This window comes from Mycobacterium timonense (assembly GCF_025821985.1).
GTDB classification, from domain to species: domain Bacteria; phylum Actinomycetota; class Actinomycetes; order Mycobacteriales; family Mycobacteriaceae; genus Mycobacterium; species Mycobacterium avium.
Genome location: NZ_JACKSY010000002.1, coordinates 1 through 56,253, shown reverse-complemented (window position 1 = coordinate 56,253; position 56,253 = coordinate 1). Strand labels below are relative to the sequence as shown.

The window sequence follows — 56,253 nt, the reverse complement described above, 5'->3', positions numbered from 1 at the left end:
CCGAAACGGATTTGCTTGAGGTAGTGCGCAACGATGTCTTTGAAGACGTACTGGCCGGATCTCGGCACGATGAGGCCTTTGACGACTTGTTCGTCGGGGCTGCCTTCGCCGGCCCGTTGAGCGAAGTGCCAGAGGACTTCGGCGCCGTCGGTGTAGAGGTCCCTGGAGGCCAGAGCGTGCGGGCCCACATTCTTTAGCAGCCAGTCGATCGATGGTCGGATGCGTTGCATGGGCACGCCGGCGCGGCGAAATGCGTTGAGTACGTAGGCTTCCGCGACTCCGATAAACGGGAGGCGTGCGCGTCCCCGCTCGCGTTCGGGAAACGCGGTGANGATGGGTCCTTTCTTCACGGCNGNGGCGGCGGGTGGGCGGCGTTCGTAACCCTCGATCCACGTCGTCAACGTTGGTCTAGGCACGATGAGGTATCGGGACGCTTCGGTGAGCGTGTACAGAGGCACGTCGAACCGCAGATCGTCTGCTGGCATGGCTGACTCACCTCCGCTCGTCGCTGCCAGTTTGGCAACAACATACGACACGATTGTGAGGTAGTTCGGCAGGCGCCCGGATCACCAAATGGTCAGTGTCGCTCTAATGCCCAGTAGGGCGGCAGCTGTTGCAGCTTCTGGCGGTAGCCCGGTTCTTCCATCTCGGCGAGCTGGCTGTCGCGGCGNTAGTTCGGCAGGCGCCCGGATCACCAAATGGTCAGTGTCGCTCTAATGCCCAGTAGGGCGGCAGCTGTTGCAGCTTCTGGCGGTAGCCCGGTTCTTCCATCTCGGCGAGCTGGCTGTCGCGGCGGTTTGTGTTGGGCCATTGCTTGACGCGGTTGAGTAGCCACTGGTACCAGTCGGTGGCCAGGCCGCCGGCGGTAAGGCCGGCGCGGTATGAGGCCGTGTGCAGGTCGCGCTCCATCGCGTAGCGCTCGGTGATGTCGTCGACAGGTTTGCCTGCTTCGGCGCGGGTTTGTTTTTCGAGTTCTTCCATGTCGTCGAGGCAATTTTTACTGGCCGTGTACCAGGCCTCGAGTGATGCCCGCCAGCCGGCTTTCATGTCTGGTTCCCAGTCGGCGTCGGGCATGTTGGCGACCTCACGGGCGGCGCGTTCCCGGATCTGTTGGTGGTCGACGGCGATGTCGTCGATGGGCCGTGCGGTGGTTTCGATGAGGGCGGTTCGCCAGTCGATGTCGAGGCAGCCTTCCCGGGCACATAACAGCTGCGTGTGCAGCATTGAAGCCTTGAAGATTTGGTAGGCAAGGTCCTTGATGCGGGCTTCAGCTTTAGCGATCTTGCCGGCGCCGTCGGTAGGCATCATGCTGCGATTTTGCCGTATTGGGCAGGTCGACTGCACATGGTGGTGGGTGTGGCACGCGGAGCGCTAGGTGTGGTGTCTCGCAACGTTGGTTACACGGACTTACACCTGTGTGAGACCGCGATTGACCTGGGGCCGTTCTGACCAGAATCTAGTAACTAGTTTCTAGGCAGATTGCGGGTCGCGTTCCTTTGTCGGGTCGAACCAGATCCCGCACTCGGGGCAGTCGACCAAGCCCTCATCGTCCCGATCATCAGGGATCAGCGCACCGCAACCGATGATCGTGTGCGGAGTGCCGTCTTGCTGCAAAGGGTCAGTGGGGCACGCGATATACGCCTGAGTAGCCACAACGAACCGCTGGGGTTGACCCCTGATGGTGGACACCTGACTGGTGGGGCTGTGGGGTTGACCCCTGATGGTGGACACCTGACTGGTGGGGCTGCTGGTCCCGCGGGAAGGATGTCCGTATGTCGGGCAAGCGTCGCAAGTACACCCGGGAGTTTCGGGAGCAGGCTGCTCGCCTGGTGATTGAGACCGGCCGGCCGGTGGCTCACGTGGCGGCCGAGATCGGTGTTGGTGAAGCAGTGCTGGGGCGTTGGGTGCGCCTTCAACGTCAAGCGGCTTCGGGTGGTGATACTGGTGCGGTGCTAGATGCTGATGAACGCGCAGAGTTGGAGCGCCTGCGCCGTGAGAATGCCGAATTACGTTTGGACCGTGAGTTTTTGAAAAAAGCCGCGGCCTTCTTCGTCTCCGAACAACACCGGTAGAAGCCTACCGGGTGATCGAGGCGGAGAAGGCCACCTACACGGTTAAGCGGATGTGCGAGTGCCTGGAGGTGTCGCGCTCGGGGTATTACAAATGGCGCAAATCCCGCGAGCGCGGACCGACCCCGGCACAGCAACGGCGCGCCGAGTTGGACGCCAAGGTCGCCAAGTTCCACGCGGCCTCCGACGGCGTCTACGGCGCCCCGCGCATCCTGGCCGATCTACGCGATGACGGTGAGCGGGTCTCGCGCAAGACGGTGGCTGCCTCGCTGCGTCGGCAGGGTTTGGCCGGGATCTGCCCCCGGCGGTTCGCGCCGGCCACCACGGTGGTTGACCTCGATGCTGCGGTGCCTAAAGACCTGGTCAAGCGTCGTTTCGACACCGGGATCCTCAACCGGGTGTGGACCTCGGATATCGAGCGCCGTGAGGCGCTGTTTGACCGAACGGGGGTGAGAGACCACCGTCGCCGAGTCATCGCAGTGGCGCGGCAGAAGCTGGGGGCAGCCTGATCCGAGGAGGCAACGGTGAGGGTGGGAAGCAGCCCCGACAACGCCGGGACGGCCTGGTACTGCCAGACGGGTTGGGTCCGGCTAGCGAGACGGGAAGGTGTACGCGAGGAACCAGCGGCTGAACGCCTCTCAAGAGAAAAACACCAGCTCCAACCTGGCGGATGTGGGCTGGGCAGCGACGCGCACCCGCCCTGATGGCGGGGAACTCGCGGGCCGGTTGATGTCGCCGGTTCGGGAGGTCACGGTGAAGGTCTGCGGCGTAGCCGTGACGAGGTCGCAGGGGCATAGCTGGGCACCTCACCCGTCGATCGGTTGACAGTGAACACGGGAACCACCGCGCCGGTCCCCGACCCGACCCGGCAGCCCGCCGGGCGGGAGGGGAAGGCAGTCGTCGGCTGATGCCGGTGTGGTGGGGCGGAGGAGCCGTAGTAGTCCGAGGCCGGGAAAGCCGGTCACATGGCGAAGGGCTCCAGCAGGTTCGCGGCAAGTACGCAAACTGTGGAGGTCACTTGTGAATACGAGTGCTTCGTGGCCCGACCCGGATACGGCCGAGCTGCGGGTACGCAGGATGCAGCGCAAGCTGCACCACTGGGCGGTTGATGAAACCGACCGCTGTTTCGATGATTTGTACAACCTCGTTTATGACCCCGCGTTCCTCACCGTCGCGTGGGAGCGGGTGCGGACGAACAAGGGTGCGCGTTCTGCTGGAACCGATGGGATCGCACCGCGGTCTGTCGGCCCGGTGGAGGCGGTCGGATTGCTTGCGCGGCTCCGTCAGGAACTCAAGGAGCGGGTGTTCCGGCCGGATCCGGTGCGGGAGGTGACGATCCCGAAGGCGAACGGCAAGCTCCGCAGCCTGGGTATCGCGACCGTCGCCGACCGGGTCGTGCAAGCTTCGCTGAAGCTGGTGTTGGAGCCCATTTTCGAGGCGGACTTTCATCCGTGCTCATACGGGTTCCGGCCACGCAGGCGAGCCCAGGACGCCATCGCCGAGATCCATCACCTCGCCAGCGGCTCACGGGCCTATCACTGGGTTTTCGAGGGAGACATCACGGCGTGCTTCGACGAAATCTCGCATTCGGCCCTCATGGACCGGTTGCGGCGACGCATCGGGGATAAACGCGTTCTGGCCCTGGTGAAGTCGTTTCTCAAGGCAGGGATTCTCTCGAAGGATCTCGGCTACCGGGACAACGTCACCGGCACTCCGCAAGGCGGAATCCTGTCACCACTGCTCAGCAATGTCGCCCTGTCCGTTATCGATGAGCACTTCGCCGCGAAGTGGAAGGCGCTCGGCTCGGAATGGACACGTGCCAAGCATCGACGCGCAGGAGTCCCGACCATGAAAATCGTCCGCTACGCGGACGATTTTTGTGTCATGGTCCACGGCACTCGCGTTGATGCCGAAGCGCTGTGGGGCGAGATCGCGGCAGTGCTCGCGCCGATGGGCCTGCGCCTGTCGGTCGAAAAGAGCAGGGTTTGCCACATCGACGAGGGGTTTGAGTTCCTCGGCTTCCGCATCCAGCGGCAGCTCAAGAAGGGCACGACCAAGCACTACGTCTACACCTGGCCGTCGAAGAAGGCACTCATGTCCATCACCGAGAAGGTCAGGAATCTGACGCGGCGACACAAACATCGGACGCTGGCTGATCTGTTGCGCCGACTCAACCCCGTCCTTCGGGGATGGTGCAACTACTTTCAGCACGGGGTGTCCAAACGCACCTTCGACTACCTCGACCACTTCGCATGGTGGCGGGTGGTGACCTGGATGCGCAAACGGCACCACGGGCTGGCGTGGGGCGTCTTCCATCGACGGTTCCTGCCCAATTGGCAGATCCGCGAAGGCAAGACGGCGATGTTCCGGCCGCAGAAGGTAGAGGTCACCCGATACCGCTACCGGGGCACGAAGATCAATACCCCATGGACAGCGAGGCCGACGGACATCACTGCACCAGTGGCATGAATCCGTGGAGAGCCCGTTGCGGAGAGATTCGCTCGGCGGGTTCGGAGGGCGGGCCGGGGAAACGGATTGGCAGAAATGCCGACACCGCGCCTCGGTCCGACCCCTACACCTATCTGAGCACGGGTGAGGGCTGGTTGTATCTGTGCGCCGTCCGTGATGGCTGCTCACGAAAGGTGATCGGCTGGGCCATCGACGATTACCTGCACACCGATCTGGTCCAGGCCGCCGTGGAGATGGCTGTGGCGATGCGCGGCGAGCTCGCCGAGCAGGTCGTGTTGCACGCGGATCGCGGCTGCCAGTACACCTCAGCACAGCTCGCCCGGTTCGCCCGCGAGCACAACCTGGCCCGTTCAGCACCGCGGTGTGTTGGGACAATGCCCAGCAGGAATCGTTTTGGGCCACACTGAAAGTCGAGTTCTACGACCGACACCTGTGGCCGACCAAAGCGGCCGCCAAGCTCGCCGTGGGCGATTGGATCGAGCGGGTCTATAACCGACGCAGACGTCATTCGGCCCTCGCTATGATGAGGCCGGTCGAGTTCGAAGACCAACTCACTCAGACGGCACAAGCCGCCTGACCCTGTGTCCACCAAACAGGGTCAAGCCCAGTTTGGAGTGCCCCACGTCGCTAAGGGTGCGGCTGACCAGGTCGTAGTTTGTGCCGCCGCGGTTGATGTACTCCGCAAACAGTGCCATCGAGAGTTCATTGATGGCATCGACTTCGGCATGGGTNGTTTGGAGTGCCCCACGTCGCTAAGGGTGCGGCTGACCAGGTCGTAGTTTGTGCCGCCGCGGTTGATGTACTCCGCAAACAGTGCCATCGAGAGTTCATTGATGGCATCGACTTCGGCATGGGTAGCGTGTTCGCCCGCCGCCAGCTCTTGCAGCCGTTCTGCGGATGTCTCGATGCCGAGATCGGCAAGCCGAGCCGCAAGATGGCGTGCGATGTTAGCGGTCAGAGCCGTCATCGTTCCTTCTTTCATTTGGTACTGCTGGCCATAGGTTTTCGCCGACCGCGAGCTTGTAGCAATGGGAGGCGAGGCGGCCACACACGTCGTAGTGGTAGCGGTAGATCCTGCGTTGTGTGCGATCGAGGCCGAGGTAACGTTCGCGTTGCGAACCGTTCAGGCCAACGGGAACGGTGTCGGTGTTGGCCGTGTAGTCGGCCGGGACCGCGCTGGGGCTTGATGTCTGCATGTCCTGCGTTGTGTGCGATCGAGGCCGAGGTAACGTTCGCGTTGCGAACCGTTCAGGCCAACGGGAACGGTGTCGGTGTTGGCCGTGTAGTCGGCCGGGACCGCGCTGGGGCTTGATGTCTGCATTGGTAGTCAGGGGCGCGGTGTCTGCAAGGCAGACCCGTTTCCCCATCCCCCTTTCAATCCGTGCGTGCGGTTTTCCCGCACACGGCTTACCGATGATCTTCTAGACATGGTTACGCAGCCTTCGGGTAACGGATGGTGCCACGAAGTCGATACAGGCCGTGCCCGTTGAACCACGGCTCAGTCCACTGATCAGCTTGCCCAGCACGAAGGTTGCGGCCCCGCTTCTTAACCATCAAGCGGAACAACCGCCGCCACACGTACCGGTCGATCTGGGTGAACTTGTCGGCGGCGTTGCCGGTGCGAAAGTAATTTCCCCAGCCGCGCAAGATCGGAGTCAGCTCCGCGATGATGACGCGGATGTCTGTCCCGGCGCGGTTGCGGCCGGTGCGGTCGCGGACCTTCTCCCGCAGCCGCTTCATCGCCCGCTGTGACGGCCAACGGTGCAGGTAGTAGCGCACGATGCGCCGTTGTTCCCACAGCCGCCCCGACATGCGAGCTCGGAAGTGACAGCCCAGAAAATCCAGCCCCTCCCGACCCTCCCGTAGGTCGACTACCTTCGTTTTGTCCGGATGCAGCCGCAACCCCAATGACGCCAAGATTTCTCCCACCGCCGCCAAGGCGTGCTCGGCTTGTGCCGCGTTGCGACACAGCACCACACCTTGACGTGCTCCCCGGACTGAAGTCCGGGGATTCCCGCTGGCGGCTTACGCCGCTGTTGGGGTGCTTCCTGCTTCAACACCCACTGCCGCAACGGGTTGCGGTCTTACACGGGCTCCACAGTCGTTTAGTCTCTCTGCCCGCCCGGCAGCGAGAATGACCTTGGCGGCGTTGTGGTCGCGGTCGTGGACCGCCCCGCACTGCGGGCACGTCCACGTGCGGATCTGTAGCGGAAGTTCGTCGAGGCGATGCCCACACCCAGGTGTTGAGCAAGTTTTGCTCGACGCCAACCACCGTGACACGGTGCGCACGGTGCGCCCGTAGTGGTCGGCTTTCTCGCCGATGATCTTCACGAACTGCCCCCACCCGGCATCACTGATTGCACGTGCCAGCCGGCGATTGCGGACCATCCCAGCGATGTTGAGGTCCTCGACGTGGATCACTTGATTCTCGCGAACCAACGCCAAAGCCTGCTTGTGGTGATAGTCCCGCCGAGCACGAGCAACCTCGTTGTGCGCGATGGCGACCTTGCGCCGCGTCTTGGCCCTGTTGGCTGATCCTTTCTGCCGGCGGGACTTCTCCCGCTCCAACCGACGCAACTTGCGTAGTTTGCGGCCCAAATGCTTCGGGTTGCCGATATCGATTCGATGGCCGTCGGTGGTGGCCACCGTGGCCAACCGGGCGATCCCGACATCCACGCCGGCCTCCCGGTCGACTACCGGCAGCGGTGTGGCCGCGGCGTCGACGACGAAGCTGGCGTAGAAGTGCCCGTCGGGTTCCCGGATGATCGTGACCGAAGAGGGCGTCGACGGCAGCTCCCGCGACCAGCGCACCCGCACTTCGCCGACCTTGGCCACAAAGAGCCGGCCGTTGTCGCGGACCGAGAAGCCGTTACGGGTGAGCCGAAACGACTGGCGATGGTCCTTGCGGGACTTGAACCGCGGACGGCCCACTTTCCGGCCGCGGCGTTTTCCGGTAGCCGAGTCGAAGAAGTTACGCCACGCCCGCCGGGAATCGTTGACCGACTGCACCAACGCGACACTGGGCACCTCAGCCAGCCAGACCCGCTCTTCAGTCCTTTTGGCTGCGGTGATCACCCGACGCTGAATCTCACTGTCGGACAGTTTCACCCCGGCCTGATACGCCTGATCCCGGATCCGCAGCGCGTCGTTGAACACCACCCGGCAACAGCCGAACACCCGCGCCAGCATCTCCTGCTGGCCGGGTGTCGGTTCGATGCGATACCGATAGCGCATCTGCATACCCACGACTGTAAGGCGCACCTATGACAACACCGGCCTATCGCCGCGCCCGGCACAGCGTTTCCTTGCTCCACGCCCACCTGGTGTTCGTGACCAAATACCGCCGTGCGGTGTTCACCGATGACATGCTCACCTTCACCGAACACACCATGCGCGGCGCGTGCGACGAGCTCGGCGCCGATCTGGTCGAGTTCAACGGCGAAGCCGACCACGCGCACCTGCTCGTCTCCTACCCGCCCACGCTGGCGATTTCCACCCTGGTCCAGCGCCTCAAAGGCCGCACCGCGTACGCGGTCCGCCGCGAGTACACCGGCGCGTGTGTCCGTGCGCGAATGCGCGGGCACCTCTGGTCGCCGTCCTACTTCGTCGTCTCCTGCGGCGGCGCACCACTATCGATCATCAAGCAGTACATCGACGGCCAAGCGCGGCCACTCTGACCGCCGGGCTACGCCCGGCGACAAACAGGATGGGCTCACCCCGGACTAAAGTCCGAGGCTTGCGCCCAAGAATCCGGTCACCGGCACCGCACCCACTCAAGCCATCACACAGCGGGTAACTTGGTCAGTCGGCACCCCGCCGGAGGTCCGGCATGGGCGCACGGTTTCCCAGCAACCGGGCGTCGGTTTGCGGGCGGCGTGTGCTGCCGTCGCGAGCCCGGCTGACGCTTGCGGCGCCCCGAAACCGATTGATTCCCTGGGGAATTCACCGCCCCCGTATCTTGCCGTTGCGTCACGAGTGGGTGTCAGTTTTCCGCGGAAAACTGATACCCGCTTGGCTACTTCAACAATTTCCTGAGCTGAGTGACGAGTGTCCGAGCTCCTGTATCGCCAAGCTGCTGGTGCAATGCAGCGGCCAAGGCGTTCGGTTCGGTATCGAACTTCCGCAACGCCTTTGTCACCGACCGCAGGTTCGGCGCCGACGCCTCGCTTGCAGGCGCTGGTTGTCCAGTCCCCTCCCCCACTTCATGATTGCTGTCGCCGTCACGTCTGTTTCGGTCGCGGGTCGCGTTCCACCGTGCCACCTGCTGCTCAAGTGGCACGCGCGCAAGCGAACGTGCCTCCCGAATCGCGAGATCGCCTCTGCGAGTGGCTTCCTGAAGGTCTGGTGTCAGGTTGAGCAGCGCTCGCCTATGTGAGACCCACGTCTTACTCTTTCGGAGGTGTTCGGCCGCAGCGTCGGCGCTGCCGAACTCCTCTACAAGCTTCTCGACGGCCTTGGCTTCCTCGATGACATCGAAGCCGGAGCGATCGACGTTCTCGGAAATAATCGCGGTGAGCAGTGTTGCGTGGTCTTTGGCCAACTCGTCCTTGATGACGACGTCGAGTTCGGGCCGGCCGAACTTCTGTGCGGCCGCTAGGCGGCGGTTGCCGATGATGACCACCCAGCGCGCCGAAATCGTGGCTTGCGGATAGATGTTCTGAAACGCACCCCGGGTGACAACCACGACCGGCTGGAGTTGGAAATCGACGATTGATGCCAGTTCGTCTAGGTCGCCGAGTGAATCGCGGGGGTTGTATGGGTTGGCTACCAAGTCTCGTAGTGGCACCGATCGGGACAGTCCCGATCGTGGCGTGACTACCGGTACATGCGCAGAGCCGTCGACTGACGAATTGTCGCCGACAGCGTCAACGAGGGCATCGAATGTCTTAACACCGCCGCGTCCCATTAGCGGGCTCCTACCATGTTGAGTTCGTCTGCGAGGTTGTAGTAGTCAGCCGCCGCGTTGGCGGCTGTGCCGGTCTTCTTGTACTGGGTGACCACGATGCCCTCGTTCGAGGCATTCGTGTGAATCTTGTAGTGGCGCACCACCGTGTCAGCTAACGGCCATCCCTGTCGGCGAATGAAGTTCTGTGTTTCCAACAGCCAGTGCTCACCGTCTCGGGGGTCCCAGTCGTTGATGAAGACGCGGTAGGGAATGTTTCGCGGTTCGAGGAGCTTGCGGATCGTCCGTGCGGTCGGGTCGAAGCACATTGGGGCGGGCAGGATGGGCACGATCGCTTCGTCGGTGACGTCCAGGACGGTCCTGAGCGCGTCCGCGGAGTATCCGTCGCCGAGACCATCCCCGCAGGAATCCGGGTCAAGGTCGAACCACCCTGCGGTGTCGACGTACACCTCGGCGATGCCGGGGAGATTGTTGAGCTGCCTTAGCCACTCGAGGGGATCGTCGTGTGCTTGGACGAGATGGAAGGGGAGTGCGTCGACTCGGTTGGCCCACCATTTCGCCGAGCCCTGCGGGTCAATCGACACTGCGGCAACTGGCGAGAAGGCTTGCGGGTCGAGGTCGGCGGTCAGCGTTTCGGCTCGCACTGCTGCGAGGTTGACGGTCGCTGTGCTCTTGCCGACACCGCCTTTTTGGTTCAAAACAGTGACAACTCTAGTCATAGGGGAGAGGGACCTTCGTGTTCTTCGACCGCGATCGCGGCCTACGGGGAACAGGCAGCCAAAGACTACGTCCGACACACTACAACCGGCCCCCGACACGCTGAATTCTGCGCAACAATTGACCAGTTTTCCGCGGAAAACTGCGTGACATGGTGCACCTGCGCAACGCCGCCCCGAACGCTTGCTAGGACCAGGAGTTGCGTCCGCAGACTGCTGTGACCTGCATTTATCGTGTTCAGGCGAAGGTAGTTTTCCGCGGAAAACTGCATCTGCTGTCGCTTGGGATCGGACCGCGAAGATCTCGCTGCTGTGGCGCCAAAGCGCCGCATCCCAATGGAACCTCTAACTGCTTGTACTAGCGTTTCCGAACAAATTTCCCCGCGCCGGCGGGCAGGCCGCAATGTCGGCGCCACCGGGCCACCGAGCGGTTCGAACGCATATGCGCTATGCGCTCTGACTGCCACGCTGACCGGCCCCGCGCCGGCGCCCTCAACTCGCTTCGCCCACGTCGCCTGCGGCACCCGCCGCGCAGTCCCTCGATTGCGGTTAGGCCACGTGCTATCGCAGAGAAATCGCGCGAGTCCAACGATGGGATGCAACGGCAGTCGATGTAGGCCTCGGCGCGTAGATCCGCTACTTCGGCGGGCCGCCCCGCGCGTCCCCTTGCGATCGATGATTCTCCGCGGGTCGGCTCGGGGCCCACCGCGAACGCAATCGATGTGGTCGCGTCTACCGAGCTGGGCAATAATGCATCGACCCCTTGCGAGCGGACCATGCGCGCGTACCAGCTTTCGCGTACGTCGGGAGACCGGCGGTTCGGCGGCGGCAAGCCAGTCGGCGTGGCCGGGGCTTCTCCAGGGCTCGAGTTCTGTGATAGCGGCCCGGATTGCGCGCAGACCGGCCGGAGATCCTGTCACCGTCTTTGCCATCACTAAACGATAGCAACGAGTGCTAGCGCCAGGCTACAGGAGCTGGCCGAGTGGACGGTGTCGGGCCAAATGCGCATGCGTCTGATCGCGCGCGAGAACGGACACCCGGGTTCGACAGAACGCCGCCCGGCGACGCTGGACCGGATTGTGGCGTCACAGTGACGCAACGGCGTCCGGGCCTTATAGCCGTAGCTGGGCTGTGGTCCGTCCTGGGCCAAATAGCCGGGCGGAACGGCCATTTGGGCGTTACCGGCCGATCTGAGGATCAAATTACTCGTTTGATGATGACCTGCCCGGCGGGCAGGGGGCTGACCTTGATGGGCACACCGCTCTGCTGGGCTTCGATGACGCGGCCTTGTCCCGCGTAGATCTGGACATGTTCGGGCACCCCTGGGGCGGAGAAGTTGGAGAAGACTAGGTCTCCCGGTCGGGCGTCGGCAAGGTCGGTCAAACGTCCGCAGTTGATCTGCTCGTAGGTGGTGCGGGGCAGGATCAGTTGGCCGTTGGTGGCTTGGGCAACGCTGTATTGGACCAGCCCCGAGCAGTCGAAGCCCCCACCGGTCGGCCCGGCGGCGTTGCCGCCGCCCCAGATGTAGGGCAGGCCCAGCGCCCGGCGGGCGGCGTTGACGATCTTCTCGCCCTCACTGGCGGGGGGGTCGTCATTGTGGTGGCTGGTCTCGGCGCTGGCGGTGGCCGGCGTGGCTGCTTGCTCGACGGCTTGCTCGAGTGGCTGAAGCAGCGCGGAAAGGGCGCTCATCGGTGTTGCGCCGCCGATCGGCATCCCACCCGCCGGAAGACTGGGGCTCATCGGCGTCCCGGCGCCGGTGATGGGGGGCCGTATCGGGTTCGCGGCTAATCCCGTTGGCGCGTTGGGAAGCGATGGTGCGCCGCGGCCGGTCTGGGGCGCGGGTGGGTCGCTGGCTGCCGGCGGGCGGCGCGGGTCGGGGGCGTCGGGCCGGTCGGGTCTGGGGTGTCGGGGACGCCGGGTGGGATCGTCGTCGGGATCGGGGGTGGCGTTGGGGTCGTCGATGGTGGGGAGCCCGAGCTGGGCGGTGCGGACGTTGGCGGCGGCTGTCCCGTATCGGGTTGCGGTGTCGTTGACCAGGGCTTGGGTTTCGGTGATGCGCTGATGGCCCGCCCGGTTGAGTGCTGATTGGCCTTCAGGGGTGTTGGCGAATGGTCCCAGCGCTGCTTTGTCGGATTCCCAGCTGGTTTGGATGGCATTGAGGGCGCGGTGTGCGGTGCGGGAGATGTCGGCAGCGGCGGTGAGTTGGTGGTCGGTGTGTGATTGTGCGGTGGTGAGCTGGCCGCGGGTGTTCCCCAATGTCTGGGTAGTGGCGGTCGCTGTGGTGGCGGCCGGGCCGGTCCAGGTGTGGGGCGTTAGCGGGCCGGTCGGCGGTGGATTCGCTGGTGCGGGCAGGGCTGGTGTGCCGGTGCCCAACAGGCTTCGTGCCTGGTGGAGGTAGTCGTCGACGAGTTGCCACATGGTTAGTAGGCCGCCGCGGGTGCGTGGGGGTTGGCTTGCTGGACCTTGGCCGCGAGGTCGATCGCGCTGGGTTGCACTTTGTGCACGTCCATGACGTAGCGGATGGAGGCGGCGATGTTGGCGATGGGGTCGTAGATGTTGTTGCTCAGGGTCGGCAGGCGGTATTTGCGGAAGTTGTCCGGAGTGAGCTGTGTCAAGCCGCGACTGGAGCCGGCGGGTGCGCCGTCTGGTTCTTTGGGGCCGCGCGCGTTGCGGTCGATCAGGTTGACGGCGTTGGCGTTGTTGCCGGATTCGCGGTGGATCAGGGTTTGGTAGCCGGTGTGCCAACGTTCGCGGGCGGCGGGATCGGTGATGCCGAGTGCGTCGAGGGCGGCGTCGATCGCGGCGTCTATCGAGCCGTTGGGGTATACGCGGGTGGCGCGGATGTCGCCGCCGGAGCCCGGCTGATCAGACGGGCTCGTGTCGACGAGGCCGGCGCCGGGGTGGCTTGCATAACTGGTGAGTCCGGTGAGGCTGCCTATTGCGCCGAGGGGTGTGGTGGCGGCCGCCGGTAGGGCGCCGGCCATCGGCATCAGCGCTGCTGGTGTGGCCAGTGGTGTCATGGCGGCCGGCATCAGCCCTGCGGCCGCGGGCGCGAGCGTGGCAGGGCCAAGGCCACCGGTGGTGGACGGGGCGCCGGCGGGCATTGCGGCAGTAGGTGGGATGGGTTGGTCGCGTGGGGCAGGGGGAGTGGCGGCTGCGGTGTCAGTTGAAGGGTCGTGGCCGTTGTGGGTTTCGTTGAGGTGCTCGGCGAGGTCGGTGGTGAGCGCGCGTAGTGCGTCGGCGGCTTGGTCGTATCTGGCGGCGGTGGCGAAGATGAGGTTCATCGCCTCGGTGATGCGTTGTTGTCCGCTGGCCAGTAGGGCGGCGTCGCGCAGCGGGCCCGGTGTTGTCGCGGCGGCGGCTTTGGTGTGGTTCCAGTCGGCGGCGATCGCGTCGAGCTGCTGTTGGGCTTCGGCGCTGATTCGGGCAGCGGTCGCTGTGATGTCGGCGCTGTTGTGGGCGGTGCTGTACAGGTGGGTGCGGGCCTTCTGTAGCGCTGCGCTGGCGGTGGCGGCGGTGGCGTTGGCGTTGCCGGTCCAGTCGGGGTGGGGCAGTGTGGCTGTGCTGGCCCCGGGCGGGGTCGCTGTGGGCGGGTCTGATTCTCCCAAGATTTGGCGCGCGGCCTGCAGATAGGCGTCGACGACCTGCTCAACCGACATGTTCGGTGGGTCGTGGGGGCAGGCCGAACCCCGGTGAGACCGCTGGAGTGTCGGTGGCTGTGTTCGGCGGGGGGCTTGCGAGGGTTGTGGCGCGGTCGTGTTCTGGCGGCGCGGCCGGCGGGGGCGGGCTGGACGTTGACGGGGTGTCGGCGGGTTCGGTGGGGCGGTAGAAGCCGTTGAAGCCGGGCATGTCGTTGATTACGCCCAGGGGCTGCAGTTTGCCGTCGGGGCCGATGAGTTGGCCGTTGCCGGCGACGATTGCGGTGTGGTCGTCGAAGACGGCGATGTCGCCGGGTTGCAGGTCGGCGGGGTCGATTTTGCGGCCGGGGTCGGCGCCGTCGGTGGGGATGTCGACGCCGGTGCCTGCGTAGGCGGTGGTGGCGACGTCGCCTTTGCCGGCGGGCTGGTTGATGGCGGTGCGCACCGCCTTGGCGGCGGCGGGATTGGGGGCGGTGACCACTTGCCCAGAGGGCAGGGTGATGTCCTTGGATTCCGGTGCCGGGGCCGGCGGCGGCGCTGGGGTGTTGCTCGGTTGCGCAGCGGTGCCCGGGGTTGCGGGTGCTGCTGGCGGCGTCGATGCGGGTTGGGTGGACGGGGCGGTGGACGGGGCGGCGGGCGGTGTCGCCTGGTCGGCGGGTGTGGTCAACTTCGGCGGCGCGAGCGGATCCTTGTCGGTCGCAGTGACCTTGGGGGGTTTCAACTCGTCTGCCGGGTGCGCTGTCACCGCCGGGCCGCCCAGCGGGGACAGTCCTGGTGCGCCGAGACCGCCCAGCCCGCCGAGTGCGGGCATGCCCATCCCGGGCATCCCCATTCCGGGCATGCCCATCCCGAGCGGCGACATGCCCATGTTGCGCAGCGCGTCAGCGATGCCGTTGGCGTTGTTGGCCTTGTCTTGCACGTTTTTGGTCAGGGCGTCGATCTGCTGTTGCATCGCCGCGAGACGACCGGATTCGGCTTCCGGGGTCGAGCCCTGTGGGGCGAGCGCGCCGCCGAGATCGGATCCGTTGCGCAGGATGCGGTCGTTGGTGCGGCGGCCGTCATCGGAATTGGCGCCTGATTGGTCGCTGGCATGGGTGGCGGCGTCGTGCAGCTCTTTGAGCTCCTGCTGCATCTTGTTGATGGTGTCGTTGAGTTTGTCGATTGCGTCCTGAGTAGGGCCGCTTCCGCCGGTCTGCGGCGCCGGCCCGGGCGGCGGGGGCGGAGCCGGCAGGTTGGGGTGCTCACCGGTGCCGAACAACTCGTGACCGCCGTGGCTGAAGCGTTTGAATTCCTCGATCAGAACACTTCCCAGGGGGCCGAGAAACAGGTTTCCGATCCACGAGGGAAAGAGCATGTCGGTGACAAACGACACGTGCGGGAGCCTTCCTTGTCGACGCCGGCATTGCGGCGGTTCTGACTCAAGACGCTATGGCGGTTAGCTGCATGTTCTCAAGAGGACTCTCAACTGGCCGCGGTCTGTTTGGAGGGTTTGCCGGTGTAGCAGACCAGGGTGCGTGTTATAACGAGGTCGATGCGCCTTGCCGGTCGTGATTGGTGATCGTGTTTGCCGGGCGCGGCCCGCGCAGTGCGAGCGTTCCGATGATCGTCGGGTCGCTGCGGCGGTGGTTCAGTGGTGTCGCGCACGACGGCGTGTGACTCGTCGAGCCGGGCATCCTCACGAGGAGCTGCGTTGCACCGTGACCTGGTTGCTGGCGTGAAGCGTCGATAGGCGCAGCCTGCTGTCTTCGTCGTCTTGCCACATGACGGTGACGACTCCGTGTTGGTCGACGTCTATACCGTCGACTTCGCCGGTGCGGCCGTCGAAGGACACGACGTCTTTGGGTTGCAGTTCGGCGGCGGACACGACCAAGTCCTCGGCGGGCCGAGCATCGGCGTCTTGGTCGAACCCCAGCCGGGAGTCGCCCTCGAAGTGGGTGATCTTGCGTACGACCAAGGTCGGGTCGAGGTCTGGTCGCTGCGAGAGCGGGAACCACGGCGCGTTCGCGATGTCGTTCCAGGTGGCGGCGCCGAGATTCGCAGGTAGTTCGGGCACGTAGCGGGGTACGAGCGTCACGGGCGGGCGCAGTTTGGCTATCACGGCCGCTTCCTCGGGGACGGTGCTGTCGGCGGGCGGGGTGAAAAAGTACTGGGTTTCGCGGGGTTCTTGGTGGATGCCGGTCGACATGCCGCGGCCTTTGATGCGGGGCACGAAGCGGCCGGTGTAGCTGTCGTCGAACAGCATTTCGGCGGCGATGCGCGAGATCGGGCCGACGGAAACCCGGTTGCCGAAGTTGTCGCGGGATTCGGTGTCGATCAGGTCGTGGTCGGGGCGCTGCATGCACATGACGAGATGGACACGCGCGGTGCGGCTTAGCCGGGCCATTTCGTTGATTTCGGTGAGGGTAGGGCATTCTTTCGGCCCGTTTTTGGGTTTGAGCCCGTTGTTCCACAGGCGCTCCAAAACGACTTTGAACTGCGCCGCCTCGTCGACGATGACCAGGTAGGGCAGGTTGTCGTCCCACTGAGTTTGATCCCATCGCGCGCGGGCGTTTCGGTCGTCTTGCAGCTTGTACATGCGGTGGATGGTGGCGATGGATTCGTACGGGTCGCTGCTGATGATGTGCACGTTGGGCCAACCGACAAAGTCGGAGAAGGAGCCACCTTTGAAGTCGACGAGGACGATCGCCCAGCCGCGCAGCGCGGCCATCATGATGAGGGTCCGCAGGTATACGGTTTTGCCTGCGCCTGTTTTTCCGCCGACAAGGGTGTGCGGGGAATCCAGCGGATCCCATTCCTGCACGCCGAGGTCTAAGTCCACTCCGTAGGCGAAACGGGTTTGGCGGTATTGGCCGACAGCTTCGGCGATTGATCGCACGGCGGGAACTGGGGTGGGGTAGATGACGCGGTCGAGTTCTGGTTTGGGCATGAAGACGACTTCTGATGCTTGCGTCTTCCACTCGACGCGCCAGTTGCCGCCGATGAGTTCGGTGAGGGTTTGCACGGCGAGGCGTTTGCGGAATTCGCCGGTCAGCTTCTTGGCGATACTGTGTTTGATCGTGAAACCGCTGGTCAGATCGCCCGTTACCGTTGCTGTGGCCTCGAAGACCTCGCGGACTTTCTTGGTCAGTTCGGCGTGGTCTTCGTCGATCTGTTCTGGCACGAAATGATCTGCGGTGAAGCGTAAGCCTGAAGGGTCGGGGCTTACCCGGTAGTGGGCGCCGCAGTGTGCGCGCAGCGTCTTGCGGATGGTGGTTGCTAAGTCGGGGCGGCGGGCCGCCGGCCCGGTGGTGTCGTCGAGATCCACGGGGTGGTGATCGATCGAGGGGTTGCTGAATGTGGGGCGTTTGGCGCGGATGGTCAATTGTTCGGGCACCGCTGACTTGGGTTGCCACCTGGTGGCCGGAATCACGAGCGGGGTTGGTTGCTGGTGTCCGAGGGGGCCGTAGAGGGCTTGGATGAGGGTGCTGCGGGTCTTGGTGCGGGTGGCGCGCAGACGGTAGCGGTCGACGGTCAAGCTGGTCGCGGCGATCGCTGCCGCGCTGGCCAGGCCGATGGCCGGGATCAGGGGTGCGTGCAGCCGCCCGTTGATGACGGCGAACGCGGTGGTGAAGGTGGCTCCGGCGGTGGCGATGGTCGCCGAGGCGACGGGGAATCGCAGCGTCCAGGTGTCGGGCTCGGTTTCGGAGGCCACTTTGGGGTGGGTGGCCCACCACAGGTGGGCTGATGCGGCGATGGTGATGGTTGTCGAGATGGCCAGCGCAAGGGTGGTATTGGTGCGCAAAGCGGCGAGGATGCCGTGGTGGTTGGTGATGTAGCGGTAGCCCAGCCAGGCGCCTGCGGCGACGAGCGCCAGTACTGCCAGCACGGCTTCTGTGGGGTCTTTGTCAGAGGTGGCGCGTGCCGATGGGGATGGGTTGGAGCTGGCTTTCATCGCGGGTCCAGACTCCATCGGCTGGCTTTGGTTGCGCGATCCCAGGTGACCACATATTCCGGTGCGCTCGGGTGGCGCAGCCGGTCGACGATTTTGGTGGGAAGTTGGTTGGCGGGGATCTGGAAGCCGACCTCGAGGGCGGTGGCCGTGTGCCGGCGGCGCAGGAGTGCGGCAGCCGTCAGGGTGGCGGTTAGCGCGGTCAGCCCCGCGAGCAGAACGGTTTTCACCTTTGCAACTTTTGGTTGTGGCCCGGGTGTTCTCAAGAGGACTTCAGGGGCGTTGAGCGGGGCCGGGGCTAGTAAGGTGGACGCAGGCTGGCTTTGTGTTGTGCTGTAGCGCAATGCGTTTCGAATCGTGACTCAGCGCCGGGTTGGTGTTGACGTCCTCCCCGCAGTGAAACTGCGAGGATTCCTCGTGCCGACTTGCTGTCTCGATGGCCGTTCATGCGGCTATCGCCGTGGGCTGGTCGGTAGTGGAGGTTTGCGCCGAGCGGCTCTGTCGCATCTTGGTTTTGGCTTTACGCCTCGCTTTGATGCGCGCCACTGACCTCCGCGAAGGCGGATGTCTGCGGCCTCGCCGCTTGCGTGCTGATGCACTACGGCTGGACTTCGGCGACTCGTCGACGTCCTGACGATGCCCCCAGCCCTGTTGGGCTGACGGCAAGTCCAGCCGATCGACCCCATCGACCCCGGTTCGGACATGCAGTCCCAGGTAGGCCGAAAACAGGTCCCGATCTTCTTTGATGCCGCACTCGCAGCGGTGCACCCGTTGCGAAAGCGGTTTCTTCTTGCGGTTCCCGCACAGGCAGGTTTGCGACAAGGCGGTCGTGCGTGGGTTGTACTCGTAGAGCTGCTGACCGCCGGCGCTTTCAGCCTTGCGGCGCACCATCTCCACCAGTGACCCGGGTGCCCGGTCGCGCACACTGCGCGGAAAGTTCTTCTGCCACGACACATAGTCGAGTCGCTCACAGGCGATATCGGCGCCGTGGCCCAACAATCGGTTGCCCAGCGCCCCATGCAGCGTCTTGCGGTGCTCGGCCAACCGGCGATGCAACTCTGCCACTTGCCTGGTGGTGCGCATCGCAGCGGCTGAACGCCGCCAACCGCAGCGGCCCGTATGCACGCCATCACGGTTGAAGCAGTCCGGTGATCCGGCGCGGTGCTGCCGGTCCAGATGCCGCTGGGTGCGGCGCAACCGCAGCGTGTCCAACCGGATGGCATCAGCCAGCGGCTCCACCCAGCCCGACCACGAACCATCACTGCGCTCGACAGCTACTGCGATCTGGCTCGGGCCGAGATCGAACGACACCCGGCCTTCACCGACCGGGTACCGCCGACTTGGCCGCCCATCACAGACCAGTTGCATGCGGTAGGTGTCGCGGCCGTTGATCACGGTGCGCACAATCCGCGTCGACCGCACCTTGCCGGCCGCAATCAACGCTTCGATCTCGGCCAGCTCGGCCTGCTGCTCACGGCCGCGCCGCCCCGATACGGCCGCAGGCGCGATCGGAACCACCAACCCCGCACCCCACTGCAACCCAACCAGCGCGCCGGCCTCATCGGTTTTCGGCCGCAACGCACCATTGCCGTCCTTGGCTGCCAACGAATGCAACCCGCGTTTCACGGATTTGAATCGCGGCTTGCCCTTCGTGCCGACGTGCCACTGGCGCACCGCATCAAACGCCCGCGCCCCCAGACTCTGGGTCTCCTGCGCCGGCAGATGTTCACGCACCCACGACTTGCGCAGCGACGACGCGAACGACTGAGCCGCATCGAGGGTGAAACCGTGTGCCTGCTCGACGGTGCGGACGGCAGTCCGCCGTATCTGACGCTCGCCGGGGCTGCGGTGCGGCAACTCGCGTGCCGCCGCCCAGGCCAGGTCGGACTTCACGGCGCGACTTCGGGCGATGAATTCGCCCAGCACCGCGTTATACACCCGCACCCCGGTGAAAAACCGGATACCGATCTCGCGGCACTGAGTTGGGAGCGGCCGCAGCGGCCACGACCGCACATGCGTCGGCGCACCTTTCGGGCGTTTACGCGCACGAGGCTTGCGCACCGGCGCTGCGGCCGGTGTCGGCGCCATGCGGTAGGACTTACCCACAGCACAACCGTAGAGGTGACCACTGACACAAACGACGTATCGCCGCAGACGGCACAGCGTGTCGCTGCTGCACGCACATTTGGTCTTCGTAACCAAGTTCCGGCGCAAACTGTTCACCGATCCGATGCTCACCTTCGCCGAAACCACCATGCGCACCGTGTGCGCCGAACTCGACGTCGAGTTGGTCGAGTTCAACGGCGAGGCCGACCACGTGCACCTGCTCGTCGCGTATCCGCCCACCCTGGCGATCTCGGCGCTGGCCCAGCGCCTCAAGGGCCGCACCGCCTACGCCGTTCGGCGCGAATTCACCGGCGCATGTGTCCGCGCCCGCATGCGTGGCCACCTGTGGTCGCCGTCCTACTTCGCCGTCTCCTGCGGCGGCGCCCCGCTGTCGATCATCAAGCAATACATCGACGGCCAAGCCCGACCTCTTTGACCGCCGGGCTACGCCCGGCGACATACGGGATGGGCTCACCCCGCCATAAATGGCGAGGCTTGCGCCCAAGAATTCGGTCANCGATCATCAAGCAATACATCGACGGCCAAGCCCGACCTCTTTGACCGCCGGGCTACGCCCGGCGACATACGGGATGGGCTCACCCCGCCATAAATGGCGAGGCTTGCGCCCAAGAATTCGGTCAAAGGGCGTGTTCGGTGAGTTGCTCGAAGAGCATCTGCACCCCGGTGGCCAGCCGGTGGGGGGCGCCTTCGGCGTAGGTGATCCAGACGCGTTGGTCTGGGCCTGTGTGTGGCCAGGCGATGATGCGGCCTTGCGGGGTGTCTAGCACGGTGACGGCGGTCTTGCCGCGTCGGGTGGTGCCGTTGTGGCGGCGGGCCGCGGTCAGTTCGGTGGCCACTTCGGGGTGGGAGGCGGTGTTGAGGATCTGTGCGTCGTGTTCGGGGATCCCGTAATCGATCAGCAGGTCGGTGATGGTTTGTGGGGGGTGGGTGGCGAGCTGGTTGACGTCGTCTGCGGAGAGTTGGACCGGTGCCGATAGCGGTGCTGGTGGTGCGGTGCCGAGCTGGGTGTCGAGGACCTTGGTGGCGGCGTCGGGCCAGTCGGCGGCGGGCACGGGTTGGGCCAGGACGAGGTCGCGGGTGCGGGCGGCGTAGACGAAACGGTTGTCGTGGCGGCCGATCGCGATCCGCAGCATGGTGTCGGGGATATTCAGCGGGGTGATCCGTACGGCGAGTGTTTCGTCGGCGCGGGCCAGGTCGCGCAGGAGGTTGGCGACTTCGGGCAGCGCGCCGGTGGGGGTGAGGATGCCGCGTTCGGTGAGGCGCTCGTGTTGCAGGGTGTTCCAGCGTGGGCCGAGTTCGGGGCTGGTTATCGGGGTGTAGAGGGCGAGCACGTCGGGCAGGGGTCCGCCGAGGTCGATGTGGTCGATGAGGTAGGCGGCCTCGTCGACGCTGATTTCGAAGCCGTAGTAGTGCTCGTCCGCGGTCATGGGTTTGTCCTTGTGGGTGTGCCGGCGCGGTTAGAGGACGCGGCGGGCCTGGGCGCCGGATGGGAGGGGGCTGATCTGCACGGGTTGGCCCTGCTGGGGCGCCTCGATGACTTGGCCGCCGCCGATGTAGAGCTGGACATGTTCGGGCACGCCGGGTGCGGAGAAGTTGGAGAAGACCAGGTCGCCGGGTTGCAGGGCGCCGAGTGGGACGGCGGTGCCGCAGCGGATTTGGTCGTAGGTGGTGCGGGGCAACATGACTCGTCCGCCGGTGGCGCGGGCGATGGCGTATTGGGTGAGGCCGCTGCAGTCGAACCCGCCGTTGGTGGGGCCGAGTGCTCCGCCGCCGCCCCAGACGTAGGGCAGGCCGAGCGCGGAGCGGGCCGCGGCGACGGCGTCGGCGCCGGCGCCGGATCCGGTGAAGCCGGACTGGTTGATGTCGCCGCCGGCGGAGAGGTATTGGGCGATGAGGTCGCGCACGAACTGGGCGTCGGTGAGTTTGTCGCGGGCGGCGGAGCTGACGACGTTGCCGGCCTGGTCAAGGGCGTGGCGCATGGCGGCCAGGACCGCGGCTTGGGCTTCGGGGGTGTCACCTTGGACGGCGGCCGACATGAGGGCGGTTTCGACGTCGTCGATGATGGCTTGCATCTTTGCGCGGTCGGCGTCGGTTTTGGCTGAGGAGAGTCCGAGGACCTCGCCGAGGCGGTGTTCGACGTCGCGCAGGGCGGCCGCGCGGCGGGCCATGGCGTCGGTGGTGGCGCGGGCCTGGTCGCTGGCTTGCCCGTTTCCGGCCAGGCCGGAGAGGGGACCGGTGAGGCTGTCGGGCCCGGTGCCGAAGCGTGAGGTGGGGGTGCCTGGGGGTGCTGTGGTGCCCAGTTGGGAAGCCAGCGCGGCGAGTTGGGGCAGGATCGCGCCGAGGAGGCCGGGTATGAGTTGGCCGGCGCCCTGCAAGGCGGCGGCCGGCACACCGAGTGCGGTGGCGAGCAGGGGGGCGGCTAGTTGGGGGCCCAGGGCGGCCAGGCTTGAGAGGTCCGGGGCGTTGGGGTGCCCGGGTGCGGCGCTCTCGGAGCGCTCAGCCGTGCTAGAAGGGTCCGGCTTGGTGGTTGGGTCGGTCTTCCCAGAGCCGTCCGGTGGGGTGGCGGGTTTGGTGGCCGGCTGGGACGCGGTGCTATTGGGCGCCGGCGGCGACGCAGTTGCACCGGAAGGAGGGGTGGCCGGGGTGGCTGTGGAGTTGGGGGTCAGTCCGCCGGGCAGCGGGGGCACCCGCAGGGGGACGGCTCCGTTGGGTGTGGGTCGCGCCGGGGCGGGGCCGCCCTTGTGGGGGTCGCCGGCGCCGTCGTCGGTGGCGGTGTCGGTGTGTTCTGTGGCCAGCTCGGTCATCGGGTGCGGTCCACGTCGATGCGGCGCACCAGCCGGTTGGGTCCGATGCGGGTCCATTCGGGATTGGGGTGGCCGGGCAGGACGGTCACCATGGTGTCGGCGTCGACGGCGATGCCCACCAGGTGCGGGCCCGCATCGGCGCTGATGTCGGTGAAGACCAGGTCGCCGGGATCGGGATCTGGTGCGGTCCAGCCGGTTTGGAGCTGCTCGGCCAATGTGGCCGGGTAGGACTTGCCGGTGGTGGAGGTGACCAGGTCGGCGACGAACCGCGCCGATGTGGGTACGGAGTTGTCCGGGTCGTCGGTGTCGTGGCGCGGGTCGGTGCCTACCGCGTGTTGGGCCGCGGCGGCCAGCTGCGGCCCGTACGGGTTGGGTCCGGGCGCGGCCGGGGGGAGGGGGGTGGTCAGCGCGGATAGGCAGGCGGCCGCTTGGGGGGCGGTCTTGGCGGCCGAGCTGGCCTGCGACGGCGCGAGGGGGGCGCTCGAGGTGGGCGTCGGCGAGGGCGACGCTGTCGAAGTGGTGGTGGCAGTGATTGCGAGGTCGGCGCCGGCGCTGCTTGGTGTGGTGGGCGTGGTGGTTGTCAGGGTGGCCGGGATGCGGGTTTGCGCGGCGGCCACCGCGTCGGTGTAGTCGGTGGCGGGCCGGCCGGTGATCTGGGCGGCCAGCGCGGCGGGGTCGGTGTCACGCCATTCGGGTGCGGTGTCCACCATTCGGTCGAGCGCGATCGCCGTCGACACTTCGGGGGTCATTAGCTCTTCGGCGCTGGCCCAGGTCAGGGGGAGGCCGAGCGCGCCGGCGCCGTCGCGGATTTCGGTGCTATGTGCGTAGCGCAGCGTTTCGGGTGCGGCAGGGTTGGCGGCGTTAGCCAGCCCTGTCGCCTCAAGTGCGATCGCTGCGGTCACGGTTGCTCCCTGTCTGCCGAATCCCAGTTTTGTGGCGGTGGTGGTGATTCTCAACAGGACCTCATCGGGGCTCAGGGGCTGCCGGGGCGGGTTTGCCACGATGGCGGCGCGGGTGCCGAGGTGTGTGGTGCAGGCCGCGTAGAAGTCGCGGGTGGATTCGCCTGGGGAGCTGATGATGATGGTCAGCAGCGGGATGGCCAGCACGATGAGCAGGGGTGCGGCTGCTGCCGGCAGCCATAACCATTTGAGGGCGCTCGACATTACGGCCTGTTGGTTGGTCTTAGTATCCGGCGGGACAAGGCATCGTCGGATGCGGCGGTGGTGATGGTGGGGTTGTCGTTGCGGGCGACGGCCAGGATCGCCGGGTGCAACTGCACACGCGCCAAGGGCTGCTCGGCGTGGTGGGTTTGGCCTCGCGCGTTGGGTGCGGCGATGTGGCGCTCAAGCCCTCCTGCGGGATTGGAGGTTGAGGTGGCTGGCTGAGGTGAGCTGCTGGCTGAGGATGCTTGCTGTTGGGTGGCTGACGTTGTGGTTGTCACGTCGACGCCGCCGCCGTTGGCCAGCAGCCACAGGTAGCGGCCCTGCTGCGGCCCGAACGTGGATTTCAGCAGCTCCTGGTCGGCGCGGGCCATCTGTGCGACGGTGGTGATGCCAAGGTCGGCAAGTCGGCTTGAGGTGACCGGTCCGATCCCGGTCAGGGCGTCGACCGATTGGTCGCCCATCAGGTTCAGCCAGCTATCCGATGCTGCCGGACTAGGGGGTTGCGGCGCAGACACCTCAGCTCGGCCGGGCTGTCCGGTGCGGTGCGGGGCGCTCGAGGTGTCTGTTGCGGTGGCCGGGGGTGTCGTTTGATCGCGGTTGGCGGCTGGCGGTGCGGTGTTGGGTTGTTGGTTGGTGGGCGTGGTTGTGGTGAGGCCGGCGCGGCGGGAGTTCTTGAGATTGTGGGCGTGCACGCGTGATTGCAGGGTGTCGGCGGCTTGCAGGAACGGGGCGGCTTCGGGGAAGGCTGCGCTAAGACCGACTTTGGCGGCGGTTTTGGCGGTGTGGGCGGTCAGGCGGGTCAGGCGCTGAGCGGTGTTGGGGATCGCCGTGAGCGGGTCGAGGCGGTCCAGTACGCCGGCGATGTTGGATGTCGCCGTGTTGGTGGTGCGGCCGGTGAATGCTTGCACTGCCCGGACTGCGCGGTCGCGTCCGGCGACTAGGCGGCGGCGGATCTTCCACAGCGCGACCACCATCGCGATCAGCAGCATGGTGACGATGGGCATTGCGACGAGGATGGCGTCGCCGCCTGGGTTCGCAGTTGCGTGCACCCGCTGGGCCTGAGCAAACATTGCCCCGGTGAGGTTGCCGGTGATGCCTTTGATGGCGGTGAAGGCGATCATGCCGAAAAACGAGAACACGCCGTCGAGGCTGGCCTTGAGCGCCAGGTCCTGGTTGTCGCCGGGAATCCAGCCGGTGACCAGGGCGATGATGGCGACGATGAACCAGAACAGCGTTGAAAGTGCCAGGATCACCACGAGCAGCGACAAGACGCCGAAGACCACCCACACGGTCACCGCAAAGATGAGTGCGAAGACGACGAGCAGTTTGCGGCTGGTGGGGTCTGCCATCGCGTAGTCATGCAGTCTCTTGCCGTCGGGGCATGTGGCGACGGCGTCTTTGACCTTGTCGATGTCGCCGGCCTCGATGGCATTGGACCATGTGGGGCCGCAGTTGTAGGGCGGCGCGTCGATGTCGGCGCCGAAGTTCATCTCTTGGGTGGGGATTCGGATGAAGTTGTCGGCCAGCGACGCGGACTGGGCGTCGACGGCGGCTTGCCCGGTGGCGGGTTTTCCGGACAGTTCGGCGGCGGCCTCGATGCCGATGTCGCGGCCGGTTGTCAGCAGCCCGGACGGGCCGATCAGGGCATCGAGTGGTTTTGCGCCCAGCGCGACGCTGAGGTAGGCGAGCAGGACGGCGGTGACGATCATCGCGACGCCGCGGCTGAATCGGCCGATCGCGATGGTGACGCCGATCGCGGCGGCGGCGATGGTGCCGACCGTGAGCACTACTGCCGGGCTGTGCACCATGGCGGTGAGTTGTTGGCCGAGGAAATCGAATGGAGCGCCGATGATTTCAAGCCAGCCGAAGCTGTCGACGTTTCTGCCCATCCATAGCGGCACGCTGATGATCGCCAGGTACAGGCTGTAGGCCCAATGCATGGCCAGCGCTGGTGGTGCGGCGGTGGGATCGGTCAGGCTGCCGTTGTTTAGCGAGAGGCCGTATTTTTCGATCGGTACTCCGTCGCTGTCGGCGACCCCAAGCCAAAGCGCCGCCGCGGCGCCTGTGCCGCTGGCCCAGGCCGGCGCGGCCCGAGCGACGCTGTAGACAAGCGGGGTGAGCAGCAGCAGGGTGCGGCGGGCGAGGCGCTGGCACGCGGCATAGGCGTTGGTCATGGCGCGGTGGGGGTAGTGCTGACCGCGGTGGCTCGCTCGACGCGGGCGGGCAGTTGGATCTTGATGGGGTTGAGCCGGCCGCGGATGTCTTTCATCAAGCATTCGCCACGTCTTTCCGGCGGTGTTTCGCCGTCGACGCCGGTTCCAGGGCTCGTGTCGGTCATCAGCTGTTTGACCAAGTTGCGATCTCGGGCGGCGTCTTTGTTGGCCATCCGAAGCTCCTCGGTGGCCAGCCCCTCGTCGACTTGGCGGAACAGAAATAGGGTCGGGATGAGCCCGGTGAATCGGCCGAAATGCGCGGGGTCCTGGGAGGCCAATCCGATCGCGCAGTCGTGTTTGCGGCCGTCAACCACGAAATCTTCGATGATGGCGTTCCCAATGGGTGAGCGGGTGAGGTGACGGGCCTCATCGAGGTTGAACAGGCCGAACCGGCTGGGTTGGCCCGGTTCGGTGAAGAGAACCTGCCGGGCGATCGTGGCGAACAGGTTGTAGATGACATCGCCGAACAGTTTCGTGGGATCGTCTGCAGCGTCTTCGTTTTCGCCGGGCAGGGCCAGCTTGTTGGTGCGCAGCACGATGAGCGGGGCATCGAGCGGAAGCGGTGGCAGGTCGTTGGAGAACAGGACGCGAGCGTAGGTGCGCTGTGACCAGAACCGCAGCTGTGAGGCGACTTTGGCGATGACGGTCGGGTCGGCGTCGGCGATGGGGCCGCTGGCTTGATCGGGGTGGCGGGCCAAGTGGGCGGTGTGGGTGACCAGTTCCGGCAGGCCCTTGATTTTGTGGCGGGCACGGTAGTTCGGTTCGATCAGGTCGGAGAGGAGGTTGGATTCTGGGCTGCCGGCCTTGATCTGGAAAAGCCGCATCAGCACTGGGAGGATCCGTTCGGCGACGTCGGCGCCGGGGATGACTCGCAGCAGGTCCAGTGTGTATTGGGGGTTGGTGGGGTCGATGACCACCGATCCGCGCACCGAGGCGGCGACGGGCACGTATTCACCCATACGGGAGCGGTCGATGGCAAACGCCTGGCCGGCCAAGTCGACGACGACCCAGCCAAGGATCTTCAAAAGGACGGACTTTCCGGAACCTAGGTCCCCAACGAGCGCGTAGCTGGCCGACTTGTTCTTCTCGGTGACGCCCAGTAAGTCGAAGTGCACTGGCTCGTTGAACCCCGACATCCTGTTGTAGCCGATGATGGGTCCCGAGTCGTCGCCGATCTTGGCGGCCGTGATCGGCATGAATTTGGCGAAGATGTCGGTGGCGGTGAAGTGCGTGTAGTCAGCGGTGACCCGTTGTAGCGGGTAGCCGGGCTGGCAGGCGGCCCAGGCCTCTTCCTGCGCGCCGTAGGGGGCGACGAGTTTGATCGGGATGTCTTTGAAGGCGCGTTGGACGTCGCGGACGCGGTCGGTCAGTTCGTCGTAGCTGGGGGCGCTGACGGCGATGATCGGGCAGAAGAAGATCTCGGTTTCTGCGGGGTTGGCCTCGAGGTGGCTGTTGTAGGCGGTGAGAAGCTGGCCGCGGGAGACCAGGAAGTTTTGGGCGTAGCTGATTTCGGCGGAGCGTTCGTCCATTTGTTCGGAGAGTTGGCGCAGTGCGCGTGTATTGGCGGCCAGCGCGTCGGTGCGGTTGCGGACACGGGTGTGCACGGTGTAGTCCACGCCGGCGCCGTCGAAGTGGTTGAGCAGGGCGAAGATTTGGTCGGCGACTCCGGGCCAGGCCAGCCCGGTGGGGAAATCGTCGACGACCAGGAATGTTTGGTAGCTGGCGGGGATGTCGCTGTCGGTGAATGACACCTTGATGGCCCGCGAGAGCCGAGGGTCGATTTCGCCGTCGAGGCGAAATCCCCTGTGGCGGCGCACATCCCGCCGATTGGGGAGTTGGTGGGGGAAGGGGCGGGGAGCTGAGGGGTCTGGGTCGGCGCCGTCGAGGCTGTACTCGTAGGCGTTGTAGTCGATTCCCCGGGTGTGGCAGCGTTCCCAGAGCCAGTGCATCTGGCGTTCGTTGACGCGCTGGGGTCGGAAGGCCCCAGGAATCTTGCGTTCGGTCTCAAATGCGCGGGCGTGGAAGGTTTCGAGGTCTTTGTCGGTTGGCTGGTAGCCGTTGGGTAGCTCTCCGGTGCGTGCCGGGCCGCACAGCGGCACGGACAGCCAATGGATGCGTTCAGCCGGCGGGGGATCTTGGAGCTCGATTTCATTGAGCCGTGCCGACGCCTCAATGGTGTAATCCGGGAATCGGGTCAGATAATCGCTGGCCGGTGTGCCGGCGGACGTGGGGGTGGCGCGGCGGGCGGCGCGGCGGGCCGCCGAGAGCATCTTGTCGGCGATCACGTTGATGCTGAGCGGGGCCACCACACTGGTCAAGATCGTGGTGCCAAGGTCGGTGAAGAGGTGACGGTGTTCATTGGCGACCCGGGTTTTTTCGGCGCGGTCTTCGTAGCCGTTGGGGCGGGCCGCCAGCAGCCACTCGGCGTAGACCACGCCGGAGCGGGTCCAGCGCAAGTTTTCGGTGACGGCCAGGGTTGGCTGCTGCAGGGACACCATCAGTGCAGGAATTCCAGGTCGAGCACGTGGTGGTCCTTTCCGGTGGCGGCCGGGGCGGTGTGCTCGTGGGTGCGGCGTGTGCCGGTGCTCAGCGGGGCGCGATAGAGCCGGGGCCGGATCAGCCAGATCAGTCGTGAGCTGGTGCGGGCCATGGAGAACCCGATGCGCCGGGAGGCGATCACGCCGAGGATGGTGGCAGCGGCCGCGATGAACAGGGTGGGCAGCATCGGCGGGTGAAACGCTTTGAAGACGATGAGCACGGTGGTGGCCGCGGTGACGATGACGCCGCACTGAATGCGGGTGAACGGCCCGAACGGGATGTCTTGTCCGTTGGGGAACTTGCCGATCATCTTGGGGAACTTGCGGGCAAGCGTGTAGACGACGACGTAGATGCTCGGATCGTTGGACGCCATGGGCCGGGCTGGTCGGGGCGTGCGGGATTAGTAGCGGGAGTTGACGCCGGTAAACGAGGGGGCGTCGCTGGCTGCACCTTTGAGCAAGTCCGGCAGCTGGACGATGACGATCACCGCGACGATCGCGCCGGCGACGACGATCAACACCGGGGTAAGCGAGCCCTTGGACTTCACATACACCAGCACGCACAGCCCCAGGGCGGCCAGGCAGACGACGGCGATGGCGGTCCACCGTCCTTGGCTCACGATGTTCATGAGCACTTGGTTGATGAAATTCACGGGTGATTTCCTTTCCGGGGTTCAAGTCAGGTCGTAAATCGTGGCGGTTTTTACCTGACTTTGGGTGGGCTAGTTGTGGTGGGCGTGGCTTGGGTGGGTGTGGCTTTCGTGATGTGGCCGGACAGTTTCGGGGCGAGGTCGATATCGGAGATGAACCATTTGTTGCTTTGACGCGTCAACGTCAGGGGGTAGGTCAGAGTTTGTTCGGTGCGGTCGTCTGCTTTTCCTTTTGCGGTGACGAGGATTCTGGTTGTGGTTCCGTTGCTGGCGTTGGCAGGGATATCTGTCGCGGCGAAAATTGATTGCACCGAAATCGTGGTGAAAGGCGCGTGTTCGAACGGTTTGATTGACGGTGAGGTGCTGTAGCGGCTGATATCGCCGCTGGCGGGATGGTCTCGTGTGGCGGTGAGCCAGGTGGTTAGAAAATCTGCGATGGTTTGATATGCGTCGCCGCCTGGAGTTATTTGCGCGGGGTAGGCCAGGCGGATGTCGTAGCCGAGGTCTGGGCCGTTGATGATGGCCGGGGCACTGGTGGCTCTTGGGGCGCCGAGGATGACGGCGACGGGCACTTGGTAGAAGCGCAGTTCGGGTGCTTTGGCGACGGGTTTGACGAAGGCTCCCACGACGACGGACCAGTAGTCGACGTTGTTGAAGCCGCTGGGTTGCGGGGTTGCTGACCAGGGCGCGGTCTTGATGACGGTGACCGGTAAGGCCGACGCCGTGATGTCGGCGCCGGTGAACGCCGCCAAGGCTGCGGGATTGTTGGTGTTGCCGGCCAAGAAGACGTTGACGTAGGCGTCGGCGAAGCCTTCGACGGCGGTGCTGCGGTTGATGGTGGCATCGAGTTGGGTGGGCGTGACCGCGGCCTGCGGGGAACAGCTGGTGGCGGCAGCGTTCATTCCGCCGTAGGCGCCCAGCGCCAGGCATGCCAGGACGGTTGCGCGTGACACGGTGCGGCGGTCAGGTCGGTAGCGGGTCCAGGCGGCGCGGGCCCGGGCGCGGGGGCTGGGGCGAAAACTCACAGATCACACGATGACGACGGTGGGGACGTTTTTCCAGAGGACCCGAAGCGCGGCGAGCGGGCGGCCGAGCTGCTCAAGGTGGGTCAAGATGCGGACCCGGGACGCGCCGGCACACCGAGGCCAACGGCGGACAAGCCGAGAAGCGGCGGCGGGTTAAGGGGGCCGGAGAGGGTTAGCTGGTCTTGACACCGTGTGCTATGCTCAGCGGCTGAGCTTGTATTACAAGCGATAAGGTCGCTGAGATGCTCACAGCGAGGGTTTGCCGGATAGCTTGCTAGCTTTCTGAATCGCCATCTTGGCCAGCTTGTTGGGTCGCAAGCGGGCTAGATTGCGGGTGTGCTGGCATGGCAGCGTTGCTGGCGGGCTAGCTGACCAGCATGGATAACTGCTACCAGACCAGCGCGGCTAGCGAATTACCTAGTTAGCTACCGGCGCTGGGTAAGGGTGTCCCGAATGGCTTACCGAGCCCATCGAAAAGCGGGTCACAGCCAGGGTGTGTCGTGGGCGCGCAGGTGCGGGATGTCGACTGTTGGTGCCGGGCAGGCTGCGGCGACCTGCGCAACTAACAGGGCGGATAGCCGGGTGGTGTGCTACCACCGGCGTTGGGGCCGCGTTTAGCGGGCTGGGTGGCCGATGATCTCGATGCGGCTGACCCCGAAGGCCGAGAAGTCGTCGCCGCCGGCGCCGCCGGCCGCTGCTGTGGGCATGCTGTTGGGATTGGCGGGTTGGGTGGTTTTTACGATGGTCAACCACACATGCGAGGCGACCAGCCGGCAGTCGGCGTTCGGCTTTGAGGCACAGCTGGCCGGTGCCACTGGCTGCGTCAGCAGTTCGCGGCGATCCCCGGTGACCTGGGGAACTTTGGTGTGCTCGGGGTCGTCAAACGACCACAAGCCTCGGCTCACTGTGCGGTAGCGCAGCCACTGGTCTTGGCCGTCGAGTTCCCTGTCAACCCCTGGCAGGATCCGCACCGCGGTGATGACGTAGGGGCCGTCGAGGGTCAACTCGAGGATCTGTCCGTCGATCTGCCAGGCACGCACGCAGATCCATGGTTGGTCGCTACCGGGCCGCACCGCGTTCATCGGGTCGGAGCTGGGGGCTGGGCAGTGGGCCTTGGCCGCCTTGATTGGGATCGCTGCCTCGGCTGGGGCCGGGGCTGTCTCGGCGGGCTTGGCGTCGCTGGTGGGGGCGCCCAGTTGGGCGGTTGGCTGCGGTGCGGGTTGGGTTGTCGAGGTTGCCCAGACCCCTAGGGCGGCGACACCGATAATGGCTGCGGCGGCGGCTCCCAGTATTTTCGGATTTTTCCAATTCTGGCCATCTTTGAGCCAGTCTTTGGCTGCGCCGAATTTGTCGGCTATTGCATTGGGTCGGCGGGCGATGTCATCGAACGACATTGCCGCGCTTGGCGCCCGCGCTGGCCCCTCGGCAGGATTCGTCTCGGCGGCGCTGTCGTCCGGGTCGTCGCGGTCGGCGTCATCGTCGGAATTCAGGTCGGGCGGCGGTGGTTCGGGTGGGGAATCGCGGTGGCCGCGGTCGGCGCTATCGGATTCGAGCGCGCCCGGTGAATCCTCGGTGTGGTCGATAAGTGCGCGGACCTTGTTAATCGCGACTTCGCGGTCATCGGGCGCGGCGGTATCGATTTCCTCGGCGCCGTGCGCGGCAAGGCTGCCGTCAATGTCGCAGGCGTCGACTGCCGGAACATATTCAGCGTCTCGGTTGGGCCACTGCTGTAATTCCGGGTCGGCAAGGATGGTCTGCAGCACATCGCTCATAGATATCGATGCTGGCAGCCGGCACCACGGTTCTCCAGAGCCGCCGCCGGTCCGACGCCTGGTGAGGCCGGGGCGCCCGTTGGGGTTCGCTGGGACAGGCTCCCTGGTGGTCTTGCTCGGCGTTTCACGGCGGCTATAGCCTTCTAGGCATGGGTTTACGGGTTAACACAGACGACCTGATCCGCTTCGCCGAGGCGCATGAACAGGTGGCCGGCGAGGTCCAGGCCGCCTGCCAGCCCGACCCGGCACTGATCGAAGCGATGACATCCGGCTACGGTCCGGTCGGTGCAGAATTCACCGCCGCCGTCGCCGAATTCCAGAGCGCCTTTTTCGAATCGGGCAGCCAACTATCTCGGCGTTATCAGAGCCACGCCGAGCACATTCGTCAGGCGTCCGGTCGCTATGTGGCAGGCGACGACGACGGCCGCGCGGGTGTCGACAACTCGACGGCCATCTGAAAGCCCCGTTGTGACACCGTGTCCCGGCATGGCCAGCACGGGTGGGTCTCGCTGTGTCCAGACCGGCTGGCGTGGGCTGTCGCCGGCTGGGCAGACTCTTTGGCTGCAGATCCCGACCGGGCGCCGCGATGGCCGATAACACCTCCGACTTCTTCTCCGCCAAGGCGTTCCATCGGGCGTGTGACCGCTCAGGGATGACCAAGAAGGCCATCGCCGCCGCGTTAGGCGTCACCCCGACGACGTTAAGCAGCCTCTACAGCGGGCGCTCCACACCCTCGATGAAGCTGCTGCACAAGATGGTTGAGTTCTTCGGCGGCGAACTCGTTGATTTCCTGGAGTTGCCGTCGCGGCAGCGCTGGGAACTCAAGCACTACCGCATCGCGGCCGGGCTGACCCAGGCCGCGCTGGCCAAGCGACTGGAAGTGGCGCCGTCGGCGGTGTCGGGCTGGGAGCTAGGTAAATATGCGCCGGGGCGGACCCTCATCCCGAAGTTGGCCGAGCTGTACGGGGTTTCACAAGCCGATATCGAGGCCGCTATCCACGTGTCAGCGCCGTTGGCTTCGGCGGATGCGACCTTGCAGCTGGCCGAGACGGTGCTGGGTTTCGCCGAGAGCGCGGTCGGCCTGGCGGGGCGCCAGGGGATGCCCGAGCCGGAGCGGCAGGTGATGTTCGCCGAGATCCGCAGCCGCGTCGAACAAGCCCTATCACTGTTGGCTCCTTTGATTCCGCAGCTGCCCGAGGATTCTCGCTCCCGCGCTGTCTCCCTGGTCAGACGCTTATCCGAGGTCCACGAGGCGGTAACTTCAAAATAGTTGTTGCCAACCTGTTTAGCGCTTTGATACCTTCATCTCGTCAGGCCACCCTGAAGACGAAGGGAGCCACCTCGAGAACAAGCACAAGACCCCGCCGCACGCGGCCACGCTGACACGCGGTTAATCACCGCATTTCATACGCAAAATTTGCCGACCTCATCCGGTCACGCAAATAGTTTCATTTTCGCGGTTCATTTCTGCGATTCACCTCCATTCATGGCAATTCGTTCGAGGAGACACTTGTGCCCATTTCGCCCCCGGCGGGCCCCGAGATCACGACCTTGAGCGCCGCCATTAACCCCTCTGACCTGCGGCAGGGTGATATCGCCGTGTTCGGCGACCACACCGCGATCATTTCCGGCAACGGCCAACTGATCGGCCCCGCCGCCACATTGCAGCCACCGGACGAGATCAACGACGTGCCCGGATCGAACGGTTGCTATCGGCCCTTCGCCAGCCCCGCCACCCGACCGAACCGCCGACAGGAGAACCGGCCATGCACAAGGTGACCAAGCACGTCATGCCCCCAGAGGAAGCCCGCGCGACCACGCCATGCAAGGCCGATCCCGAACGGTGGTTCCCCGATGAGCAAAAACCCGACCCCTACGCGGTGGCGGCCTGCTGGTCATGTCACTTCCAGCGCGGCTGCGCACGACGCGCACTGGCTCAACCCCTGCCCGAGTTCGGCATCTGGGGCGGATACCGGCTTGCGCCCGGCCCGGGCCTGAACCGCACCCGCGCGCAGTTGGCCATCGTCGCCGGTCTGGCCATGGGGCCACCCGCTTCACCCGGCAAGGAAGTCGCGGCCGCGCTCGAAGACCTCGCCGCCAAGCCCACCGATCCAGTCCCCGCTGCCGGCGAGCGCACGCCGGCGCGGCGCGCCGCGGCCCGCAACCCCCTACTCCGGCAGCCCTGCGCAGCAACGCTTCTCGCCCCGGCTGCCAACGCCGGATAGGCGGGGCCGCAGCATGGCCATCTCTACGGCGACGCTCGCACCTCCCATCCTCAGGAGCGAGCAGTCTCTCAACGACACCGTGGCTTTCGGACCTGCCGGACATGTTTTTCATGGCGGCATCGCGGTCAGCAGCGACGACGATGCAGCCAAGTGGAGCGGTTGGTGGGTGGACTGCGAATGCGGATGGAGCGGCCCGCCGTGCTCGTCGCAAGCCGCGGCCTGGAGTACACACCGGGCGCACCTGGAGGACTGTGATGCCTAGCCGACTAATGACCGACCTTCAGCTGCATCTGCCGTTTCCCCGCGCTGCTGCGCGCGATTCGTGGGCGGTGTTTAGCCCGTGCCGGCGCTACCGCTACCGGCTGGTGCGGGTATGGGACTCCACCCAGCCCAGGCTGGGTTGGGTGATGCTCAACAGCTCCGATGCCAACGAGCACCGCGACGACCCCACCGTGCGGCGAACCATCGGTTTCGCCCGCGCCTGGGGCTATGGCGGCATCGACATCGCAAACCTGTATGGGTTCGTGTCGAAAACTCCTGCCGCACTGCATGATCAGGACGACCCGATCGGGCCTGACAACGATGCGCACCTTGCCGCGGTTTGCGCCGACAATGACCTCACCGTGATGGCGTGGGGCGCGGGCGCCGAGCCTGGCCGCGCCCACGATGTCGCGGTCCTGTTGTGGCGGCTCTGCATTGAACACCGGCGGTCATTGGCCGTGCTGGGCTGGACGCTTGGTGGACAGCCCAGCCATCCGCTCTACGTGCCGACGTCGACGGCACCCGAATGCTTAACCACCGCACCGGTTTCGCGGGAATGCCCGGTATGGGGTTACGCCGATGACCCGCATTGGGCCCAGCTACTGGGGTACGCCGCATGAACGCCGCTGCACAGTGCGCCGGGTTGTCGGTGGCCTGGTTAAGTGAGGTCGAAGTCGCGGCCCGCAGTGGCCTGCCTGGGCCTTTGGTGGCCGAGCTGTTGCCGCAGCTTCCCACCCCACCGCAAATCGGTTACGACCGCACTGCCGCGGTGTATACGGCCGACGCCGTCTTGAAGGCCCAAATTGCTGTTCTCATACTCGATTTCGGTATCCGGTATCGCTATGTGCGCGCTGCGGTGCTGCAGCCGCGCTCAACCGCGCAGCTGCGCGAAAGTCTTGAGGTGTGGCAGCAGTTGCTTGCCGGTAGCCGCCAGTCACGCAGGCCTGGTCGCGTGGCGGCGGGCCGTGCAGGTCGTTGGCCGGCAGGAGTGTTCGCCGCTGCCTTCGCTGTTGTGCGGCAACCTTTTCACAGCCGTGCGCATGCGCTTTCACGCCCCGATGTCACGTCTGTGCAGCACATGTTGCTGACAACACCATCCGATAAGTGAGCGGACAGGAAGCACGCCGATGTCACTACTGATTTCTGAAAGCGTCGAGACGCGGTGCTTGATTTGCGGGCATCTGCCGGGCGAGCCGGTGTTTTTCGACGGGCAGGTGGTGTGCCTTGAGCATCTTGCGCCGTGCGGCGCGTGCATGGGTGGCTGGCGGTTGCGCGAGGAGCCTGCGTGTGGTCCGTGCACTGCTGTTATTAGACCGGCTTCGGCGCGGAAGGCGGCTTGATATGCGGGCTTTTTCGCCAACCAAATCCGCATACCGGGACACGGCTCGCCATGATGCTCACTGTCGCGCCGGTGAGCTCGTTTTCGCCGAGTTGCGGCGTTCCCGGACGCGGTTTCCTGACCGGTTTCATTCCCTGCCAGAAGCCGTGTCGGTGCTCGAGGAGGAACTCGATGAGCTCACAGACGCGGTCCGCGCGAACATGATTGAGCATGCCCGTGCCGAGGCAGTGCAGGTCGGCGCAATGGCTTTGCGGCTCATCGTCGACCTCGAACCACATGCACTGTCGGATGCCCGTGACCGGCTCGCTATGCAGGCCGCGGTGTCGAAAACGGTTCAGTTGGGCCAGCCGGCTAAGCCATTGGTTTCGGCGCATGAGGGTCGGGGGTTTATCCGGTGCCGGCACGAGCAGCTATGTGCGGCACTGGTTTCGGAGGACATCGAGCCTGACGAGCAGATGCGCAAGGTGGTTTTGGCGGCGTACGGGATTGCTGTGCTGGCGTTGCGGTTCGTCGCTGAAGTCCCCGTTGATACACACCGGCAACTGGAGGGCCGGCGATGAACACTGACACGGCTGGCAGCACGACACCCGGTGCGGCCCATCCTGGCTGGCTTTTGATCGCCCCCGATAACCGGCCATATGCCTGGTACAGCTACGACCGGGTGCTGTCCTATGACGAGATCTCGGCGATGGCGCGGTTTGAGCCCAGTGACAGTGTCCGCGACGACATGGTCCGGGCTGGATGGGCGGTATGTGCCGGTAGCGGCGTCGAACTCGTCGGCGATGGATGTGCTTTCACGAAGGCCTCAGCATGACCGCCTCCTGTGATGGTGAACGCCGTGGCACCACTGTGCCAGCGGGGTCGGATGGCTCGTTCCCAGGTGGTGGCCGGCGAGGTTGGGCGCTTATCCCTTCCGGATTTGCCGGCTTGCTGCCCGCGGACGATGACTGCCAGTGGCAGGACCGTGCGCTTTGTTGCCAGACCGATCCTGAGGCGTTTTTCCCTGAGAAGGGGGGATCTACCCGTGAGGCCAAGCGGATCTGTCAAGGCTGCGAGGTCAAGACGGAGTGCCTGGAGTATGCGTTGGCCCACGACGAGCGGTTCGGGATCTGGGGTGGGCTTTCGGAGCGGGAGCGGCGCCGGCTCAGGCGAGGCATGGCATGACCGCCGTTTTGGATGCTGTCCAGTTGCGCAGCCTACTGCTTGAGGAGATCGAGCGCGCCGGCGCCATCACCACCGGCGCGCTGGCCGCCCGCCTGCCCGCCAAGGATGTGGTCGTTGATGTGCCGTGCAATCCGGTGTGTCAATACGCAACCCGGTGGAGCCAGGCGGCCGCGGTCCTCGACGACCAGCCCGGCCGTTATCGGACCCGCGCCCGGCGCACCACGAAAAGCATCTACCGGCAGTTGCGTGTCCTTGAGGACAGCGGCCTGATTACCGGGCTTCGCGGAACCGGCGCGCGTGGAGTGCTGTGGGTATGCGGCGGCGACGACGTCGACGGCCTGGGCGAGGACTTCGTGTCCTGCGGTGCCGGCGCTGGCCGGCCGATCATCACCCCAACCTTGAAGGAGGGCCTGCTGTGACATGCCACCTTTTTGGCGCTGCGGTGACAACCACAGGGCCAGCTGGGGTGATGAGATCACGCCGGCTTTGCGGGGTTTGGGACAGCATCCCCAGTCACGCCGGCCTTGTCGGTGACATCGAGTCGCTGCGCTGGGCGCTGGTGGCGTATGTGCGGGCACACAAGGCGGCCAGGCGTGATCACACGATCCATCTGTTGACCGGCGAACCGCCAGCGGTGAGGGCAGCGTCGTGACCACGCTACCCGTTTACCGGGGCCCTGACGCTGTGCCGCTGATGGCCCCTTCTCTTCGCGGGAAGGCTTGCGCTGCCAAGGATTTGGTGCCGAACCATATTTTGTCGGCCCGTGACCCCCAGCGGGGCCGGGTGCGTGGCGTCACCACATACCCGGACGTGGTAGCGGTCACTGTTCACAGGCTCGGCTGCGGCGGCGTGTACCGGTTCTGGGCTGCCCCAAATGACGGTTGGCGCACGCTTGTCGATGCGGGGCGACGAGCACCGCGGGATGCTCACGCCGCTGGCTGCCCTGGGCATATGACGGGGTGCGTGTGCTAAATGTTCGCCAACGCAACAGGTTTCGATTACACGCCGCCGCTTGGGGGCTCTCGTGCATCGAGGCCAGCCGCCGCCCGAGCCGAAATCCGCGGCACCAGGCCTGCGCCGCTAAGCCAGGTGGTCACCACCAGCGATGGGGTGGCGCTGTCGGTGCGTGAGTACGGTTCGTGCACGGCGGCGCGCACAGTGGTTTTACTGCATGGCTGCTGTTTGAACCGCGTCTCGTGGAGCCTTCAGATCAGGGAACTGCTCCGCCGGTGGGGCACCGATATTCGCATCATCGCCTACGACCACCGCGGCCACGGCGATTCCGGGCAAGCGCTGATGAACACCTACACCGTTGAGCGGCTCGCCGCGGATCTCGCCGAGTTGCAGGTGGCTCTTGGGGTTAGAGGCCGGGTTTGTTTCGTGGGTCATTCTTTGGGCGGCATGACCGCGCTGGCCTACCTGGGCCGACCCGCGTGTGATCGTCCGGTCGAGCCCAAGGGGCTGGTTCTTGTCGCCACCGCTGCAGGCAGGCTCGCCGAGCGGGGGTTGGGGCGGCTGCTCGCCACACCTGCCGTCGACATTGCCTATGGTCTGGTGCGCCGGGCACCAGCGGGCTGCGATGGGGCTGTTCGGGCTGTTGCCAGGCCGATCTGGCGGCAGCTGGCACGGTGCGGGTACGGCCCCGGCGGCATGGGGAGGGCGGCGCTGGTCGAGGTTGCCGCCGGGGCGATCAACGCTACACCGCTAGCCACCAAGGCTGGTTTTCTGCGGTCTTTGCGTGGCTACGACCAGTATTCGACCCTGGCGGGCATCACCGCGAAGTGCATCGTCGTCGCTGGTGACGCCGATTTGTTGACACCGCCGTCGCACGCCCGTGATCTGGCCGCCGGAATTGGGGGCGCCACCTTGGTGCAGATCGCCGGGGCTGGGCACATGCTGCTGCAGGAAGCGCCGCAGGTGATCACCAACGCCATCGATGCTGTCATCTGGGGCAATAGCTGTGACGCGTCGCAGGGCGGGCACAACACCGCACAGCCGATGCCGGATGCCGCGGGGGCCGCATCATGACCGCGACTGCGGAGCTGCTGCCGCTGAGGCTCGAGGACACCGCCGCCGGTGAGGGCGGTGGGCCGGCTACGGCGGTGTCGTTGGCGCTACGGCCGCATCAACAGGCGGCGTTCACCGAGGCGATGCGTCATCTCGGCGAACACGATCGGGTGACGGTCGCGTTGCCGTGCGGCACCGGCAAAACCCTTCTCGGGCAACGCCTTGCCCAGTATCTGGGGCGGCATGGTCGGTCGGCAATTCTCGTGTTAGTGCCGTCAGTGGCGTTGCTGGCGCAGACGATGCGGGCCTGGGTGCGCCACAGCGCCCGGCCGCTGGCGGTGTTCGTGTTGTGCCATGACCGCAGCGTGTCCAGCACGGATTTGCATGTTCCGGTGTCGACTAGTGCGGCGGCGCTGGCGGGCTGGGTTACACGGGAGCAGCAGCAGATCCGCCGCCCGACCGATCCGCAGGTTGTGGTGTTCGCGACCTATCAGTCGAGCCCCCGCATCGCTGAAGCCCACCGCGATCACGGGTTGGCGCCGTGGCATGTGGTGGTCGCTGACGAGGCGCACTGCGCAGCAGGGCAATTCGAGGCTGCTTTCGCCACAGTGGTGCACGACAGCAAGGTTCCGGCGGCGGTGCGGATCTTTTTGACGGCCACTCCGCGGATTCGCGGCCGCTCGGCTGGCGCGTTGTGCATGGACGACCCCGGCGCGTTCGGGCCGGTGGTGGCGCCGCTGGCGGTGCGGGCGGCCATTGACGCGCGGCTGCTGTCGGACTACGTGGTGGCGGTGGTGACGGTCACCGACGCCGAGGTGCGGGCAGCAATCGGTCCACTGCAGCCGATCAACATCGGCGGCCGGGTGGTGTCGACGGATCAGGTCGCCACACAGCTGGCGGTCGCCTCGGCGGCCCGCACCTACGGACTGCGGCGAACCATGGTGTTTCACAACAGTGTTGAGGCGTCGCGGCGGTTCAGCGGCGGGCTCGCCGATACGCTGGCGCAGGCCGGCGACGAGCTCGCCGACCGGGTGGTGGCCATGCACATCGACGGCACCACGAGTGCGCGGCGGCGCGCAGAGTGTTTAGCGGTGCTGGCCGAACCTGGCGGCGACCGGTGGGCGGTGCTGTCCAATGTTCGCTGCCTGGGTGTGGGGGTCGACGTTCCCGCACTCGACGGTGTGGTGTTCGCCAGCCCCCGCAGTTCACAGATCGACATCATCCAATCTGTGGGGCGGGCGCTGCGGGTGGATCCGTCCCGCCCGGAGCCAGCGGTGATCGTATTGCCGGTGTTCCTCGAGGCCGGCGGTCCGGATGTCGCGCAGCAGGTGGCGTCCTCGAGTTTTCGGCACGTGTATCGCACGCTGTTGGCGTTGGCCGACCAGGACGCCGAGCTGGTGGCCGAGCTGCGCCGCGGTGCGCGTCGGCGCCGGCACACACCGGACTGCAGTCATGGGGGCGGTCACGTCGGTGGGGGGCGGCTGGAGGTGGTTGACGTCGGCGGCGGCCTGGCTGCGGACGCGGTGCTGGCCGCCCTGCAGGTGGAAACGTTACGGCTGCTGTCTCCGGGCTGGGATTTCGGGCTCGAACAACTGCATGCCTACGCCGAGGAGCACGGCCACACCCGCGTGCCCGCATCGTATGTGACCGAGTCGGGGTACCCGCTGGGGGCGTGGGTGCGTGGGCAGCGGCGCCGCCGCGGCCAGCTCACCGGCGAACGGATCGCCGCGCTGGATTCCACCCCCGGCTGGGTGTGGAATCTGCACGAGGCGGCCTGGGCCGACGCGTTCGACAAGCTGGCGGGCTTCGCCGGCGAGCATGGCCACACCCGCATCCCGCGCGACCACCGCTGCTATGACGGGTTTTTGCTGTTCCAGTGGGCCAGTGATCAGCGCCGCGAATACGCCGCCGGCACGCTCGACGCGCAGCGGACGGCGGCACTCGAGTCGCTGCCCGGATGGCAATGGCGGCCCGCCGGGCAACGCTGGGAGTACGGGTTCGCGCAATTGGCGGAGTTCGCCGCCGACACCGGGCAGGCCAGCCCGTCGCAAAACTACGTCACCGAGCAGGGCTACCGGCTCGGGGAGTGGGTCAGCAAGCAGCGCTACGCGCACGCGCGCGGCCAGCTCGACGCGCAGCGGACGGCGGCATTGGAGTCGCTGCCCGGATGGCAGTGGGACCTGCTGGAAGCCCGGTGGTGCGCCGGGCTGGCCGAGTTGGCCCGTTTCGCCGCCCAGCACGGTCACCTGCGTGTGCCCCGCAACTACCGCACCGCTGGCGGGGATCCACTCGGCAAATGGGTCGATAACCAGCGCAGCGCCGAGCGCGCCGGAACCCTTGCCGCGCATCGTGTTGCGGCGCTCGAAGCGCTGCCCGGCTGGAGCTGGTCAGCGCCTGCCGCGCCGGGACTCAAAGGTGCACCCCGATGACCGCCCACCACATCCATACCCAGTGCCGCTATTGCAAGACAGACCTCACCGGGTCTGTCAGAAAGGACGATCGCCATGTGTAGGAGCACAGGCAGGCGGTGCCCTGGCCGCATGGAGCAGAACGCTGCCGTGGTCCCCGATGGGCCGCCCATCGCAGTGGCCAGCCGACGCGTCGACAGCCAGCGGGACACCGCGAGGTCCGAGCGGTGAGGCCCGGGGGTAACGCGGTGCCGGCCGAGTTGGCCGGGCTGGATTGGTCGGTGATCACCTGCCAGTGCGGCCACGGTTGTTCGCGGCCCGCCCGGTATGTGGCCGAATTCCATGCGGTCGACCACTGCTGCTGCAGCGGGGTCAACGAGCTGGGCAACGTGGTGCTGATCGTGTGTGGCCACTGTCTGTCGACATTGCGGGTGTCAGCGGCGGTGTTTGCGCGGCGGCTATCGCGCTGCGGGCGCCCGGCCTGCCGGTCGTGCGGGGCACCGATCGCGATGGCCGGTGACATTTTGCGGTCGGTGAGGCCGCTGTGAGCGCGTCTGTCAGTGTTGCCGAGACGGTTACCGCTCGAGGGTTGGTGCGGCGGATCCGCTGCGGCGGTTGCTATGTCGATGTCGGCGGCCGCCTCATCGACGTCGGGACCCAAACGGTGACCACCGAAACCGTCGACGCGTTGATCGCGGCGCTACGTCTCGCCGCCGCTATGGCGGAGCCCACCCAATGAGCGTAGGCCTGCAGTTCAACGTGCCGCTGTCGTCGGCGGCTGAAGCTCGGAACCCACGCCCCGGCAGCGGCTTTCGCACGTATGGCGTTGCGGTAGGACAACTGGATTGGTTGCTTGACCGCAGCGACCCTCGAGTTGTCGCGGCGCTGGCCCACACCTGTTCGGTGTGTAACGCACCGCCAGGCGATGACTGCGGCTGGCGGGATCCACGTCACCACGCTCGATTAGCGCTCGTAGGCGGCGCTGTCATCCACCACATCCGCGTGCCGCAAACAGTGTCGTTCGGCGACCACCTACTGGTCGCGCACCGCGCAGCCCTCTTCGAGGAGGAGTGACTCATGACGCTGACGTTGACCGACCTGTTCGCCGGAGCCGGCGGTTCATCGACCGGCGCGGTGTCGGTGCCGGGCATCGAAGTCCGGGTCGCTTCCAATCACTGGAGCCTGGCCATTGAGTCACACGCGGCGAATCACCCTGAGACAGATCATATTCAAGCCGACCTATCCCAAATCGACCCCCGCCTCTTCCCACGCACCGACGCTCTGTGGGCGAGCCCGAGCTGCACGCATCATAGTTCCGCCCAGGGAAAGAAGCGCACGGATTTGCAACAGCCCGACCTGTTTGGCGACACGCTGCCCGAAGAGGCTGCAGAGCGCTCGCGGGCCACGATGTGGGACGTGGTGCGCTTCTCTGAGCACCACGAATATCAAGCGGTGATCGTAGAAAACGTCGTCGAGGTCGCGTTGTGGCGGCCATTCCGCGCGTGGCTTTCCGCAATGGATTCCATCGGCTACAACCACCGCATCCTCTACCTGAATTCCATGCATGCCCAGGTCTTCGGATCCGGCGCGCCACAGTCGCGGGATCGGATCTACATTGTGTTATGGCGCAACGGAAATCGTCCACCAGACTTGGATCGGGTGCTGCGGCCGCGGGCCGTGTGCCCCGACCATGGCGAGGTCGATTCTCGGCAGGTATGGAAGAAGCCGGTTCATTGGGGGCGGTATCGGGCGCAATACATCTATACCTGCTCCCGGACCGGATGTCATCGAGTCGTTGAGCCGTTTTACCGGCCGGCCGCGGAGGCCATCGACTGGGCGATCCAGGGCCAGCGGATCGGCGATAAGCCGTTGCGGGAGTTCAAGAACAAGACGACCGGTGAGGTGGTCTTGTCGCCGCTGGCCCCGAGGACCATGGCTCGGGTCGAAGCCGGCATCCAGAAGTATTGGGCGCCGCTATTAGTGCCGGTCGAAGGCCGCGCCGGCGAGACCGCCGCCCGCCCAGTCGCTGATTCCGCCCGCACCATGACGAGCCGCAACGAAACTGCGTTGCTGGTGCCGTGTGGTGGCACCTGGCGTGACAAGCCGACCTCTGCTCGTGAGCCGATGCCGGCCCGCACTACGCGGGAAAATGACGGGCTCGCGTTCATCGCAGAACTGCGCGGAGGGGGAAGCAAGCACCGCCCGGTCTCAGCAGCGCTATCCACCGTGACAGCGTCCGGCAACCATCACGGCCTGGTAATGACCTACTACGGCAATGGCACGAGCAGGTCAACCGACGCTGCCCTGCCGACTGTCACTGCGGTGGACCGACACGCGCTGCTGATGCGACACAACACCGCACGTGGCAACCCAGCTCAGATGATCACGCCAGTAAGCGAGTATGCCCGCACTATCACCACGCGCGGCCATCAATCGTTGCTCACCTGCGCGACTCTCGACATCAACGATGTCCTGTTCCGCATGTTGGAGCCACATGAAATCTCGGCGGCAATGGACTTCCCGCGCGGCTACATCCTCAAAGGCAACAAGCGGGCTCAGGTTCGCCAGGCCGGCGCGGCCGTAACTCCGCCGTGCTCACGGGATCTGATCGGCGTGGTGGCGGAATCGCTGGGGGTTGCGTTGTGACTGCACCACCTATGGCCTATTTCGGCGGCAAGACACGGCTCGCCGCGAAGATCGCCGCGCTGCTACCACCCCACGAGCACTACGTCGAACCATTCGCTGGCAGCCTCGCAGTGCTGCTCGCCAAACCGCCGAGCCGGATTGAAACAGTTAACGACATCGACGGCGGCCTCATGTGCTTCTGGCGCGTGCTGCGCGACCGGCCAACCGAACTCGCCCGGGTCTGCGCGCTGACGCCGCATTCACGGGCTGAGCACGCCGCGGCAGCGACATCGTTCGATGATGCTCTCGATGAGTTGGAGCGGGCACGCCGCGTCTGGGTACAGATCAGCCAGAGCCGCACCGGAACGCTGCGTAAGACCGGCTGGCGCTACTACATCGACCCATCCGGCACACATACGTCGATGCCCGGCTACCTCGAGGCCTACGTCGAGCGCATGGCCGCCGCGGCCGAGCGCCTGCACAAGGTTGGTCTCGAATGCCGCCCAGCTCTCGAGGTAATCGCGGCCTACGGGACGTTCGAGGCGGTCTGCCTCTACGTCGATCCGACGTACCTCGGTAGCACGCGGCACCGCAACTATCGATTCGAGATGACCAGCAAGTCGGAGCACACCGAGTTGCTCGAGGCTCTGCTCGGGGCCCGGGCCGCCGTCGTTGTCAGTGGCTATTCCAACGAGCTCTACGATGCCGCGCTCGGCGGATGGTGGCGAATCGAAATCCCAACCATGAGCGGACATGCACGCTGCGATCAAGCCCGCACTGAAGTCATCTGGTCTAACCGGCCGTTAGGCCACCCGTCGCTGTTCGACCTGGAGGCGGTTTAATGTCTGACCTCTACTTGTGTCCCGTCACTTTCGATGAAGCGGTTGACTTCGTCGGTTGTCATCACCGGCACCATCCGGCGCCGACCGGTCACAAGTTCAGCATCGGAGTCGCCCGCGGCGGCGAAATTGTGGGCGTCGCGATGGTCGGTCGTCCTGTGGCGCGACTTTTCGATGACGGCTGGACTCTTGAGGTGAATCGAACATGCACGAAAGGCTTGCCCCGCAATGCTAATTCGATGCTTTATGGCGCCGCGTGGCGCGCTGCCAAGGCGCTGGGCTATCGGCGACTGATCACTTACACGCTGGCGAGCGAGTCTGGTGTCTCGCTTCGCGCCGCCGGGTGGCGTGTAGTCGCCGAGCGAAAGCCTCGGAAGGGGTGGAATATGCCCGGCCGCCCACGGATCCACACCACCGAACATAACGTGCAGCGGACGCTATGGGAGGCGGTGTGATGCCTGACCAACTCACCGTCGCCGATCTCGTGGCCGCCATGGCGCGGCACAGCGGACTGTGCTTTCGCCTCCGCCCGGCACCCGGCCGCGCCGCCACGGCGGCACCATCGGTTCAAGATGCGGCCGGCTCTGTAGTACTCAATGCGCCTTTGCCCGAAACGATTTCGCCCGAGGTTACGGCCGACGAGTACCTCGAGACAATTCGCGAGCAATGGGTGAGGCCCGCCGCCCTCATCAGGAGGTCCGCATGAGCGCATCGGGCATCGAGTGGACCGAGTCGACATGGAATCCGACGACCGGCTGTGATCGGATCTCGCCCGGGTGCGATCACTGCTATGCGTTGGCGCTGGCTAAGCGTCTGAAGGCGATGGGGTCCGCGAAGTATCAGGTCGACGGCGATCCCCGCACCAGCGGACCGGGGTTCGGTGTCACCGTCCATCCCAGAGTCATGGATGAGCCGTTGTGTTGGCGAACACCACGAAGGGTGTTTGTTAACAGCATGTCGGACGTCGGACATGTGCACGTCAGCAGCGTTGCACTAGCACGGATCTGGGCGGTCATGGCGCTTACAGCGCGCCATGAGTACCAAGTTCTGACTAAGCGGCCGCGGCGGTTGGCGAAGATGCTGGCGGACCGAGATTTCGTTGCCGCGGTGGCGCGCGAGGCAACCGAGATCATCGCCAGAACACCCGCGCACCTGGGCCGGTGGCGCCTGGATTTAGGTGGCGCACGGGTGGCCGGCGACTCGGGGCGCGGCTGCAGGTGGACCATCATCAAGGCTGACCGCGACAACCTGTGGTCACCACCGTGGCCCCTTCCCAATGTTTGGGTCGGCACGTCGATCGAATCGGACGATTATTGCTGGCGAGCTGATGTTCTGCGGGCCATCCCTGCCGCTGTGCGGTTTCTCTCGCTGGAGCCGTTGCTTGGCCCGCTGACGAGCCTTGATCTCACCGGGATCGATTGGGTGATCGTGGGTGGGGAATCAGGGCCCAGAGCGCGGCCGATGGATCTTAAGTGGGCTCGCCTTCTGCGCGACCAGTGTGCTGCTGCTGGCGTGGCTTTTTACTTCAAGCAGGCCGGGTCGGTGCTTGCCCGCCAGTGGGGCTGCAGCGGCAAAGGAGCTGAGCCGTCCGACTGGCCGGAACCGTTTCCGCGGCAATTCCCCGAGGTGTCGTGATGGCCGTCAATCGACCGTTTGTCTACCTTGAATGTGGTCGCCGCAGAGTCGGCGGGGACTGGACCGGCGACAAGAATCTCAGGCGGCCTCCGCGTGTCGTGCGCGGGTACCCGCGCATTGTCGTGCGACCATCCCGGTGTGTAAATGTCCACACTCGGGAGGCCGGTAGGCGGCGGGCCGTCAGGTTGTTCACTGATCGTGGCGGCTCAATGTCGCAGCACTACGGGCTATTCCAATACCAGCGGCAGGACCAACCCATGACCGCGCATGCGATGCGTCTTGTTCTGGTCCACGAAAGCCATTGCCGCTCCGCGGTGTTCGCTTTGCAGCTTGCGCGCTCGGGCGATCAACGCTGCTCGTCGATACGCTGGGCACGGCAATTCCTTTGCGCCGCTTGCCGTATCAACCAAGAGGCCGCATCGGCATTCACCGCGTCTGGCTCATGTCGATCAGTCACCACCCAAGGGCATGGGTGCGATGACGACTTATCGCCGTTCGAGAAAGGAGCCGACCTTACTAACTGACGCGGCCGGCATCGCTGGCCGCGAGGACAGAACAACTACATAGAGGGGCTGCCATCACAGGCCAACCCCCGAAGGGGTTGGGATAGCAAGTTGTAGCGATCCCCGGAGCGCGACCTCCGGGCCTGTGAGATTCGAGCGCCAACTCGATATCTCGGTGCCCCTCGCGAACCGAAGGGACTTTCACCTTGGACGGGTGCCGGTCTCAGGGTAAGTCATACCCTGATAGCAATTCAAGAAACACGCCGCAATGGTCCCCTGGCGGCCTTTTGACCAGCGGGGACGGGCCGGTTGTGACTGTGCGGGTCGCGCGCCGGCAAGAATTCGCGGCCTGGCTTGAGCAGCATGCCGCGGTGCCGGCTGCGGTGCCGCAGTGGCTCTCGCGGCGCGTGTGGATCGCGTCGGTAATTGCGTGGGCGGATACCGAGGAGGGCCGGGCGGCGCTGCGCGCTGCACATTTGAGCGCCGCCCGATTCGCCCGAGTGGTGCGGGTGCTGGCACGTTTCGCCGACGGGGCTAGCGGACGCAATGTGGCGGTGACGAATGCGCGGATCGCCGACTCGGCCGTCGTGTGTGTGCGCATTGTGCAGACTGCACGGCGCATCCTGGCTGCCGCCGGGTGGGCCATGGAGGCTTCCCGTGGATACGGTCATGCTGGCGGCCGCCGTAACCGGCCGTCGGTGTGGCATCTGGTGAGTCGGCGCACACAGGTTTGCGCCCTTCCCTCTCGTAGTTCTTATCAGCGTGTTTGTCACGCTGGTAAGAACTCTCCAAGCGGCGCCCCTCGGCGCCGCCGGGAAAATCACTCACCAACCAAAAATCCGCGACGGGGTCGGCGCCCACAACAGACCGAGCCGCGCAACTTACACACCCAACGCTTGGCGGCGTATCTGGCCGCGCACTGCGTCGGTCTGCGCACAGCGCACCCAGGCCGCTGGTGTGATGTTTTGCAGCGCAGCCATCTTCGATTGGCCGATTGGACCGGCAACCAGCTGGTTTCGGCGATGAATGCCACGATGCGCGAGCGGGGCTGGCATTGGCCAGACCGCATCGCTAACCCGGCTGGCTTCTTGGCATTTCGGCTCGCGCAGTTGCCGGCGACCCCGGCGGTCGAGGCCTGCGGCCCGATTGCGCCGCCAGACGACTTCAAGCCGGCGGTCGTGTGTGCAAGCGCGGAAGTACGCGCTGCGGCGCTTGCGGAAATCCGAGAGATTTTGTCGCGCAGGAAGTGTGCCGCATGAGCGTCGTAGGGGTTGATCGACCCGCTGCTGTTGGTGGTGACATTGGTCGCCAACCGCCGCAGGATCTGGCGGCTGAACAGTCTGTGCTCGGCGCAATGTTGCTGAGCAAGGATGCGATCGCCGATGTCGTCGAGCGGATCCGGCCGGATGATTTTTACCGACCGAATCACCAGGTGATTTTCGATGTCATCGTGGGTCTGTACGGCCGCGGGGAACCCGCTGACGCGGTAATGGTCGCTGCCGAGCTCGATCGGCGCGGCGCGCTGGCCCGCATCGGCGGCGCACCGTATCTGCACACGTTGATCGCGTTGGTTCCCACGGCGGCTAACGCGGGGTACTACGCCGGAATTGTCGCTGAGAAGGCAATACTGCGGCGGCTGGTGGAAGCCGGAACCCGGGTCGTGCAGTACGGCTATGCCGGCGCGGAGGGCGCCGAGGTCAGCGAGGTTGTCGATCGCGCCCAGGCCGAGATCTACGGCGTAACCGAGCAGCGGCTCAGCGAGGACTACGTCGCGGTGGGCGATCTGCTGCAGTCGACGCTCGACGACATTGATGCGTTGTCCAGCCAGGGCGCCCTCAACGTTGGCGTGCCTACCGGTTTCGTCGAGCTCGACGAACTCACCCAGGGGCTGCATCCGGGCCAGTTGGTGGTGGTGGCCGCGCGGCCCGGGGTGGGCAAGGCCTTGGCGTTGGACACGGCGCTGCCGACACCGGCGGGCTGGACCACCATGGGCGACGTCAGGGTGGGCCAGCAGCTGCTCGGTGCCGACGGTCAGCCGACACGGGTGGTTGCCGCCACCGGTGTGATGCTGGGGCGGCCCTGCTTTGACATCACCTTCGGTGACGGCACGGTCATTACCGCCGACGCTGAACATCAGTGGCCCACGACCGCCGGGTTACGCACCAGCAGTCAGCTGCGGCCTGGCGATCGTGTGCGGGCGGCCGCGGCCGTGGAACTGCCGCCGGCCGCGGCCTTGGCGGTATCGCCATATGCGGTGGGGCGCTGGCTGGGCGGAGAAACCACAGCCTCGGGCGCGGTCAGCAATTACACGGTGTGGCACTACCTGCGCGGCTCACTGGCTCAGCGTCGTGACATGTTGCGCGGATTGCTGGACGCCAGCGGCGCTGATCGCAGGGGGCGCGCCGGCGACGGGTTCTCGATCGCACCAAGGTGGCGTGCTCCCCAAGACCGGACACTGGCAATCGATTTACTCGGATCACTGGGCTATGTCGTCGCGCGAGGACGGTTGGGCGAGCGCATCGACGTCGTTGGCGGCGCCCACGAGATCGTCGCCGTGGAAGCCCGCCATCCGGTGCCGGTGCGCTGCGTGCAGGTCGACAACGCCAACCACCTGTATCTGGTGGGACGGGCCATGGTGCCTACCCATAACTCGACTCTGGCCTTGGATCTGCTGCGGTCCTGCTCGATTAAGCACCGCCGCGCCGCCGTGATCTTCTCGCTGGAAATGAGCAAGTCCGAGATCGTGATGCGGCTGCTGTCCGCGGAGGCCAAGATCAAACTGGCCAATCTGCGGTCGGGGCATCTCAGCGACAACGACTGGGTGACTCTGGCGCGGCTGATGGGCGAAATCTCCGATGCGCCACTGTATATCGACGACTCGGCCAACCTCACGATGATGGAGATCCGCGCCAAGGCCCGTCGGCTCAAGCAGAAGGCCGACCTGTCACTGATCGTCGTCGACTATCTGCAATTGATGACCTCGGGCCGCCGTTACGAATCGCGCCAACAGGAAGTGTCGGATTTGTCGCGCTGCCTGAAGCTGCTCGCCAAAGAGCTCGAGGTGCCAGTGGTGGCGCTCAGCCAGCTCAACCGCGGCCCAGAGCAACGCACCGATAAACGTCCGCAGCTATCTGACCTGCGTGAAAGCGGCGCGATCGAGCAGGATAGCGACGTCGTGATCCTGATTCACCGGCCGGATCTGGTCGACCCGAACGATCCCCGCAGCGGCGAGGCCGACCTGATCGTGGCCAAACACCGCAACGGGCCCACCCGCCGAATTACGTTGGCCCACCAATTGCACCTGTCGCGGTTCGCCAACATGGCTAACCCCTCAACCTCTGTACCTTTTTAGGCTGAGGGCATACGATGGGGATTACGATTTCCGGCGCGAGCCAAAGGTTGCTCAAATTGGTTGAATCACAAAAGCGTCGGCGCTCTGCGGCTGAACGGCGCCGCTACGCCGAGAACCGGGCGCAACGCACCGCCGGCGGCGACAAGCAGCGCACCCCATGGTCAATCGACGACGCGCGCGCCGCGCTCGACGAGTCGCTGACGGTGACCGAGGCCGCGCTGGCCGTGGGCCGCACCGCAGTCGCGGTAGAGCGGCTGCGGGCCAAGTGGCGTGCCGGACGCTTGCCGGCCGGCTTGGTCAACCAAGTGCCGCCGCCGGCCCGAACAACCCAACGCAACACGAGGAGCCGAGGATGAGCACCTATCTGATCACCGAGGATGGTCGCCGGTGGCTGCTCGAGCAGGGCGACGACGTCGACGACGTGGTCACGTTTCTGATCGAAACTCGCGCCACCACGGCGTCATCGCCGATAGTCGCGCTCTCACGCCAGCAGGTTGTCGCACGTATCGGCCGAGGCATCCCCACCGACTTTCCCGACGCGGACGTCCTGATCGGCGACCCTGATCAGGGAGCCACCCGTGGCTGGTGGGAGGCCACCGTGCAGCGCTGGCTCGGAAAGGCCACCGAACCCGCAGCCACCATCACAGAGACCGCGGAGCCGGCGGCCGACGACGAGCAGGCATCCCCGGGATGGCCGCGGCGCTCACGCCAGTGGGACGACGTCGACTTCTCCGCAGCCGACCGGCGCGCGCTCATCGCCACCAGTCAGGGCATCGTCACCCCTGCCGGCCTGGTGATCTCACGCCCACTCAGCCAGGGCAGCGACCTGGGCAAGCTCGCCGCGAACTACCAGTGGGCACACAAGCCCGACGATTGCGCACCGCAAATCTGGATCACCCCAGAAGCATTGGATGCCATAGGTTTTCCCATCGACGGGCTGACCGAGGACACACTGGCCGACACCGTCGAAAAGTTCTTCAGCGCCACCATCAAGTACCACAAATCAGGTTTCTTCACCTGCCAATGGCCCGGCGCTGACGACGCCGAGATTCGCCATGAGGCCGACGTCGTGCTGATGCCCTTCACCCACCTCGACCCCTCCCCGTCGCGTCCGGAGGACCGAGGCGTGATCGGCATCGCAGGCACTCCCACCGAACTGCCCGACGACGAGATCGAGGCCGCGCACCTGCTCGCCGATCGCATCGAATGGCTACACAGCATCGAAGGGGCACTACCCGCACCCCGCTGGTCACGGGTGGGCGTACAAATCGCCGAGGCATGGATGAAACGGGCCCGCCCCAAGCCCAAGAACTCCCGCACAGCGCCCCCACTGCTGCCGAGCCCGCTGCCGGCCGAGATCGCCCCGAACGGCAGGTTTCCGTCTCCGTGGTGGAACCCCGACAGCTGGAGACGACGCCACCGCTCACTCGGCGAAGGCATCGACGTTGAGCTCGACCAGCAGGCCGCCTACCTGCCCTCGGCCGAGGGACTCTACCTCGGCTACGGAAAACCAGCATGGATGCGGCCGGATCCGGGCGTATTCAACCAGCAACGCCCACCGTTCGGGATGTTTAAGGTCAGCGTGCCCGCCGGCGACGACCTCGACGGGCTGCACCGCCGCCTGCCCGTCCCGCACCCCGGAATGTCCTGGAAAAAGCCCACCACCTTCTGGGCCACCACTGTCGATGTCCAGCAGCTCATCGCACCCACCGAGAACGGCGGCGCCGGCATCGCCGTCGCTGAGCTCCAGATCGAGGCGGCCTGGGTATGGCCCGAACAGCACCAATGGCTCAAAGGGTGGGCAGGGGCGCTGCGGGCCAAGCTGGCCGCCGCACGCCTGCAGGGCCGCGACGACTACGAGGAAATGATCAAGGCCATCTACACCAGCTACCTTGGTCGGCTCGCCGCGGTCGGGCCCGGCGCGTGGAAGTACCCGTACCTGCACCATCAGCAGCCGGCCTGGTACGCGGCGATCGAGGGCCTGACCCGCTGGCGCGCCCTGCGCTACGCCACCCGAATCGCCCGGGAACACGACCTATATCCCAACGAATGCTTGAACGACGCCTGGTTCTATCGCGTCCCCGCCGACACAGACACCAGCGTCCTCGAGGACCCGCTTCGCGATGACGGTACCCGCGCCAACGGCTCCTATCGGATCAAGGCCACCACTGCGGCAACACCGGCATGAGATTCGCCCGCATGGCCCAGACCGGGCCCGAACAGCCTCCCGAACAGCCTGTGGGGGAAGGGTTTCGGGCCGCCATGGACGCGTTGACCGAACGCCGCTACCGCGAGATGCGAGGAGCGTGGGCCCGAGCGCCCGAGCGACTGCGCCGCGCCGAAGCCGCACGCCGCGCCCGCAACGAGATGGCCCGCCGCGTCGCCCAACACACCGGCCGGCCGCGGGTCTCCGCGCGCACCATCGCCCGCCGGGCACGCCATGACGCAATGCCACCCGGCGTCGAACGCATGTGGCTCGAGCGCTGGGCCGCCATCGACCGCGCCGGCGGAATCCGGGCCATGGCCCGCCAAGTCGGCACCACCCCTCAGCGGGTAACCTCCTGGCGCGACTCTCCCCGGCCCGAAGCCCCGCTGCCGACACCGCCGCCGCCAGAACGGCTGCCAGTGGAGGCGCAAACCGTCGGCGTGGAAACCCAGGGCGTTGTCATCATCAACGGCAAGGCCTATCCAAAACGAATCCCCGAAGGCAGCGGAGCCGAACAGGCAGAGCTCGAAATTCAGCCAGACAGCGGCATAATGGAAGCCTGGCTGGCCGAGGACACCGAAACACTCTACGAACTGCTCAGCGACCAAATTGTCATGCAGATCATCGTCCCGCGCTGGAACCTGCCCCCGACCTACAGCATCGACTACCAAATCGAGGAACTGCGAAAGTTCGTGCCAGGCCTATGACCGGGGCCAAATGCGATTCGTTATGTGCGCATTATCCAATGTCCATGCGCCAGACGGGGATCCGGCAGGGAGTCCGCCCCGGCTGCACTCACTCATCAGTTAGCGAGCCGAGATTGCCGGGCGTGGTGAATTGCGACAGCGCATCGCGATACTGGGCGATCACACTCATCAGCCTTTCTGACGTGGCCTGAAACCCCGTGGCGGCCTGGCGGTAACGCTCGGCAGACACCTGGTAACCCTCGGCGGCCATTCGGTATCCATCGGCTGCGCCGGCCATCTCCACGGCCGATACGCGATGCTGGTCAACGGCCTCCAAAAGCATTGCATGCGCGGCCATCATCAGCCGGGCAGCCTCGTTTGCTGCAACGACTTGCGCCCGCAAATCGTCGTTTTCAGCCCGCAGAACGCGTAACTCAGCGTCCAGCGACGCGTCGCCGGCGTGATCGCCCCCGACCGGCAATACCCTGGCTGGACCAGACGTCGAGGTGAGTTGGTCGAGGTAGACATACCATCGTCGCTGTTTGGGCCCCAGGTGCGCCCCTCCCTCGATGTCGCCGGCTTGGATCATTCGACGGACTGTTCGCACGTCTCGGCGCAGCATGCGGGCGGCTTCGCGGGCGCTCACGACGGCACGGCCTGGCTGAGGCCGATTCTCAATCGCCATCCGCATTAAATCCTTCGCACCGGCTGATGATGAAGATCGTAGCCGAGGATCGCCGTATCGACTGGCAGTGACCAGCTGCAATGCGCCGTTAAAGAGCATTACATGCCCACTAAGTGGACAACACGCCGCACGCGGGTACCCGCACGGTAGGCACGTGCCACCTATGATCATCATGAACGTCCACTAAAAGGACATCACAGCAGCTAGACCAGCAGAATCGGGATCATCAGCACGAGAGGGATCAGGATGAACAAACGGCAGGAGCTCAGCCCAGAAGGTTCGGCGCCGGCGGCCAAGAAGCGTCGCAGCGGCTCCGAAAACCGCCAGCGGAACCACCAGGTAAAGCTGAGCCTGCTCGGTATCGAGCACGCACGCCTCCAGCAGCTCGCTCGCGACGCTGGTCTGCCTAACATTCAGCAATACATCCTGCACCGACTCGAGCCCGACTTGGCCCCCGCCTCGTAACAGGGAGGAAGAGGGGTCTTCTGATGGCCCGCTTCAGGGTCCATCGAGAGTGGGCCGACGGAGCCGCCAAAGCGCAACGAGACCTCGAGACCTAGTCGCGAGTGACTAAGCACGATGTCGGTCCGTGAGAGGAAGATCGAGCCCATGAGCCGGAGCGTTACAGAGATCCCATCCGGCTGGCCCAACGCATGCGAAGCTGCCGGTGGTATCGATCGTGATCTCGAGCGTGCTGTTGATTGCATCGGTGCCGGGCGGCTGTTGTTCAGCATTGCCGATGCGCTCGCCAAGGAAATGAAGCACCCGGCATTTGCCGCTCGTGCCTACCGAGTTCTGCTGGCCCGGATGGCGGGCCAGACGTTGGATCAGATCGCCAGACGTGAAGGTGTCTCCCGTGAACGCATCCGGCAAGTGGTTTTCCACATTCGTCGGATCGTTGTCGCAAGACCGGATCTCTTTGAGGGGTTTAACGGTTTAGAGCACGCCGTCCGTTACGAAACCCTCAGCATCGCTGACCAGTGCCGTAACCGGCGTTGGCGCAAGGGATTTCAGTGAGTACCAGGTACACAAACGGTAGGAGCGGAGAGAGAGATATCGGAGTGGCACCGTATACCCACATCTGTGCACGCTGCAGGCACCCGATAACCGCACACCGAATCGACCCCCGCCGCCCAGACGGTCCTGGGTCGTCCCTACTGCTGTTACTACGAACGCTGCGCGTGCCGGATCATGCAGACCGACCCCGTACACCCGATCCACAACAAGGCAGACTTCGAGCGACGGTTCCCTTGGTGGCCGCGACAGCTGCGGCCGATTCCGACCCGAGTCCGCTAACCGTAACGGAAGACTCAACCACATTCTGTCCGTTGGTGTTTGGTGGGCCTGGCGATGTGGCGGTGGTGGTGTCGCGGGTGGGGCAGGCGGCGTGGTTGCGGGCGGTGTTGGCTGATGTGGCGGGGGTGTTGGTGGGTACGGCTAATGGTTTGCAGGGGGTGGAGCGNGTGGGCCTGGCGATGTGGCGGTGGTGGTGTCGCGGGTGGGGCAGGCGGCGTGGTTGCGGGCGGTGTTGGCTGATGTGGCGGGGGTGTTGGTGGGTACGGCTAATGGTTTGCAGGGGGTGGAGCGTCCGGTGGTGGTGGCGGTGCATCCGTTGGCGGGGTGTCGGGGTGGTGGTGAGGGGTTTGGGCTGGATTCGGGGCGGTTGTGTGTGATGCTGTCGCGGCATCGGGCGCATTTGTCGGTGCTGGTGGATGCGGGTAGCGCCGCGGTGTTGGATCGGTTGGCCGCCGAAGGCAGCGGTGGTGATGGGGCGGTGGCCCGCTCGCGGTGGGTGTGGGAGGCGTTGGCGGCGGCGCCGGTGTTCTGACCACCCGACCCCTCAACCCAACCGCGTGACAATACCCGCGGCAATGCGCGATCGAGACCCTGGGCGGTAGCTGCTTCCGTCCTCGGCGTAGCCGAGGACGGTCACATTAACAGTGTTGTAGCGCAGGGGAATACAGAATTGCGGCGAAGCCGCGCCCACGGTCCACTACCGGAACCGAAAACGCTTTGCTACCATGGACATATGAGCGGCGAAGCAGCGACCGTAACGCGAAACACGTTGGAATGCAACGAAATAGCAAGCGGCGTAGCCGCACCAATGGCGATCGAAACACCAAGGGGCGCAACGGTAAAGCAACATCACAACCGCGAGGCGAAGCCGAGCGATCCTAGCGTGAAGACGAAAACGCAACGCGCACAACACAATCCGGCCACCATGCCAGAGAGGCGGCGGAGCCGCCGGCCGCGTCAGCCGGCGTAAGCCGGCGTCCTCCCTCCGGCGAAGCCGGGGGGGGGGGG

Annotated in this window: 53 protein-coding genes and 1 pseudogene; 31 read left to right on the top strand and 23 right to left on the bottom strand. The window is 65.5% G+C overall.

What is annotated here, in order from left to right; genetic code table 11:
- A partial coding sequence (locus tag H7I87_RS00275) for an Rv2018 family toxin-antitoxin system antitoxin (protein ID WP_264002497.1) occupies window positions 1-485 on the bottom strand: 485 nt, incomplete at its 3' end.
- A 217-nt stretch (window positions 486-702) separates the two neighbouring features.
- A complete protein-coding gene (locus H7I87_RS00270; RefSeq protein WP_063967132.1) occupies window positions 703-1,308 on the bottom strand; it encodes a hypothetical protein in 606 nt (201 codons plus the stop codon).
- A gap of 464 nt (window positions 1,309-1,772) precedes the next feature.
- Here H7I87_RS00270 and H7I87_RS00265 point away from each other — a divergent pair, with 464 nt between their 5' ends.
- The 4 genes and pseudogenes from H7I87_RS00265 to H7I87_RS00250 form a co-directional block, all read left to right on the top strand.
- Window positions 1,773-2,072, top strand: coding sequence for a transposase (locus H7I87_RS00265; RefSeq protein ID WP_081264589.1), 300 nt, complete (start codon window positions 1,773-1,775; stop codon window positions 2,070-2,072).
- Between the two features lie 11 nt (window positions 2,073-2,083).
- The gene (locus H7I87_RS00260; RefSeq protein ID WP_063967133.1) at window positions 2,084-2,578 is read left to right on the top strand and encodes an IS3 family transposase; all 495 of its coding nucleotides are present in this window, start codon (window positions 2,084-2,086) and stop codon (window positions 2,576-2,578) included.
- A gap of 568 nt (window positions 2,579-3,146) precedes the next feature.
- Window positions 3,147-4,538 carry a group II intron reverse transcriptase/maturase gene (gene ltrA, locus H7I87_RS00255; RefSeq protein WP_276016219.1) on the top strand — a complete coding sequence of 464 codons (1,392 nt, stop codon included), beginning with the start codon at window positions 3,147-3,149 and terminating at the stop codon, window positions 4,536-4,538.
- A 107-nt stretch (window positions 4,539-4,645) separates the two neighbouring features.
- Window positions 4,646-5,115: pseudogene (locus tag H7I87_RS00250) on the top strand (IS3 family transposase); the annotation flags it as partial.
- An 854-nt stretch (window positions 5,116-5,969) separates the two neighbouring features.
- Here the strand turns inward: H7I87_RS00250 and H7I87_RS00245 are convergent.
- Window positions 5,970-6,467, bottom strand: a complete 498-nt coding sequence (locus H7I87_RS00245) for a group II intron maturase-specific domain-containing protein (protein ID WP_244179184.1) — start codon at window positions 6,465-6,467, stop codon at window positions 5,970-5,972.
- A gap of 96 nt (window positions 6,468-6,563) precedes the next feature.
- A complete protein-coding gene (locus H7I87_RS00240) occupies window positions 6,564-7,778 on the bottom strand; it encodes an RNA-guided endonuclease InsQ/TnpB family protein (RefSeq protein ID WP_081225270.1) in 1,215 nt (404 codons plus the stop codon).
- 23 nt (window positions 7,779-7,801) lie between these two features.
- On the opposite strand from H7I87_RS00240, the gene tnpA (H7I87_RS00235) reads away from it, so the two are divergent.
- Entirely contained in the window at window positions 7,802-8,215 is a 414-nt protein-coding gene (tnpA, locus tag H7I87_RS00235) for an IS200/IS605 family transposase (protein ID WP_062904734.1), read from the top strand.
- 338 nt (window positions 8,216-8,553) lie between these two features.
- Here the strand turns inward: tnpA (H7I87_RS00235) and H7I87_RS00230 are convergent, their stop codons facing one another.
- The 6 genes from H7I87_RS00230 to H7I87_RS00205 all read right to left on the bottom strand — a co-directional run bounded on the left by H7I87_RS00230 (window position 8,554) and on the right by H7I87_RS00205 (window position 17,309).
- On the bottom strand, window positions 8,554-9,444 hold the full coding sequence (locus tag H7I87_RS00230; RefSeq protein WP_045374722.1) for a ParB/RepB/Spo0J family partition protein: 891 nt from the start codon (window positions 9,442-9,444) through the stop codon (window positions 8,554-8,556).
- Window positions 9,444-10,160, bottom strand: a complete 717-nt coding sequence (locus tag H7I87_RS00225) for a ParA family protein (protein WP_045374720.1) — start codon at window positions 10,158-10,160, stop codon at window positions 9,444-9,446. Before H7I87_RS00225 ends, H7I87_RS00230 begins: the two co-directional genes overlap by 1 nt.
- Before the next feature lie 1,194 nt (window positions 10,161-11,354).
- Window positions 11,355-12,575, bottom strand: coding sequence for a C40 family peptidase (locus tag H7I87_RS00220; RefSeq protein ID WP_045374717.1), 1,221 nt, complete (start codon window positions 12,573-12,575; stop codon window positions 11,355-11,357).
- Between the two features lie 2 nt (window positions 12,576-12,577).
- Window positions 12,578-13,816 carry a transglycosylase SLT domain-containing protein gene (locus H7I87_RS00215; RefSeq protein WP_063966946.1) on the bottom strand — a complete coding sequence of 413 codons (1,239 nt, stop codon included), beginning with the start codon at window positions 13,814-13,816 and terminating at the stop codon, window positions 12,578-12,580.
- Complete coding sequence (locus tag H7I87_RS00210) at window positions 13,806-15,167, bottom strand: NlpC/P60 family protein (RefSeq protein WP_053094024.1); 1,362 nt, start codon at window positions 15,165-15,167, stop codon at window positions 13,806-13,808. Before H7I87_RS00210 ends, H7I87_RS00215 begins: the two co-directional genes overlap by 11 nt.
- Before the next feature lie 303 nt (window positions 15,168-15,470).
- Window positions 15,471-17,309, bottom strand: a complete 1,839-nt coding sequence (locus H7I87_RS00205) for an FtsK/SpoIIIE domain-containing protein (RefSeq protein ID WP_244179183.1) — start codon at window positions 17,307-17,309, stop codon at window positions 15,471-15,473.
- A gap of 73 nt (window positions 17,310-17,382) precedes the next feature.
- On the opposite strand from H7I87_RS00205, the gene H7I87_RS00200 reads away from it, so the two are divergent.
- The gene (locus H7I87_RS00200; protein WP_244179182.1) at window positions 17,383-17,610 is read left to right on the top strand and encodes a hypothetical protein; all 228 of its coding nucleotides are present in this window, start codon (window positions 17,383-17,385) and stop codon (window positions 17,608-17,610) included.
- Between the two features lie 112 nt (window positions 17,611-17,722).
- Here H7I87_RS00200 and H7I87_RS00195 read toward each other — a convergent pair whose 3' ends face one another.
- Together H7I87_RS00195 and H7I87_RS00190 are read right to left on the bottom strand one after the other, a co-directional pair.
- The gene (locus tag H7I87_RS00195; RefSeq protein ID WP_112650111.1) at window positions 17,723-17,953 is read right to left on the bottom strand and encodes a hypothetical protein; all 231 of its coding nucleotides are present in this window, start codon (window positions 17,951-17,953) and stop codon (window positions 17,723-17,725) included.
- Window positions 17,954-18,167: 214 nt separating this feature from the next.
- Entirely contained in the window at window positions 18,168-19,829 is a 1,662-nt protein-coding gene (locus H7I87_RS00190) for a zinc ribbon domain-containing protein (protein WP_231113726.1), read from the bottom strand.
- A gap of 22 nt (window positions 19,830-19,851) precedes the next feature.
- On the opposite strand from H7I87_RS00190, the gene tnpA (H7I87_RS00185) reads away from it, so the two are divergent.
- Window positions 19,852-20,265: an IS200/IS605 family transposase gene (tnpA, locus tag H7I87_RS00185; RefSeq protein ID WP_063966986.1), complete on the top strand. Its 414-nt coding sequence runs from the start codon at window positions 19,852-19,854 to the stop codon at window positions 20,263-20,265.
- 202 nt (window positions 20,266-20,467) lie between these two features.
- Here the strand turns inward: tnpA (H7I87_RS00185) and H7I87_RS00180 are convergent, their stop codons facing one another.
- From H7I87_RS00180 to H7I87_RS00140, 9 genes are all read right to left on the bottom strand, one after another.
- Window positions 20,468-21,277, bottom strand: coding sequence for an ESX secretion-associated protein EspG (locus H7I87_RS00180; RefSeq protein ID WP_045385095.1), 810 nt, complete (start codon window positions 21,275-21,277; stop codon window positions 20,468-20,470).
- Between the two features lie 30 nt (window positions 21,278-21,307).
- Window positions 21,308-22,654: a C40 family peptidase gene (locus tag H7I87_RS00175; protein ID WP_052425703.1), complete on the bottom strand. Its 1,347-nt coding sequence runs from the start codon at window positions 22,652-22,654 to the stop codon at window positions 21,308-21,310.
- Complete coding sequence (locus tag H7I87_RS00170; RefSeq protein WP_045385092.1) at window positions 22,651-23,817, bottom strand: hypothetical protein; 1,167 nt, start codon at window positions 23,815-23,817, stop codon at window positions 22,651-22,653. Before H7I87_RS00170 ends, H7I87_RS00175 begins: the two co-directional genes overlap by 4 nt.
- Window positions 23,817-25,991, bottom strand: coding sequence for a DNA polymerase thumb domain-containing protein (locus H7I87_RS00165; protein ID WP_048892243.1), 2,175 nt, complete (start codon window positions 25,989-25,991; stop codon window positions 23,817-23,819). The genes H7I87_RS00170 and H7I87_RS00165 overlap by 1 nt, the downstream gene beginning before the upstream one ends.
- Entirely contained in the window at window positions 25,988-28,528 is a 2,541-nt protein-coding gene (locus H7I87_RS00160; protein ID WP_236724303.1) for an ATP-binding protein, read from the bottom strand. Before H7I87_RS00160 ends, H7I87_RS00165 begins: the two co-directional genes overlap by 4 nt.
- Window positions 28,528-28,941, bottom strand: coding sequence for a hypothetical protein (locus H7I87_RS00155; RefSeq protein WP_045377901.1), 414 nt, complete (start codon window positions 28,939-28,941; stop codon window positions 28,528-28,530). Before H7I87_RS00155 ends, H7I87_RS00160 begins: the two co-directional genes overlap by 1 nt.
- A gap of 27 nt (window positions 28,942-28,968) precedes the next feature.
- A complete protein-coding gene (locus tag H7I87_RS00150; RefSeq protein ID WP_045377898.1) occupies window positions 28,969-29,220 on the bottom strand; it encodes a hypothetical protein in 252 nt (83 codons plus the stop codon).
- A 50-nt stretch (window positions 29,221-29,270) separates the two neighbouring features.
- Window positions 29,271-30,170 (bottom strand): conjugal transfer protein, encoded by a 900-nt coding sequence (locus H7I87_RS00145; RefSeq protein WP_045377895.1) that lies wholly within the window; start codon window positions 30,168-30,170, stop codon window positions 29,271-29,273.
- A 686-nt stretch (window positions 30,171-30,856) separates the two neighbouring features.
- A complete protein-coding gene (locus H7I87_RS00140) occupies window positions 30,857-32,014 on the bottom strand; it encodes a hypothetical protein (RefSeq protein WP_048892242.1) in 1,158 nt (385 codons plus the stop codon).
- Window positions 32,015-32,163: 149 nt separating this feature from the next.
- On the opposite strand from H7I87_RS00140, the gene H7I87_RS00135 reads away from it, so the two are divergent.
- From H7I87_RS00135 to H7I87_RS00030, 22 genes are all read left to right on the top strand, one after another.
- Window positions 32,164-32,472, top strand: coding sequence for a type VII secretion target (locus tag H7I87_RS00135; protein WP_045377892.1), 309 nt, complete (start codon window positions 32,164-32,166; stop codon window positions 32,470-32,472).
- A gap of 128 nt (window positions 32,473-32,600) precedes the next feature.
- Entirely contained in the window at window positions 32,601-33,284 is a 684-nt protein-coding gene (locus H7I87_RS00130) for a helix-turn-helix transcriptional regulator (protein WP_045377889.1), read from the top strand.
- Between the two features lie 242 nt (window positions 33,285-33,526).
- On the top strand, window positions 33,527-33,793 hold the full coding sequence (locus tag H7I87_RS00125) for a hypothetical protein (RefSeq protein WP_045377886.1): 267 nt from the start codon (window positions 33,527-33,529) through the stop codon (window positions 33,791-33,793).
- A complete protein-coding gene (locus tag H7I87_RS00120) occupies window positions 33,781-34,239 on the top strand; it encodes a WhiB family transcriptional regulator (protein WP_081264564.1) in 459 nt (152 codons plus the stop codon). Before H7I87_RS00125 ends, H7I87_RS00120 begins: the two co-directional genes overlap by 13 nt.
- A 101-nt stretch (window positions 34,240-34,340) precedes the next feature.
- Window positions 34,341-35,120, top strand: a complete 780-nt coding sequence (locus H7I87_RS00115) for a DUF1643 domain-containing protein (protein WP_112650110.1) — start codon at window positions 34,341-34,343, stop codon at window positions 35,118-35,120.
- Window positions 35,117-35,608 carry a hypothetical protein gene (locus tag H7I87_RS00110; RefSeq protein WP_139800159.1) on the top strand — a complete coding sequence of 164 codons (492 nt, stop codon included), beginning with the start codon at window positions 35,117-35,119 and terminating at the stop codon, window positions 35,606-35,608. The genes H7I87_RS00115 and H7I87_RS00110 overlap by 4 nt, the downstream gene beginning before the upstream one ends.
- Before the next feature lie 179 nt (window positions 35,609-35,787).
- Window positions 35,788-36,399 carry a hypothetical protein gene (locus H7I87_RS00105; protein WP_139800160.1) on the top strand — a complete coding sequence of 204 codons (612 nt, stop codon included), beginning with the start codon at window positions 35,788-35,790 and terminating at the stop codon, window positions 36,397-36,399.
- Complete coding sequence (locus H7I87_RS00100) at window positions 36,396-36,653, top strand: hypothetical protein (RefSeq protein ID WP_045377876.1); 258 nt, start codon at window positions 36,396-36,398, stop codon at window positions 36,651-36,653. Before H7I87_RS00105 ends, H7I87_RS00100 begins: the two co-directional genes overlap by 4 nt.
- The gene (locus H7I87_RS00095) at window positions 36,650-37,003 is read left to right on the top strand and encodes a WhiB family transcriptional regulator (protein WP_045377873.1); all 354 of its coding nucleotides are present in this window, start codon (window positions 36,650-36,652) and stop codon (window positions 37,001-37,003) included. The genes H7I87_RS00100 and H7I87_RS00095 overlap by 4 nt, the downstream gene beginning before the upstream one ends.
- A complete protein-coding gene (locus H7I87_RS00090; protein ID WP_045377871.1) occupies window positions 37,000-37,422 on the top strand; it encodes a hypothetical protein in 423 nt (140 codons plus the stop codon). Before H7I87_RS00095 ends, H7I87_RS00090 begins: the two co-directional genes overlap by 4 nt.
- Before the next feature lie 553 nt (window positions 37,423-37,975).
- Window positions 37,976-39,031, top strand: a complete 1,056-nt coding sequence (locus H7I87_RS00085) for an alpha/beta fold hydrolase (RefSeq protein ID WP_081264566.1) — start codon at window positions 37,976-37,978, stop codon at window positions 39,029-39,031.
- Window positions 39,028-41,439, top strand: coding sequence for a DEAD/DEAH box helicase (locus H7I87_RS00080; protein WP_045377867.1), 2,412 nt, complete (start codon window positions 39,028-39,030; stop codon window positions 41,437-41,439). The genes H7I87_RS00085 and H7I87_RS00080 overlap by 4 nt, the downstream gene beginning before the upstream one ends.
- A gap of 568 nt (window positions 41,440-42,007) precedes the next feature.
- Entirely contained in the window at window positions 42,008-42,157 is a 150-nt protein-coding gene (locus H7I87_RS00075) for a hypothetical protein (protein ID WP_158085014.1), read from the top strand.
- A gap of 338 nt (window positions 42,158-42,495) precedes the next feature.
- Complete coding sequence (locus H7I87_RS00070; RefSeq protein WP_045377861.1) at window positions 42,496-44,064, top strand: DNA cytosine methyltransferase; 1,569 nt, start codon at window positions 42,496-42,498, stop codon at window positions 44,062-44,064.
- An 11-nt stretch (window positions 44,065-44,075) separates the two neighbouring features.
- The gene (locus H7I87_RS00065) at window positions 44,076-44,885 is read left to right on the top strand and encodes a DNA adenine methylase (protein ID WP_045377858.1); all 810 of its coding nucleotides are present in this window, start codon (window positions 44,076-44,078) and stop codon (window positions 44,883-44,885) included.
- Entirely contained in the window at window positions 44,885-45,337 is a 453-nt protein-coding gene (locus tag H7I87_RS00060) for an XF1762 family protein (protein WP_045377855.1), read from the top strand. Before H7I87_RS00065 ends, H7I87_RS00060 begins: the two co-directional genes overlap by 1 nt.
- Window positions 45,338-45,584: 247 nt before the next feature.
- Complete coding sequence (locus tag H7I87_RS00055; RefSeq protein ID WP_052425566.1) at window positions 45,585-46,517, top strand: DUF5131 family protein; 933 nt, start codon at window positions 45,585-45,587, stop codon at window positions 46,515-46,517.
- Window positions 46,518-47,916: 1,399 nt separating this feature from the next.
- A complete protein-coding gene (locus tag H7I87_RS00050; protein ID WP_139800161.1) occupies window positions 47,917-48,279 on the top strand; it encodes a hypothetical protein in 363 nt (120 codons plus the stop codon).
- On the top strand, window positions 48,276-50,372 hold the full coding sequence (dnaB, locus tag H7I87_RS00045) for a replicative DNA helicase (RefSeq protein WP_045377847.1): 2,097 nt from the start codon (window positions 48,276-48,278) through the stop codon (window positions 50,370-50,372). Before H7I87_RS00050 ends, dnaB begins: the two co-directional genes overlap by 4 nt.
- A 56-nt stretch (window positions 50,373-50,428) precedes the next feature.
- The gene (locus tag H7I87_RS00040; RefSeq protein WP_045377907.1) at window positions 50,429-50,728 is read left to right on the top strand and encodes a hypothetical protein; all 300 of its coding nucleotides are present in this window, start codon (window positions 50,429-50,431) and stop codon (window positions 50,726-50,728) included.
- Window positions 50,725-52,560 carry a hypothetical protein gene (locus tag H7I87_RS00035; protein WP_045377845.1) on the top strand — a complete coding sequence of 612 codons (1,836 nt, stop codon included), beginning with the start codon at window positions 50,725-50,727 and terminating at the stop codon, window positions 52,558-52,560. The genes H7I87_RS00040 and H7I87_RS00035 overlap by 4 nt, the downstream gene beginning before the upstream one ends.
- A gap of 11 nt (window positions 52,561-52,571) precedes the next feature.
- Window positions 52,572-53,285, top strand: coding sequence for a hypothetical protein (locus H7I87_RS00030; protein ID WP_235434837.1), 714 nt, complete (start codon window positions 52,572-52,574; stop codon window positions 53,283-53,285).
- Between the two features lie 88 nt (window positions 53,286-53,373).
- Here the strand turns inward: H7I87_RS00030 and H7I87_RS00025 are convergent, their stop codons facing one another.
- Both H7I87_RS00025 and H7I87_RS00020 read right to left on the bottom strand, forming a co-directional pair.
- Window positions 53,374-53,949, bottom strand: coding sequence for a helix-turn-helix domain-containing protein (locus tag H7I87_RS00025; RefSeq protein WP_235215880.1), 576 nt, complete (start codon window positions 53,947-53,949; stop codon window positions 53,374-53,376).
- A gap of 183 nt (window positions 53,950-54,132) precedes the next feature.
- Window positions 54,133-54,381, bottom strand: a complete 249-nt coding sequence (locus H7I87_RS00020) for a hypothetical protein (protein ID WP_139800162.1) — start codon at window positions 54,379-54,381, stop codon at window positions 54,133-54,135.
- Between the two features lie 177 nt (window positions 54,382-54,558).
- Here H7I87_RS00020 and H7I87_RS00015 point away from each other — a divergent pair, with 177 nt between their 5' ends.
- Both H7I87_RS00015 and H7I87_RS00010 read left to right on the top strand, forming a co-directional pair.
- Window positions 54,559-54,966, top strand: coding sequence for a hypothetical protein (locus H7I87_RS00015; protein ID WP_045377904.1), 408 nt, complete (start codon window positions 54,559-54,561; stop codon window positions 54,964-54,966).
- A gap of 460 nt (window positions 54,967-55,426) precedes the next feature.
- Window positions 55,427-55,777 carry a hypothetical protein gene (locus H7I87_RS00010; RefSeq protein WP_048892237.1) on the top strand — a complete coding sequence of 117 codons (351 nt, stop codon included), beginning with the start codon at window positions 55,427-55,429 and terminating at the stop codon, window positions 55,775-55,777.
- The last annotated feature ends 476 nt before the right edge of the window (window positions 55,778-56,253 follow it).

Coding starts and splice junctions, on each gene's coding strand:
- H7I87_RS00155 (WP_045377901.1), bottom strand. CDS start 28,941: ATGGCGTCCAACGATCCGAGCATCTACGTCGTCGTCTACACGCTTGCC.
- H7I87_RS00165 (WP_048892243.1), bottom strand. CDS start 25,991: ATGACCAACGCCTATGCCGCGTGCCAGCGCCTCGCCCGCCGCACCCTG.
- H7I87_RS00230 (WP_045374722.1), bottom strand. CDS start 9,444: ATGGGACGCGGCGGTGTTAAGACATTCGATGCCCTCGTTGACGCTGTC.
- H7I87_RS00265 (WP_081264589.1), top strand. CDS start 1,773: ATGTCGGGCAAGCGTCGCAAGTACACCCGGGAGTTTCGGGAGCAGGCT.
- H7I87_RS00090 (WP_045377871.1), top strand. CDS start 37,000: ATGACCGCCGTTTTGGATGCTGTCCAGTTGCGCAGCCTACTGCTTGAG.
- H7I87_RS00225 (WP_045374720.1), bottom strand. CDS start 10,160: ATGACTAGAGTTGTCACTGTTTTGAACCAAAAAGGCGGTGTCGGCAAG.
- H7I87_RS00095 (WP_045377873.1), top strand. CDS start 36,650: ATGACCGCCTCCTGTGATGGTGAACGCCGTGGCACCACTGTGCCAGCG.
- H7I87_RS00035 (WP_045377845.1), top strand. CDS start 50,725: ATGAGCACCTATCTGATCACCGAGGATGGTCGCCGGTGGCTGCTCGAG.
- H7I87_RS00025 (WP_235215880.1), bottom strand. CDS start 53,949: ATGGCGATTGAGAATCGGCCTCAGCCAGGCCGTGCCGTCGTGAGCGCC.
- H7I87_RS00200 (WP_244179182.1), top strand. CDS start 17,383: ATGACGGCGAACGCGGTGGTGAAGGTGGCTCCGGCGGTGGCGATGGTC.
- H7I87_RS00175 (WP_052425703.1), bottom strand. CDS start 22,654: ATGACCGAGCTGGCCACAGAACACACCGACACCGCCACCGACGACGGC.
- H7I87_RS00270 (WP_063967132.1), bottom strand. CDS start 1,308: ATGATGCCTACCGACGGCGCCGGCAAGATCGCTAAAGCTGAAGCCCGC.
- dnaB (WP_045377847.1), top strand. CDS start 48,276: ATGAGCGTCGTAGGGGTTGATCGACCCGCTGCTGTTGGTGGTGACATT.
- H7I87_RS00135 (WP_045377892.1), top strand. CDS start 32,164: ATGGGTTTACGGGTTAACACAGACGACCTGATCCGCTTCGCCGAGGCG.
- H7I87_RS00240 (WP_081225270.1), bottom strand. CDS start 7,778: ATGCAGATGCGCTATCGGTATCGCATCGAACCGACACCCGGCCAGCAG.
- H7I87_RS00060 (WP_045377855.1), top strand. CDS start 44,885: ATGTCTGACCTCTACTTGTGTCCCGTCACTTTCGATGAAGCGGTTGAC.
- tnpA (WP_062904734.1), top strand. CDS start 7,802: ATGACAACACCGGCCTATCGCCGCGCCCGGCACAGCGTTTCCTTGCTC.
- H7I87_RS00080 (WP_045377867.1), top strand. CDS start 39,028: ATGACCGCGACTGCGGAGCTGCTGCCGCTGAGGCTCGAGGACACCGCC.
- H7I87_RS00170 (WP_045385092.1), bottom strand. CDS start 23,817: ATGTCGAGCGCCCTCAAATGGTTATGGCTGCCGGCAGCAGCCGCACCC.
- H7I87_RS00120 (WP_081264564.1), top strand. CDS start 33,781: ATGCACAAGGTGACCAAGCACGTCATGCCCCCAGAGGAAGCCCGCGCG.
- H7I87_RS00180 (WP_045385095.1), bottom strand. CDS start 21,277: ATGACCGCGGACGAGCACTACTACGGCTTCGAAATCAGCGTCGACGAG.
- H7I87_RS00220 (WP_045374717.1), bottom strand. CDS start 12,575: ATGTGGCAACTCGTCGACGACTACCTCCACCAGGCACGAAGCCTGTTG.
- H7I87_RS00030 (WP_235434837.1), top strand. CDS start 52,572: ATGGCCCAGACCGGGCCCGAACAGCCTCCCGAACAGCCTGTGGGGGAA.
- H7I87_RS00160 (WP_236724303.1), bottom strand. CDS start 28,528: ATGGTGTCCCTGCAGCAGCCAACCCTGGCCGTCACCGAAAACTTGCGC.
- H7I87_RS00215 (WP_063966946.1), bottom strand. CDS start 13,816: ATGTCGGTTGAGCAGGTCGTCGACGCCTATCTGCAGGCCGCGCGCCAA.
- H7I87_RS00140 (WP_048892242.1), bottom strand. CDS start 32,014: ATGAGCGATGTGCTGCAGACCATCCTTGCCGACCCGGAATTACAGCAG.
- H7I87_RS00055 (WP_052425566.1), top strand. CDS start 45,585: ATGAGCGCATCGGGCATCGAGTGGACCGAGTCGACATGGAATCCGACG.
- H7I87_RS00015 (WP_045377904.1), top strand. CDS start 54,559: ATGAGCCGGAGCGTTACAGAGATCCCATCCGGCTGGCCCAACGCATGC.
- H7I87_RS00065 (WP_045377858.1), top strand. CDS start 44,076: ATGGCCTATTTCGGCGGCAAGACACGGCTCGCCGCGAAGATCGCCGCG.
- ltrA (WP_276016219.1), top strand. CDS start 3,147: ATGCAGCGCAAGCTGCACCACTGGGCGGTTGATGAAACCGACCGCTGT.
- H7I87_RS00115 (WP_112650110.1), top strand. CDS start 34,341: ATGTTTTTCATGGCGGCATCGCGGTCAGCAGCGACGACGATGCAGCCA.
- H7I87_RS00085 (WP_081264566.1), top strand. CDS start 37,976: ATGTTCGCCAACGCAACAGGTTTCGATTACACGCCGCCGCTTGGGGGC.
- H7I87_RS00100 (WP_045377876.1), top strand. CDS start 36,396: ATGAACACTGACACGGCTGGCAGCACGACACCCGGTGCGGCCCATCCT.
- H7I87_RS00070 (WP_045377861.1), top strand. CDS start 42,496: ATGACGCTGACGTTGACCGACCTGTTCGCCGGAGCCGGCGGTTCATCG.
- H7I87_RS00130 (WP_045377889.1), top strand. CDS start 32,601: ATGGCCGATAACACCTCCGACTTCTTCTCCGCCAAGGCGTTCCATCGG.
- H7I87_RS00110 (WP_139800159.1), top strand. CDS start 35,117: ATGAACGCCGCTGCACAGTGCGCCGGGTTGTCGGTGGCCTGGTTAAGT.